Source organism: Bradyrhizobium sp. CCBAU 45321 (assembly GCF_028128975.1).
In the GTDB taxonomy this organism is placed as follows: domain Bacteria; phylum Pseudomonadota; class Alphaproteobacteria; order Rhizobiales; family Xanthobacteraceae; genus Bradyrhizobium; species Bradyrhizobium yuanmingense.
Genome location: NZ_LFKZ01000119.1, coordinates 55,484 through 113,154 on the forward strand (window position 1 = coordinate 55,484; position 57,671 = coordinate 113,154).

The window sequence follows — 57,671 nt, forward strand, 5'->3', positions numbered from 1 at the left end:
CTCGAACTCCAGGTGGCCTCATGAACCGTGGGGCCGACATCAGGATCATGATGACGACCGACACGGTCGGCGGCGTCTGGACCTATTCCTGCGCCCTCGCCGCCAGTCTCGCTGCGTCCGGCGCCGACGTCACGCTCGTAACGCTGGGCCCGCGGGCACGGGTCGATCAGCGTCAGATGCTGCGTGAGACCAGCGTTCACCTGATCGAGACGGACGTCGCACTCGAATGGCAGGACCCGGAGGGCCAAAACGTTTCCGACGCAAGGCGCGTGCTTGCAAACCTGGAAGCCAGGTTGATGCCCGACGTTGTGCATCTCAACAGCTTTCGCGAGGCGACCTTTGCCTGGCAGGCCCCGACCGTGCTGGTGGCGCATTCCTGCGTGAACTCCTGGGCCTTGGCCTGCCGCGATACGGCCTGGCTTGGCGAGCCCAAATGGCGCCGCTACAGCGAGCGGGTCGCCGCTGCGCTCGACGCGGCGCAGGCCTGGGTCTGTCCGAGCCGGGCCTTCCACGACGACATCACGGCGATCTATCAGCCGCAATCGCGCGGCGCGGTGATCTGGAACGGAATGACGCCGCGCGCCCTCGCTGGACGGAAGCAAGACTTGATTTTCGCAGCAGGACGGCTGTGGGACCGAGCCAAGAACATCGAGACGCTCGCCGCCGCCGCGCCCGGGCTGGATTGGCCGGTCGAGGTGGCCGGTCCTATCGAAGCACGCCTGCCAGCTGGCGTCACCTGGCTCGGAGAGCTGCCGCATGAAGAGCTGGAGGCGCGCTTGCAGCATGCAGCGATCTTCGTCAGCCCCGCGCTCTATGAACCGTTCGGCCTCTCGGTGCTGGAAGCCGCGGCCGCGGGCTGTGCGCTGGTCCTCTCCGACATCCCGACGTTCCGGGAATTGTGGCGCGGCGCAGCCTTGTTCGTCGATCCCGCCGACAACGAGGCGCTGCATCGGGCCCTGGCAGAGCTTTGCGCCGACGATATGGGTCGAGCGCGGCTGCAGCGGGCCGCCTATGAGCAATCCCTGACCTATTCGCTGACGCGCATGACGAGCGCCTATCTGGGTCTCTACCGGGACCTGATCGCATCGCGCCGGACGAGCACGGCGGCCAGCCAAATCGAGGTGCGCGCATGAAATGCGTCCTGTTCTATCATGCCTTCACCTCGTGCTGGAACAACGGCAACGCACATTTCCTGCGAGGCTATGCGCGCGAGCTCCATGCGCTCGGGCACGAGGTCGTCGTGTTCGAACCCATCGACGGCTGGAGCCGGCTGAACGCGATCCGCGAAGGCGGCAGTCGTGCCATGGACGACATCCCGGCACTCTTCTCCGGCATCGACATCCGCCGCTACGATACCGGCCTCGATCTCGACCGGGCGCTAGAGGGCGCCGATCTCGTCATCGTGCATGAATGGAATTCGCCCGATCTCATCGCGCAGATCGGGCGCAGGCGGGCGCGAGGTGGGTCCTTCACCCTGCTCTTTCACGACACTCATCACCGTGCCGTCAGCGCGCCCGAGGAGCTTGCGCAATTCGACCTCGACGGCTTCGACGGTGTGCTCGCCTTCGGCGAGGTGCTTCGGCAGATCTATTTGAAGCTCGGCTGGGCCGACCGGGTCTTCACCTGGCACGAGGCCGCCGATATCGCGCTGTATCATCCACTGCCGCAAGTGGAGCGGACCGACGATCTGGTCTGGATCGGCAATTGGGGAGATGGCGAGCGCAGCGCCGAGCTGAACGAGTTCCTGGTCAAGCCCGCGGCGGAGCTGAAGCTCCGCGCCAGCGTCCATGGCGTCCGCTACTCGGATGACGCACTCCACACCATCAGGCGCGCAGGCATCCGTTATGGCGGCTGGCTGCCGGCGCACTGGGCGCCCATCGCCTTCGCCGGCGCGCGCGCGACCATCCATGTGCCGCGCGGGCCTTACGTCGCGCTGCTTCCGGGCATCCCGACCATCCGCGTCTTCGAGGCGCTGGCCTGCGGCATTCCCCTGGTTTCGGCACCCTGGTCGGATGAGGAAGGCCTGTTCCCCGAGGGCGCTTATCTCAGCGTTGGCGATGGCGAACAGATGAAGCATGCGCTTCGGTCCGTCATCGACGATCCGGAATTCTCTGCCGCGATGGTGGAGACCGGCCTGAGGGTCATCAGGGATCGCCATACGTGCCGCCACCGCGCCGAGCAGCTCATCGACATCGTCACCGACCTCAGGGATTCCAGCCGTTCGCCACGGCCTCAGCACGACATCGGAGCCGTTGCATGAAGATCTGTTTCTTCGGATCCAGCCTCGTCTCGTCCTATTGGAATGGCGCCGCCACCTATTACCGCGGCATGCTGAAGGAGATCGCGGCGCTCGGCCACGAGGTCACCTTCTACGAGCCCGACGCCTTCGACCGCCAGTCGCATCGCGACATCGACGAACCGGATTGGGCCAGGGTGATCGTCTATCCCGCGACCGCCGACGGCTGGCGCCGTGCGCTCGACACCGCCGCACAATCGGCCGACATGCTGGTCAAGGCCAGCGGCGTCGGCGTCTTCGATCTCGAGCTGGAGAACGCCGTCGCCGCCCTACCGTCGCGGCTGACGCGGGTCTATTGGGACGTCGATGCTCCCGCCACGCTCGAGGCGATCGAAAGCGATCCGCAGCATCATCTGCGTCGCGCGATCCCGTGCTACGATATGGTCCTGACCTATGGCGGCGGCGAGGGCGTCGTATCCGCGTATCGATCTGTGGGCGCGCGGGATTGTGTACCGATCTACAACGCGCTCGATCCGGCCACGCATTTTCCGTCGCCGCCCAATCCGCGCTTCGCCTGCGATCTCAGCCTGCTGGCGAACCGCCTGCCCGACCGCGAGAGGCGCATCGAGCATTTCTTCCTCGACGTTGCACGCCGCCTGCCCGAGAAGTCCTTCGTACTCGGCGGCTCCGGCTGGGACGACAAGGACGCCTCCGCCAATCTGCGCAAGGTCGGCCATGTCGGCACCGCCGATCACAACGCGTTCTTCGGCTCCGCGCTCGCCACGCTCAACGTCAATCGCGACAGCATGGCGCGCTACGGCTTCTCGCCGCCGACGCGGGTGTTCGAAGCGATCGGCGCCGGCGCCTGCCTGATCACCGATCAGTGGGCCGGCATCGATCATTTCCTCGAACCCGGCCGCGAGGTGCTGGTTGCCGCTGACGGAGCCGAGGTGGCCGAGCACCTCACCGCGCTCGATCCCGAGCGGGCCCGGTCGATCGCCCGGCGTGCCCGCGCACGCATCCTCAGCCAGCACACTTACCGGCAGCGCGCCCGCCAGTTCAACGATCTCTTCGTCGCCCCCAGCTCCCGAGTAGAGGCAGCAGAATGAACCTCTCCATCGTCGTCATCGGTCTTTCGGTCACTTCGTCCTGGGGCAACGGTCATGCCACGACCTACCGCGCCCTGATCGAAGCGCTGGCGCGACGAGGTCACCGCGTCACGTTCCTGGAGCGGGACGTGCCCTGGTATCGGGATCACCGTGACCTGACCAAGCCCTCTGCCTGGACTGTCGAGCTGTACAAGTCTTCGCAGGATGTTCCGCGCCAGTTCGGCAAGCTGATCCGCGATGCCGATCTGGTGATCATCGGCTCTTATGTCCCTGACGGCATCGCGCTCGCCGAGTGGACCACGACCCACGCGAGGGGCGTCACGGCGTTCTACGACATCGACACGCCGGTCACTCTGGCGCGGCTGGAGCAAGGCCTCGATTATCTCTCGGCGGCAATGATCCCGCGCTTCGATCTCTATCTCTCCTTCAGCGGCGGACCGGTGCCCGGCATGATCGAGCAGGGCTACGGCAGTCCGCTCGCGCGTGTGCTTTATTGCAGCGCAGATGCTGAGATCTACGCGCCGAAGCAGGCGCCGCCGAAATGGGCGCTCGGCTATCTCGGCACCTACAGCGAGGACCGGCAGCCCGTTCTCGAGGAGCTGTTGCTTGCACCAGCGCGCACGCTGCCGTCGGATCAATTCGTCGTCGCCGGTGCGCAATATCCGGACAATATCGCCTGGCCCGCCAACGTCACTCGGATCGAGCACCTCTCGCCAAAGCAGCATCCGGAGTTCTACGCGGCGCAGCGTTTCACGCTGAACGCCACCCGCGCCGACATGAAGGCGTTGGGCTTCTCCCCGTCCGTCCGGCTGTTCGAGGCGGCGGCCTGCGGCACGCCCGTGATCTCGGACCGCTGGCCGGGGATCGAGACGATCTTCGCGCCCTCGAAGGAAATCCTGCTGGCAGCCAGCCCGCGCGAGGTCGTCGAGATCCTGCGCGATATGCCGGAAGAACAACGGCGCACGATCGCACACAACGCGCGGCGGCGGGTTCTCGCCGACCACACGCCCGACCATCGCGCACGGCAGCTGGAGACCTATTATGCCGAGGCAGCCGCGCGGCGCCGCCGCAAGACGGCACCACTCCCTGTTGTTCGTCCCATGCAGGTCGCCCAACTCTGAAAGGCCACGTCATGACGCTCCAGACCCGCATCCACGCATCGCGCCGCTCGCCGACGGTCCTGGTCGCCGGCGGCGCCGGCTTCATCGGATCGCATCTCTGCGACGCGCTCCTGCAACGCGGCAGCATGGTGATCTGCCTGGACAATTTGTTCACGGGAACCACCGACAACATCCGGCCCCTGCTCAACCATCCGAACTTCCGCTTCATCGAGCATGACGTGCGCGATCCCATCGAGATCGAGGGCGGGATCGACCGGATCTACAGCCTCGCCTGCCCGGCATCGCCCCGCCACTATCAAGTCGATCCGGTCGGGACGATGAAAACCTGCGTGCTCGGCTCGATCAACCTGCTCGAACTGGCACGGCAGAAGGGCGCCCGGATCCTTCAGGCCTCCACCAGCGAGGTCTACGGCGACCCGGAGGTGCACCCGCAGCCGGAGTCCTATCTCGGCAACGTCAATCCGGTCGGGCCGCGGGCCTGTTACGACGAAGGCAAGCGGGCCGCGGAGACGCTGATGTTCGACTACCGGCGGATGCACGGGACGGAGATCAAGGTCGCGCGCATCTTCAACACCTACGGGCCGCGCATGCTCGAGAATGACGGCCGCGTCGTCTCCAACTTCATCGTGCAGGCCTTGCGCGGAGAGCCGATCACGATCTACGGCAAGGGCACGCAGACGCGCAGCTTCTGCTTCGTCGACGATCTCGTGCGGGGGCTTCAGCTCCTGATGGAGAGCCCCGCCTCGGTCACCGGCCCATGCAATCTCGGCAATCCGCACGAGGTCACGATCGAGGCCATCGCCCGTGAAGTGCTGGCATGCACCGAATCGGCGTCGCCGCTGCGCTTCGAGCCCCTGCCGAAGGACGATCCCAAGCGCCGCAAGCCCGTGATCGATGCCGCCGAGAAGATTCTGGGATGGCGTCCGCGGGTGGCATTGAAGGACGGCCTTCAAGCGACCATTGCCTATTTCGCGCTCCGTCTGGCCGGGGAAGCGCCCACGCTCGTGCCGGCCATCGCCGGGCGCAGGACCCGCCCTCCAGCCCGCAACCGGCTGACGATGTCCGACCAACGGTGAAGGTCATTGCTTTGGCAGGCTCGCCCGGTAAACCGCTCGCGCAATGAACCTAAAACGTACCGGCCACAGTGACGCGGAACGTCAGTGGCTCCACCGGATGCAGCACGTAGTCCATCACGCCGTTCTGACAAACGGCCGCCGGCGCGGTGCCTGATGTGCAGAGATTGTAGAGCGTGTCGGTCTTCAACAGCGAGCCATAGGCATAGGTGATCTGGTTCGCCTTGCTGTTGAAGAGGTTGAGCACGTCGAACTGGATTCGCCAGCCGTTCTCGCTGCGGTAGCCGAGCCGCGCGTTGACGATGCCGGTCGGTCGCGAGCGGAACGCATTGTCCTCGGTCAACGGGCTCGCGCCGATGTAGCGCCAGCGCGCGCTGCCGAACCAGCCGGTCTTCTCGCCGAGCGTTATTCCAGCCGATGCCACCATCGCGGGGGCATTGGGAATGTAGTTGCCGGGCGCATTGCCGATCTGCGCCTCGGGATAGCCGGCGAGCGAGGCATAGACCGCGGCCTGCTCGCCGTCATGGCCGCGGAAGCGCGCATGCGTCATTGCAAGATCCACATCGATGTCGATCCAGGACCGCGGCCGGTAATGATTGGTCCACTCGAAGCCGTAGCGGCGGCTGGCGCGGGTTGCCGAGGTATCGCCGGCATCGCCGGAGAACAGGATCTCGGAATCCTGATCCAGGATGAAGAGGCTGAGAGAGCTGTCGAGGCCGGGAATGATCCTGCTGCGAACCCCGACCTCCGCGCCTCTGGTGCGCACCAGGAGCGGCGACGGCGTGAGCCTTGTCGCGGGATCGGTGGGATCTTCCGTCGTGGTCGCACCGCGGGCGTCGTTCGAGTGCATGCCGTAGCCGGCGCCGAGGAAGAATTCGGTCCGTTCGAACGGACCAAGCACCATCCTGAATTTCGGGCTGCCGAGCGCGGCATCGGCGCGACCGGAATTTGCGGCGTTGAACAGAGAAGTAACGTCGGCGGCGTAATAATCGCCCCGCCAGCCCAACGTCGTCCTGAGCCAGTCGGTCCAGCGCACCGTGTTTTCGGCATATACCCCGACGCTGCCCTCGCCGACCTTGTCGCTGCGGATATTGCCGATGAAGCCGCGCCGGAACGTATTGGTGAGCGCGAGGTCGATCGCATCATAGCGCGATTGCAGACCGAAAATGGTCTGCATCGGCAGGCCGGCAAAGGAGCCGTTCAGCGTGCGCGAGAGGTTGGCGCCCGTCATCAAGCGGTCGTCGTGCTGGTGGAACTGGTCGCCGAGCACGGGATCGTCGAGGAAGTAAGTGAAATTGTTGAAGAGGTCGAGCTGGCTCTTCACCAGATAGGCGTTGGCCTTCCATGAACCGATGTCGTCGGTCTGCGCGATGCGCCCGGACAGCGCAAAGCGGTTGGCATGACCGCCGTCGCTCGGATCTTCCGAACCGTACCGGCCGAGCAGCCCGCTGGTGATGGCGCGCTGCGGCACCTGGTCGGTCGAATTCCATTTGTTGACGTAGGCCATGCCGGTGACCGACATGCCGTCGGTCGCGGTGCCCTGGCTGTAGCGCACGAGGCCGTTGAGCTTTCGCAATTTGTCCGCATCGTCCCACGGGCCGTCGTAGGTACCGATCTCGCCGGCCACCAGCAGCGAACCGTCGCCAACTTTCGCGGAATCCATGCCGAGCAGACGGCGGTAACCGAAGCCGCCGGCGCTCACCTGCGCCAGCCGCCTTGTGCTGTCGATCAGGCCGATGTGAACGCTTCCGACCGAGGCGAAGTCGCCTTCGTCGGCGAAGTAAGGTCCCTTGCGCACGTCCATTGCGGCGATGGTTTCCGGGATCAGCCAGTTGAGATCGGCATAGCCCTGGCCATGCGCGTGGGTGCGCATGTTGACGGGGACGCCGTCGACGATGATCGCCAGATCGGTGCCGTGGTCGAGATTGTACCCACGCAGGAAATACTGGTTGGCTTTGCCCTCGCCGGAATGCTGCGTCACGATCAGACCGGGCACGGCTTCGAGCGCCTCGCCCGGCCGTGTGAACGGGCGTGCGTTGATCTCGTCGCCGGAGACGGTGATCTCGCTGGCCATGCCGGCTGCGGCCCTTGCACCCGAGCCGGCGCTGCGCGGATCCGACGCCTGCGCCGTCGCGGAAGACACGAAGATGCGGCGGCCGGCCGCGGGCGGTCTGGCGGCACGGCGCGATGCGGCCGTCATCTTGCGCCCGGGCGCGGCGCCGCCACTGACCTCGACCGGCGGCAGTTCGCGTGAGGCGTCATTGCTCTGTGCGAGGGCGCGGCCGTCATCCGCGAGCAGCGCCAAGACCGAGAGTGCCGTCAAAGCGACGCCGTGACGACCGTGCTCAGGCCGCCTCGGTCGCATCGGTGCATTCCAAAACTTTCGTGCCGGCGCGGCGAGGCTCGTTCCCGAACATGCGGCGATAGAGCACGACCGAGACGAGCCATGCGACCGCAAACAGCGCGATCACGACAAAGCCGACATTGGCAAGCGACTCGTTGAGGTCCTCGACCAGCGCCCATGCGCCGCCGGAGAGACCGAGCCGCTCGCCGATCAGGCCGAGCGCTTCGATCCCGCCGATGAACAGTGCAACCGCGACGGAGGCGCCGGTGATCGTGAGGTTGTACCAGAGCTTGCGCAAGGGATCGACGAAGGCCCAGCGATAGGCGCTCACCATCAGCGCGGAATCGGCCGCGTCGACCAGCGCCATGCCTGCAGCGAACAGCGCGGGGAAAACCAGCACATCGGCGAGCGAGGCGCCGCGCGCGGCTTCGCTGGCGGAGATGCTGAGCAGGCTGATCTCCGTTGCGGTGTCGAAGCCGAGGCCGAACAGGAAGCCGAGCGGGTACATGTGCCAGGGCTTCGTGACCAGGCGGAACATCGGGCCGAGCAGCCGGGCCAGAATACCGCGGCTGGCAAGCAGCGCATCGAGCTGCGCAGCATCGTGAACGCCATGCTCCCGCGCCGCGCGAAACGTCCGCCACAGGCCGACGAAAATGACGAGGTTGATCGCGGCAACCGCAAGCAGGAACAGCGCCGAGACTGAGGTGCCGATGAGACCGCCGACCTCCTTGAGCAGGCTGTCGCCGCCAAGGCTCACGACGCCCAGTGCCAGCAGCATGGTCGCCACCACGACAACGGTGGAATGGCCGAGCGCGAAATAGAGGCCGACACTGCGCGGCGTCTCGCCGCCGTGCATCAGCTTGCGCACGACGTTGTCGATCGCGGCAATGTGGTCGGCATCGACGGCGTGACGCAGGCCGAACACCCAGGCCAGCAAGGCGGTCGCCATCACCGTCGGCCGCTCGCCGAACAGCGTGAAGGCCCAGGCCCATGCGGCGATGTTGGCGGCGACGAGCCCGCCAAGCAGCGCCACCGTTCCGGGCTCGACCGCCCGCAAAGTCCGCATCGCTACTCGTTCCATTCGCCCGCCTTTACAGTATGACGTTTATCAAGATTTCTCATACTGACAAGAGCAAGAGCCGGACCAGTTTCGCGCTGATCCCTGACGAGCCGACGGAATGCGAGCCAAATGGCTGGCCTGATGGGGGAATTCCGCCTCAGCGGATCACCGCGCCGATGCGGGATGGGCGCTCGTAGTGGCAAGCAGATGTCCAGTTTGACGCCGAAGTTGACTGTCGTCAGGGGAGCTCGGCCCACGGAACCCATCGCTGTGAAGCGGCTCACATCCGATTCGACGATCCGGATGTATTCATCGTGCCGGGTGGAGATGGCAGACGGAGACGCGCATGAAACTCCTCATGCTCTCGCTAATCGCAGCCATGCTTCTCGCCGGTGCGGCCAATAGCGTATTCAGGCCGCATCCAGTGCCTCACTTCGGTCAGCCCGGCATGGCGTCCATTCAAGACATGCAACGGGACGGGCCGACAAGCTTCCCGAGCAGGAGCTGCAGGACCGCTCCGTTTTGTTTGCGAAAGAGCTGCGGTAGGCGGGCAGGCTCGCTTTATTCGGCCGCTGCGGTCGCGGGTTGCCGCTGCCCGTCGTTCGGTCCCGTTCGCGCCATCTGCTCGTCGAGCCAGAGGCTGTGGTGCTCGCGCGCCCAGTTGACGTCGACTTCGCCCGAGCCCATGGCCGCGAACGCACCTTCCATGCCGATGGTGCCGATATAGATGTGCCCGATCATCGCCGCGACGAACAGGACCGCCACAATGGAGTGGACGATCTGGGCCATCTGCATGCTTTCGATACCTGTGCCGTAGAACGGGAACATCAGCGCATAGCCGCTCGCCGCGACGAGCCCACCACCGATCACGACGATCCAGTAGATCATTTTCTGGCCGCCATTGAAGCGATTGGCCGGCGGATGGTCATGCCCGATCAGGCCGCCACCCCGCTTGGCCCATTCGATATCCACCTTGCTGGGAATGTTGCCGCCGATCCACATCAGGAAGATCAGGACGACCCCCAGCGTGAACGGGAAACTCAGATAATTGTGGGCGTATTTGGCCCATTGCGACCATTCGGAAAAGGCCTCGAAACCGATCAGCGGCAATAGCAGTTGCCGGCCAAAGGTGACGTTGAGGCCAGAGATCGCCAGGATGATGAAGCAGGTTGCCGTCATCCAGTGCACGAAACGTTCGAAACCGTTGAAGCGCACGATGGTGCGGCCCGAGCGGCCGCTTTCCAGTCGAACCATGCCGCGGGTGAGATAGAAGATCATGATCAGGGCGATCATGCCGATGATGGCAACGCCGCCGATCCAGGGCAGCGTCACCATGCGGAATTCCCGCCATTCCCGCCCCTGCGGCTGCTCGAGAACGCCGGACCGCTGATCCGGAATGCTGACACGCCCTTGAATCCGGTTCAGCTCCTGCAGAAGCTGCTGCTCCTTGACCGCGCTTGCAGTCGGATTGACCTGCTGAGCACTCGCAGGCGCCGCCATCGCCAAGAGAAGCAGCGTGCAAACGCCGAACGCCAGGCGAATGAACCTTCCAAATGACGCCATCACGTCCTCCCCGGTATTTGCGCGCCCTTCTGTTGCCACCTCAGGACTCGATCGCCTCGCGATATGCGGTCTTCCAGCCCCACGCACCGGAGCCGTAGCCGCGCTTCATGACGCGCTCCTTGTAGATCTGCGCGATGATCTCGCCGTCGCCCGCAAGCAACGATTTGGTCGAGCACATTTCCGCGCAGAGCGGCAGCTTGCCTTCGGCCAGCCGGTTCGCACCGTATTTCGCGTATTCCTCCTTGCTGCCGTCGGCCTCCGGGCCGCCGGCGCAATAGGTGCACTTGTCCATCTTGCCCCGCGAGCCGAAGTTTCCGACCTTTGGATATTGCGGCGCGCCGAACGGACAGGCGTAGAAGCAATAGCCGCAGCCGATACAGAGGTCCTTGGAGTGCAGCACCACGGCATCGGCCGTGGTGTAGAAGCAGTTCACCGGACACACCGCCGCGCAGGGCGCGTCCGTGCAGTGCATGCAGGCCATCGAGATCGAGCGCTCGCCCGGCTTGCCGTCGTTGATGGTGACGACACGCCGCCGGTTGATGCCCCAGGGCACCTCGTGCTCGTTCTTGCAGGCGGTGACGCAGGCGTTGCACTCGATGCAGCGATCAGCGTCGCAGAGAAATTTCATCCGAGCCATGTGCGTGCTCCTCTCAGGCTGCGACGATCTGACAAAGGGTGACCTTCGGCTCCTGCATGCCGGTTGCAGGATCGTAGCCGTAGCTCGTGATCGTGTTGGCGCTCTCGCCCAGCACGATCGGGTCGGTGCCGGCAGGATAGTTCTTGCGCAGGTCGTTACCGCCGAGCCAGCCGCCGAAATGGAACGGCATCCAGGCGACGCCCTTGCCGACGCGTTCGGTCACCATCGCCTTCATCTTGGCCCGCGAGTTGTTCTCAGCGCCGCTCACCCAGACCCAGCCGCCGTCCTTGATGCCGCGGTCAGCGGCATCAGCCGGGCTGATCTCGATGAACATGTCCTGTTGCAATTCGGCGAGCCACGGATTGGTGCGGGTTTCCTCGCCGCCGCCTTCGTATTCGACGAGACGTCCGGAGGAGAGGATCAGCGGGAACTGCTTGGCGATCCCCTTCTCCACCGCCGCCTTCTGCACCGAGAAGCCGATGTTGGGCAGACGGAACTGCTTGGCATCGGGCAAGGTCGGATACTTCTCGACGAGGTCGACGCGCGGCGTGTAGATCGGCTCGCGGTGCACCGGGATCGGATCCGGTAGACCGAACGCATTCATGCGCGCCTTGCCGTTGCCGAAGGGCACGCAGCCATGCTTCAGCGCGACGCGCTGGATGCCGCCGGAGAGGTCGAGCGCCCAAGACACCGCATCCGGATTGGCCGGGTTGACCCGCTGGATGGTCGCCATCTCGGCCTCGGTGAGATCCGTGTCCCAACCGAGCTTCTTCAGGCTCGCCAGCGTGAACTCGGGATAGCCGTCCTCGATCTCCGATCCCTTGGAGAAAGACTTGTCGGCGAGCAGGCTCACCTTCCGCGTCGTGCCGTCGGGCAGCTTCTCCTCGCGCTCGATGCCGAAGCGCGGACGGAATGCGCCGCCGCCGTCCATGACGTGCAGATTGTTGTTGTAGAGCAGCGGCGAGCCGGGATGCTTCACCTCGGGCGAACCCCAGCACGGCCAAGGCAGGCCGTAATAATCGCCGCCGACTTCCGGATCGTCCTTGGGCGCGCGCATCGTCACCAGGTCGAACTTGTGCTGGTTCTTCATATGCGCCTTGATGCGCTCCGGCGACTGGCCGCAATAACCGGTCGACCAGCTTCCACGGTTGATCTCGCGCAGCACGTCCTCGGGGACCGGAAGATTGTTCTCGACCTTGATGTTCTTGAACATCTTGTCGGCGAAGCCGAACTTCTTCGCCAGCAGATAGATGATCTCGAGGTCGTCCTTGGATTCGAAGATCGGCTTGACGATCTGCTCGCCCCATTGCATCGAGCGGTTGGAGGCGACGCGCGATCCCGCGCATTCGAACTGCGTCGCCACGGGCAGGATATAGACGCCGTCCTTGCGCCCGGCCTCGACCGCCAGAGACGCCCAGGTGGTCGGGTGCGGATCGGCGATCACCAGCAGCTCGAGCGCCTTCAGGCCTTTCAGCGATTCGGGAATGCGCGTGATGCTGTTGCTGGCATGGCCTTGCACGAACACGGCCTTGACGTTGTCCTTCTGTGCGACGTCGGCCTTCGGCAACAGCGCGGCATCGAACCAGCGCGTCAGCGGGATGCCTGGCGTCTCCATCTGCTTCTTCTCGTCGAAGCGCGAGACGAGATAGTCGTAGTCGACCTCCCAGACCCGGGACCAGTGCTTCCAGGCGCCCTCCGCGAGGCCGTAATAGAACGGCAACGTCACGATATCGAGCCCGACATCGGTCGCGCCCTGCACGTTGTCATGGCCGCGCAGGATGTTGGCGCCGGCCCCGGCCTTGCCGACGTTGCCCGTCATCAGCAGCGCGATGCAGCTCGCCCGCACGTTGGCGGTGCCGACCGTGTGCTGGGTCTGGCCCATGCACCAGATGATGGTCGCGGGCTTGACCGTCGCGAATGTCTTGGCGACGCGCTCGAGCTGCGCGGCGGGCACACCGGTGACGCGCTCGACCTCCTGCGGATTCCATTTCTCGACCTCCTTGCGCAGGTCGTCGAAGCCGTAGACGCGCTGGGCAATGAATTCCTTGTCCTCCCAGCCGTTCTTCAGGATGTGCCACATCATGCCGTAGAGCACCGGAATGTCGGTGCCGGGACGGATGCGGACATATTCGGTGGCATGTGCCGCCGTGCGAGTCAGGCGCGGATCGAAGACGATGAAATTCGCCTTGTTGAGCTCCTTCGATTCGAGCAGGTGCTGCATGCTGACCGGATGCGCTTCCGCCGCGTTGCTGCCGATGAACAGCATCGTCTTGGAGTTGCGCATGTCGTTGATGCTGTTCGTCATCGCGCCGTAGCCCCAGGTATTGGCGACGCCGGTGACGGTGGTGGAGTGGCAGATCCGCGCCTGGTGATCGGTGTTGTTGGTGCCCCAGAACGCGCCCAACTTGCGGAACAGGTAGGCTCCTTCGTTGGTCATCTTGGCCGAGCCGAGCCAATAGACGGAATCGCTGCCCGATTTCTCGCGAACCTGCAGCAGCTTGTCGCCGATCTCGTTCACCGCCGTGTCCCACGACACGCGCGTCCACTGCCCGTTCACCAGCTTCATCGGATAGCGCAGGCGGCGATCGCTATGCACGAGCTCGCGCACCGAGGCGCCCTTGGCGCAATGCGAGCCACGGTTGATCGGCGAATCCCAGCTCGGTTCCTGCCCGATCCAGACTCCGTTGAGGACTTCCGCCGTCACCGTGCAGCCCACGGCACAATGCGTGCAGATGCTCTTCTTGACGGTGGCGCCGGCCGCGAGCGGGCCGGCGGCGGCCGCCTCCGCCTTTCGCACGTTGCCGACCGGTATGGCCCCGAGCGCGGCGAGCGCGCCGCCGGCCAGACCGGATTTGCGCAGGAATGTGCGGCGATCAAGTCCCCCGCCCTGCCCCGCAAGGGATTCGGCGACGGAACCGCGGCGATCGGAACGCTGGTGTGTTCGCTTGATAAGCACGGCAGCCTCCCTCTCAGGCCGGATAACGATTGACGCGGTAGAACGTCTTCACGTGATCGGATTCCTTGTAGCGCGCCTTGCGCTTCTCATCGTTGGTTTCACTGTCGGCCTGGGCGGACCCGACCAACGGTGTCGCAAGCGCCGCGCCGGCACCGGCGGTACCCAAGCCGACCTTGCGCAGGAAATCGCGGCGTCCGACCTTTGCTTTCGTCTCGTCACTCATCGCATCTCTCCCGGACCGAAGCGCCTCGGTCAGCTGGCGAATGTAAATGCTTCCGTCTCGATTTCGATGAAACTGCGGCCGAGCGCGCCGACTGCGCGATAGAAACGGGCAGTCCCCGCGTTCTCGATGTCGGCGAACAACCGCCCCATCCATGGCGACACGTGCTTTTCGAAGAAGGCGCGCTGCGCCTCGTGCGAGGCATCGAAGCGGCCATCGGCAAGGCCCGACATGATCTCGCACAGGATGGCAGCGTGATCTTCGGGTTCGGAATCGTTGGCGATACGCTCGATGCCGAGCGTCATCAGGTCGCCGCGCAGGCGCGACAAGGGCCGTTCGTTGAGAAAGCCCGTGAGATAATAGGAAGCATAGGGCAGCAATTCACCGCGGCCGAGCCCGACAAACAAATCGAAATACTCCCGCTCGACCTTCGCTGGGACGGCGTTCGAGGCGGCCTCGGCAAGCGCCGCATGCGCGCGCCCGAGCGGCGTCGCGTCTCCGCTGAGCGCGGCGAGCTGATCGAGCAGGCGCTTCGACGGAGGCGCAGACAGCAGCACCGCGAGCAAGGCGTATTCCTGCGCGCGCGCCGCATCGATGGAATCGACGAGTTCGGCTGAGCCGGCTTGCTCACCGTAAAGATCGGGCCGCAGATCGTTTCGGGAGACGCCGGTCGCCGTTTCGACTGCAACCACCCGTTGTGCGGGCACACGGGTCCAATTCGAGACGGACGGCTGGCTGATGCCTATTTTGCGTGCAAGCTGAGCGATGCCGCCTGCGGCATCGATCGCTCGATCAAGCCCGTCATCCCGCACGTGGACCTCCCATCCAAGTCCCGTCTGCTCGATTATCGCTTTTGTTACAAAGCAGTAGGTAGCGTAATCCGGGTTCCTGCTACGGTCAATCGCCTGCCATAGCCTCTCCCTATAGCCTTTGGTCGTGGGTCAGCGCGGCAGTGCACCACCATGCGTGCGGGACCTCACCGGCTCCGCAGAATCCGCAGGTCCTTCACCCACTGCCGGTTGCACTGCAGCAGGAATTGCCTGGTGCCGCGTCTCATCGGGCGGCTCAACGACATTGGAAACAAGTGCCACATCGGCTTGATGCGATTCCGCCGGAGAATCCGCCGGTTCGATCGATGCCTCGGCAAGAGACTGGGCCGCAGACTGAGCCGCCTCGCGCACGCCGCCGACGATGCGATCGACCAGTGCTGCCAGTTCCTCCGAGGAGCAATCCAGCGGGCCAAATCCCGGCATCGCCGTCGGGTCGTTGAAGTCCCATGCATTCTCCGCAAGCCCGACGAAGTCGCGAATCGCGGGATCGGTCGCCCAAGCGCGGCGAAGGGCCGCACGGCTCAACTCCCGAGGAATCCCCTTGCCGAGGAAAGCCGTGATGTCGGTGGCAGCATTGATCTCGTCGATCGAGGGCAGACTCGATAGGTCGAATTCAGTCTCGTCCTCTTTTGATTCGAGCGGCGGCGCGGGCTGCGCCGGGGCAGGCTTTGCCGGCTCCGCTCGCGATTGCTGTTTGCGGCGGGACCAACGCGCAAGGAAGTCCTCCTCACTCATTCCTGTCCGCCTTCATGTTCGCGCCGCGCCAGCGCCTCCGGATCGGCACGGCGCCGCTTGCGCTTGACGAATTCGCGCTCGACATGGTGCTCGGCCACGAAGCTTTCAATCGCCTCGCGCAGCACTTCCGGCATCGGCACGGCCTCGACGAGATTGTCGGCGGCTTCGGTAAAGCCTTCGCCCTCGGCGGGGTCGGCGGTCACCGCGGTGACGGCGTAGGGCCAGGCGCCTTCCGCGGGCGACAGCACGACCCAGATGCTCGGACGGCCGGAGGCGAGATTGTCGCGATAGCGCGCCGTCTCCGACGGATAGAGATCGATGGTCGCGCTTCCGGCATAGAACAGGGTCGTGCCGTCCTGCTCGCGAAGCACGGTCCAGGGTTGGGTCGACGGCTCGTCCGGCAGGACAGCAATTCCGCGCCAGATGAAATCGACCCAAGGCGAGTCGGCTTTGCGCCGCTCGACCACGACGCCGACGGCAATCGAGAGGGACGGCAATGCCGCGGGGCTCATGTCGCCATCTCCAGCCGCTTCACCGGCAACCCGGTCACCAGATTCTGTGGCTTCATCCGCAGCTTCTGATCCGCCGTCATCGACAGGATCAGGTAGACCGGCTCATCCCCGACATCGTCGAGGGCACGGCTGGAATCCGCAAACGTCAGCCGGAACAGCGCGAGCACGCGATCGGCGTCGCGCTCGCCGAGCTCTTCGCCGTGCCACAGACGGTCGCCGAGCCTCGTGGCATCGGCATCGAGCCCGACATACCAGGTCAGCTTCGCCTCGTGCAGCGCCCGTAGCGGCTCGATCACGACATCGATGCCGAGCAGATGGGAGACCCAACGCGTCATCGCCTGCGCCAGCGCTACAGGTCCGCGGCCATCGGCGGTCAGGTCGAGGGCCATGTCGAACTGGTCGCTGCGGTGCCAATAGGCCTCGGCATTCTCCTCGCCCAACACCTCGACCACCGCATCGGTGGTGGCGCCGAGCATCGACATCAGCGAGAGCACCGGGGTCGGGCTCCGGCCGCCGACGACCTCCTCGTCTCCCAGCAACAAAGCGTGCTCATGTGGGAGAACGCGCTGGATCCGGAAGAACAATTCGGCCGCGCGCAGCACGAACGGGTCGTCACAGCCATCGAGCGCGTTGCGCAGGATGACGTGCACGAGCTGGTTGACGAACAGCGGCGGCAGATCGTTCGCCCCTGATCGCACCCAGGCAAGATAGGCGGCTTCGAGCGTCGGATGCCGCAGCAGAAGATCGCGGAACGCCAGCACGAACTGCCAATTCTCCCTGGCATCCGCATCGGCAATCGCGGCGATCTCGCCGGCGCCGACGGCCTGGCGCGGGTCGGCGAGCAACTCGCGGTGCAGCCGGCGTTCGACCGGACACGCCTCGTCCGGCGGCATCAGCTCGGGACGGGCAAAATAGGCCTTGAGAAATTCGTCCGTGACACGCAGGCCGCCGCCCTCGTCGCGATCGAGCAGGTGGTGACCACAGGCGATCCAGAAATCGTTCATCGGACGGTCGGCTCCCGGCCGAGATCCGCAAGCCTGAGATCGCCGTCCGGCTGGACGTCGTCCTCCATCTCCATGAACGAGAACGCCTTGCCATGCCCCTGCCCTTCCCGGAGCTGCAGCCGGCGGAACGACTCGCGGACCTCCCCGTCGCTCGAGGTGCGGCGCACCGCAATAAGCGAGCTGATGGGATGGCTGCAGAGCGACTGGGCGAAAGCGACCTCCTCTTCGGCGGCCGTTTTCGCTGCCGCCATATCCGGCGCGCCGAAACGATCGACCAATTGCCTCGCCAGCAGATCGACCAGGCCGTGGTAATCGTCCGCGGTCGCCGGAACGATCTGCGCCAGCGTCGACCAGCCCCAGGATTGCACCCCGAGGAAACCACCGCGAAACGCCGCGCGGGCCTTGCCCTCGAGCTTGCCGCCATCGCAATCCCAGAAGCGGAAGGCGCCGGAGACGGCCCATTCGCCCGGCTCTGCCGCCACGTCGAACACGAAGGTGTCGGAGGGATCGAGCGCGATGGTGCGCAGGAGTTTCACAGGCGCGGTCCTCCGAGGGTCGGATCGAGCCAGGACGGCGCCGCGAGCGCCTGGACGAGGTCCCTTCGTTCGATCATCTCCGTCCCGATGCGGCGTGTCAGGAGGTCGCCGCAATCATCGATGCGCTGAATCGTCTGCCTTTCACGTGGCATTCGCGTGAGATAGTCGCGCGCGACGCTGTCGAAGCCGTCGACCCGCCAGCCGTCCAGCGCCAGCATCAGGTGCCGGGCGAAGCTTTCCGTGATCTGCGCCGCGCCCGCCTCGCCAAAGCCTTCCTGGTCAAGCGCCGAGGCCAGCGGGTGGACGCCTGGATCGTCATCGTTCATGGCAACCGTCCGTATCATGGCGCCGAAGACCAGCCAGGGCGGCGGCGCGTCCTCGTCAGCTCCGGAACACCAACCCATCCGTCCGCCGCCGACCAGCCCCCCGTCGATCCTGACCGCATCCGGCCAGCCGATCGTGATCGGCTTGCTCGGCGGTGCATAGGCGCGAAGCGCGTCGGTGAGCGCGACCATGCCTGCGTAGAACGCACGCCGCGCACTGCGCAACGGCTCGGCCGGCTCGAGCACCACGGCGAACTCGGCGAGGTCGAAGCGGCCGACATAGACGAGCGTTCCGGCGCCGCTCTCCGGTGCGATGCGGCATGCATGGGCAAAAGCGTCGCCGCTCTCGCGCAATCGCACCAATGTGAACGGCGGCGGCAGGTGGATCGGTTCCGCCGCGGAAACATGGCTCACTGGGATCGACGGCAGTCCGTCCTCCGCTTTCCTTTTCTTCCCGATGGATAATGTCTATACGAGGCGAAGGGCCGGCGCGAGTCCGTCGTCGTCGTCCGAAAGGCGGAGGAGTTAACCTGGAGCAGCCGTCGAAGACCATCCTGATCTGCTCGTGCGAAGACACGATGCGCCTCGACGTGCCTGCGATCCGGCGCGGATGTCCGAACAGCGAGGTCAAGAGCTTCCGCCACCTCTGCGGGGCGGAGCTCGATCATTTCCGCAACATGGCCGCGACAGAAGGCGTGTTGACGGTCGCCTGCACGCAGCAGGCGGCGCAATTTTCGGACGAGGCCGGCGAGCGGCCTGATGCGATCGGCTTCGTCAATATCCGCGAGACGGCCGGCTGGTCCCGCGACGGCGCGCACGCCGGCGCAAAAATGGCCGCTCTGCTTGCATCCGCCTCCATCCCCGCCCCGGACTATCCTCTCGTCACCTTGTCGAGCGAGGGCGTCATCCTGATCTACGGGCGCAATGAGGCCGCGATCGAGGCCGGCCGCCTGCTTGCCGATCACCTCGACGTCACCGTGATGCTGAAGCAGCTCGATGACACGGTGCCGCCGGTTGCCACGGTGTTCCCGATCGTGAAGGGCACGATCCGCTCCGCGAAGGGACATTTCGGCGCATTCGAACTTGTCATCGACGATTATGCGCCTCCCCGCCCCTCCTCGCGCGATCGCTTTGTGCTCGACCCGCCGCGAAGCGGGGTCACCTCGCGCTGCGATATCGTGCTCGATCTTTCCGGCGGTCCGCCACTGTTTCCCGCCCACGACCTGCGCGACGGCTATCTCCGCGCCGACGCGAAAGATCCCGCCGCGGTGCTGCGCGCCGTGCTGACCGCGCGCGATCTCGTCGGCAGCTTCGACAAGCCGAAGTATGTCGAGGTTGCGCCCGCGCTTTGCGCCCATTCGCGCTCGAAGCGCACGGGCTGCCATCGCTGTCTCGATCTTTGCCCGACCGGGGCGATCACGCCCGTCGGCGATCATGTCGCAATCGATCCGAATATCTGCGCGGGCTGCGGCCAATGCGCGGCGGCCTGCCCGACCAGCGCGGCCTCCTACGCGCTGCCGCCCGCCGATACGCAGCTCCATAAACTTCGCGCCATGCTGCTCGCCTATCGCGAGGCCGGCGGCGCGGATGCGGTGCTGCTCTTTCACGACAGCCCGCACGGCACGCCGTTGATCGACGCCCTCGCGCGGCATGGCGACGGCCTGCCGGCGAACGTGCTTCCCTTTGCCGTCAACGAGCTCACGCAGGTCGGGCTGGAGGCGATCGTCGGCGCCTTCGCCTATGGCGTCTCTGCCGTGCGCTTCCTGCTCCGTGGCAAGCCGCGCCACGACGTGACCGGATTGACGCAGACGATCGCGATGGCTGAGGCGATCCTCGGCGGCCTTGGATTTGCGGGCCGTCGCCTCGCCACCATCGAAACCGACGATCCCGACGCGCTCGGCGCGCATTTGACTGATATCGGCACGCTCGCTGCGGTCCCGACGCCGGCAACTTTCAAGACCGTCGGCAAGCGGCGCGACCTCTTGCGGTTCGCCCTCAGCGAGCTGCACCGGCTGGCGCCGCAGCCGGTCGACGTCATCGCGCTGCCGCAAGGTGCGCCGGTCGGCGCAATCAGCGTCGAGACCGATGGCTGCACGCTGTGCCTGTCCTGCGTCTCGGCCTGCCCGACCGGCGCATTGCGCGACGATCCCGAGCGGCCGGTGCTGAAATTCATCGAGGATGCCTGCGTGCAGTGCGGCCTGTGCCAGAGCACCTGTCCGGAAAAGGTCATCAGCCTCAAGCCGCAGATCGATTTCCGGGCGGCACGCGCGCCTGCCGTTGTCATCAAGGAAGAGGAGCCCGCGCTCTGCGTCCGCTGCGGCACGCCCTTCGGCGTCAAGAGCACGATCGAACGCATCGCCGCCAAGCTCGAAGGCCGGCACTGGATGTATCCGGCCGGCGACAAGCGAATCGAGGCGCTCAGGATGTGCGCGGACTGCCGCGTCGTGGTCATGAGCGAACAGCAATTCGATCCGTTCAAGGGCGTTCCGGAACGAACGCCGCCGCGAACGACGGATGACTATCTCCGCGAACGCAACGGCAAGGACTAAAGCGGACGCCGTCGAATCGGCGCAATGCAATCATCTCGACGTCGCGCGGCCCAGAAAGTCGGTCAGCGCGCGCCGGTCCTCGGCCGAGCCGATGCGCTGCTCCGGCATCTTCGTGCCGGGGGTGTAGGCATTCGGCCCGATTTCGAACAATCGTGCGACGGTTTCCGGCGTCCAGACGATGTCCATCGTCTTCAGTGCATCAGAGAAGCGATATCCCGGCACCGAAGCGATCTTGCGGCCGTAGAGTCCCGCAAGCGTGGGACCCGCACGCTGCACCTCCTTGTCCGAGAGCGTGTGGCACGCAACACAGGCCCGAAACACATCGGCGCCGTGATCACCGGCGTAGGCCGCAAGCGGGTCGGCCGGTGTGCCGATCAGGCTTGAACCGATGGGATTGCCGGTGCGGGCATTCCAACGCCTGATTCTGCCGTCCGCACCACCCGTCATCAGTGTCTCGCGATCGGCAAGGAAGGCGACCGCCCACACCGGCAGCCCGGGCCCAACCAGGGTGCGCAGCAGGTTGCGCGACTTGCGATCGATGATCGCCACCGTGCCGCCGATCCCGGCCGCAGCGATCAGCGCACCGTCCGCCGACATGGCCAAGGCCACCACCGGCGTCGGACTGGCCGCGACTTCGCCGCTGACCTTGCCGTCCGTTGTCAGCATGCGCAGCCTGCCATCGACCGCGCCCGTGACGATTTCACCATCCGGCGCGACAGCTACCGCGTTCAGCGGCGCCGGCAAAGTCACGATGTCAGGTTGGCCATCCGGCAGACGCCAGATGCGCAGCGCAAGATCGTAGCCGACACTGACGAGCCTGCCGTCCGGCAGGAAAGCGACACCGTTGACGTTCTGCGTATGCCCTTCGAGCACGCGGGAGGTGCCGTCCGACAGCGACCAGAGCCGCACTGTCCGGTCCCATGACGCCGATGCGAGAAGCGTCCCATCGGACGACACAGCAAGCGCTGCGATCGGTGCGACATGTCCCTCCAGCACCCGGTCCGGCTCCGGCCGGCCCGCCGTCCACACCGCAATGCGCGCATCGGCGCCGGCCGTGATCATGCGGCCGTCTTTGACAAAGGCGACGGCATTGACGCCATCGGCATGATACCGCAGCACTTGCTCTGCCGTATCCGTCCTCAGCGACCAGCGGATGACGGCGGTGTCGAAGCTGCCGGAGACAAGGCTGTCGCCATTGGGCGAGACGGCGAGAGCCCGTATCGGGCCACCATGTCCGACCATGTCGGCATGCACGGACGATGCGGCAAAGATGGCCCACAGCACTGCGGCCACCTTCGTGCACAGAGCCGATCTGTTCATTCCTGGCCGCCTGCTGACATTCACCCGCTCGAGATTGCCAGAACAGGCAACGGAAATGAATATCCCGGACCGATCTACTTGGCCGGTGCCGTCGTGGTCTTGGACGACCCCTCCGGCGCGGGCTGCATTCCGGGCGGACTCTGGCCCTGGGGGCTTTCGGGCGGCGCACCACCCGAGCCGGTATTGATCGGACCCGTCCAACCTTGCGGCTGGAGCTGGCCCTTGTCCTCGGGAGGCGTTTGCCCCGTCGGCGAGTTGGTTTGCGCCGGCTGGGCCAGGGCGCCCTCGACAATGCAAAGTGCTGCGAAGCACAGGATCGTTCTCGGTAATTTCACGCCAAGCCTCCGATGCGCTCACCAGGCCTGCAGGAAACTTGCAAGACCCGCATCCGTTCCGGATCGTGCAGCGCAGCAGCGCCGAGCTCCGGTCCCTTGGCTCGATGGGCGATGCGTCTTTCTGCCGATCCCGTGTTCAAGAGCCCCCTAGCGGGCGGATGGCTGATGCGATCGACGAGCTTGCTCGCCGCAGGGCCTGTCGTATAGATGGCGTGGTCCAATCGAGGGAGGCTGAGGATGAAGGCTTTTTTGCTTGGCTGCGTCGCGGCCGTGGTGATCGCGGTTGCCGGGATGGTGATCCTCGATCGCGTGCAGGAGCCCGCCGCGCACGCGTTTGCCACCACCGGGGTGCGTCTCTGAGAAGTCTCACTCGCGCTTGAGCCCGATCGGCCCGAGGATCGACGGAGGGAACGAGCTCGACCTTGCGAACCATAGTTTTCCTGCAGCCGAGGATCGTAGATCATTGCCTGCGCCGTGCAGACGATGGCACCGCGCAAGGTGCGCTCCACGCGCCATTTCCGCCTCCGGCTTCAGAATTCGGTAACCATACGAGCATGGTTGAACGCATTGGCGCAAATTGCGCGGCGGCAGTGTCTGACCTGTAACGGCCTTGGTATAAGCGCAGCTACGGTTCGAGCGACGTTCGCGGATGATCCCGGTTTTCTTGATTGCGCATGAATAAGCCCAGCAACACGTTCGACATCGCCATCGAGCCGTCGTTCGACTTTCTGTCTCCGGAATATGCAGAGCTGTTCGATCGTTCGGCTGCCACTGCCTTCCAGCATCCGGTCTGGTTGCACAGCCTCTACACCAGGCTCGCGCCGGAAACGGATGCAACGGCTCTGGTCGTCGTGGTGCGTTACCGCGACACCGGCGCCCTTGCCATGGTGCTGCCGCTGCTCCGGATCCGGCGCGGTCCGATACGGACCGTCGAGTTCGCCGACTTACGCGTTTCCGACTATCTGGCACCGGTTTGCAGCCCGGACGTGTTCTCGCGATTGCTCCATGATGCGGCTGCATGCGCGCAGATTCGGCGCCTTGTCCGCCCCTTCGATCTGCTGCGAATGGCCAAGCTGCCCGACGGACGGCTTCCGATCGAGGACCTCCTGGCCACGTCCCGCCGCGTTTCGATGAACACCAACGCCTACGCCACGGTTCTGGTCGCGCCGTACGAGCAATGGCGGGCCAGTGCGATGGATCGCTCCTACCAGAAGGAGCTCGCCAAGAAATATCGCCAGCTGCAGAAGAAGGGCGCGCTGAGCTTCTCATGCTGCAGCGACAGCGCCGCCGTGCTCGAGACGATGGAGGTGATGAGGAAGTTTCGCGGCCCGCGCTTTCACGCACAAGGCGACGGAGACCTGCTGCAGCGGCCCGAATATTACGGCTTCTATTCCGACGTCGCCCTTCGAGGCCTTGGCTCTTTTGTCCGTCTCTATGCCATGAAGATGGACGGCGAAGTGATCGCTGCCGTGCTCGGATTGTGTCACCGCGGCAGCTTCCTCATCATCATGAGCGCCTTCGACATCGCCGGCTACAGGAGCCAGTCCATCGGCGCGCTGACGTTCGAACAAGTGGCGCGAGATTGTATCGAGCGCGGAGATCAAATGCTCGACTTTACAATCGGCGACGAGCCATACAAGAAATCGTTCGGCGCACAGCCTTCACCGATGTGGGAGGTCACGCAGGTCGGCAGCGCCGCAGGCGCAATCGCCCTCTTCGCGCTGAAGCAGGCGCCCTGGCTCAAACTGGCGGCCAAGCGGCTATCGGATCTGAAGGTTCAACCCGCGCACACTGCGACGCCCACGCGCTGACCGGCGAAGGTCGCAGAGCTCAAGCGCGCAGCGCGCCGCGGACACGCCCAAGCCAGCCCGGATGCATCTGATCGACGCGGTGTGCAAGACTGCGCCGCAGGAAGTGCAACCGTCGCCGCACGTCCCAGCCGATATCATTGCGCGAGGTCAGCGCCTGGCGGAAGCGTGCCATCTTCAGCGACTGCTGATCCGCCGCGATCTTGTCGCGATCGGCATAGAATTGCGAGATCTTCTCCAGGCCCATGCCTGCAGTCATGAGCCATCGCGGCACATATTCGGTGCAGAGACGGTCGACGTCCACGAGCAGGCGGGCTACGCCCGTTCCGGCCGCGGGACAATTGGTCTGGAACGCATCGCCGATGAGCACGATTCCGGGCCGGAGATGCCCCTCGACGACGGTCAGATCCATCACCCAGTTCTGGACGCGATCGGTCACGCGGAAATCGCCGAGGTAGCTCCGCAATCCCGGCAGCAGGCGCAAGACTGTCGCCTCCGGCTCGCGGCGCAACTCGCGCATAACAGGATCGGTCGGATCGCGGAACATGAAGAGATTGGCACGCATTCCGGCGTGGACGGGAAACAGGCTGAGATAGTCGATGCCATCGGCGGTGCGTTCGCCGTAACAGGTCAACGCCTCGAAATCGAACGGGGTGCCATCCTTGCGCGCGATCGTGAAACCGAACGACACCGAATGGCGCTCGGCCAGCACGCGCCGCCTGATGCCGAGCTTGTAGCCCAGGGCTCCCGCCATGCCGGTGGCCAGAACGACGAGGCGCACCGTCACGCGCCGTCCGGAGGCCAGCTCGAGATGCTGGACATCGCCGCTGCTGCCAATCGCTGTGACCTCATCGACGATCAGGTTGGAGGGATCCGGAAGCTGGCGACGCGCCATTGCGACGAGATCGGCATAGGCAAATCCGTAAGCCCTGCCGACGCTGACATCGACCACCTTGCCCTCACGGATGTTGAGCACTTGATCATATCGGCACGCGACATCTTCGAGCGCATCGAGAAAGCCGAGCTTGCCGAACAGCTCCAGCTGATGGCCGCCGATCTTCTCGACCCGAAACTCATCCGGATGGACTGCCCGCTTGTCGATCAGAGCGACGCGACGCCCTGCCCGCGCCAGCACGGCCGCCGCAAGCGATCCCGCAAGGCCGCCACCGACGATGGCGACGTCCGAGTCGATGGTTGCGGTCTCGTCCCCGTCGACCGGCTCGGTCACGGTTCTCGTCATGGCTCCGGCTCCCACGGTTAACAGCGTCTGCAGTGCAATTCTCTCGCCTGATGTCGCATCGCAGGGCCGGGTGCGAACATTTCCTGAGATTGAGGTTAATGACCGCAGGTGCCCAGTTCGCCGACTCGCCGCGGCACGCGTCTTGCTGTCCCGAATCCATTCTGCACGCGAGCCCCAGATCTCGCCTTCTCAGTCGTCGATGCGGCGTTGTGTCGTCCGTCGCGCGAGTTGGAACGCGCAGATGTTGGACAATGGAGACAGCGATGTTCCAGAACGAAGCAACCCGTATCACCGCGATCGCCGAATCCTCCAACTCGTCCATTAACACTCGCGATTGCTCGACATGCTAGGTTCTCGCCGGTATCGGAACATGTCTCGTCAGGGGAGCGCGGCTCCCTTAATCCTTCCATGATCGCATCCATTCTCCAGTTCATGCGGCGCGACGTCACGCGCGGCGTTGCCGGGACCATCCTGCTCAAGGTCGGCAGCGGCGTGCTCGCGTTCGCGTTGTTCTCGCTGGCGGCGCGGACGATGTCGCCTGACGGCTTCGGCATCTTTGCGACCTGGCTGTCGGTCGCGCAGATCGCAGCCGTCGTAGGACTGGTCGGCCAGGAATCCCTGCTGGTGCGATTCCTGAACGAATATCAGGTCGGCGAAAGGCCGGACCTTACCAAGGGCGTGCTGCAATCGAGCTTGAAGATCGCCTCGGTCGCAATGCTGATCGTGATCGGCGGGATCGCGATCGTCGCGAGCATGAGAGGCGACTGGTGGCTGCTGATCCTTGCGGTGTCGGCCTACACGGCCGTCAATGCCGGATTGATGCTCGGCAGCCAGATCGCGCGCTCGCTGGTCAGCATTCTCATGGGCGAAGGAAACCGCGAGTTCCTTTGGCGGGCCCTCGTCGTCGTGTTCCTGCTCGTCATGCTGCTCGCCCATCGCCAACTCGATCCGGCCGAGCTGTTCGCGGCGATGACGGTCGCCATGTCGGTTGGCCTTGTTGCGCAGATCGTATCCGTCGCGCGCGTGCTGCCGGATCTGCGCAGTACGCCGGCGCGCTCAGAGACGTCACGCTGGCGCTCGAGTGCCCTGCACTTCTGGCTCGCATCGATCCTCGAAGTCGCCAATCAGTATCTCGACGTCATTCTGGTCTACTGGATGCTGGATCCGACGACCGCGGGAATCTACTTTGCCGCCTCGCGCCTCGCCAACATTTTCGCCATGGTGTCCGCGGCGCTTTACACGTTCGGTGCGCGCCGGCTCCCGTCGCTGTATTTCAGCAAGAACCACGGGGAGTTCGCGCGGACCTCGCGCTTGATGGCGGAAGTGACTGGGCTCTGCGTCGTCGCCGGTCTCGCCACGATCTGGATCGGCGGCCCCTATCTCCTCAACCTGTTCGGACCTCATTTCGCCGAACAGCATTCGGTCCTGATCGTGCTCGCAATCGGAACCGCCATCCAGGCGGCGGGTGGCCCGTCTGCTGCGATCCTGCAACTGACCGGTCATGAACGAATCTATGTACCGGTGGTCGCTGCCAACGTCGGGCTGCGGCTCGTCGGATTTCTCGTCCTGGTCCCCTTCCTCGGCGTGCTTGGCGCGGCGATCTCGACGACCGTGTCGCTCGCGCTCGCGACCATCGCCCTGAACGTCCTCTGCCGCCGGCGCAGCGGGGTGGATCCTTCCGTTCTGGTGCTCTTGCGCTTCCCAGCATCGAGGCGCGGCAATTACGCCGTTCGCAGCGCGGACTCGCGTGACTAGGTGTCAGCACGCGCCGCCGGGGTGAACGCGCAGGACCGATTGGTTAACGCGCCAGCCGGGAACCAGCGGAAATGCTGCGCGAACGACGTCGTCGCCATGGATCCGTATTAACTCAGTTTGTTGCTAGCCGGTGTCCGCGAGATGCCCGCATGATAGGTACGGAGTTAAGAAGGTGAAGATTTCGTTGCTTTAGCGGGTCGGGATCCGTGCTCCATTATCAGCCGAACAAGGACCTGGACGAGACGAGCGCGACGGCACCTGCGCGGAACGGCGGTGGGCGAAAACTCCACGTGCTTCTTGCGCAAACCCAGGCCGAGAACGCCGGTGCACAGGAGATCTCCCGGCTGCTCGGCGCCGGGCTGACCGCGCGCGGTTACCGGGTCACCAACCTGTTCTTCTTCCGCAAATCGGACTCCTTTGATGAGCCGCCCGAGACGCTCTATTGCGCGCCGAGCCGGCCGGGCAATCCGCTGGCGCTGCTGCGGATGCTGTGGACGCTCGGCGGCCACATCAGAACCACCAGGCCCGACGCCGTCTTGACCTTCCAGCATTTCGGCAACGTCATCGGCGCCGGCGTCACGCGCCTCGTCAGCCGTGCACCCGTCGTCGCCAATCAGGTTTCATCCGCGCTGGCGATGAGCTGGCCGGTCCGCACCGCCGACATCGCCATGGGCAGCCTCGGCTTCTTCGACTGCATCACGCTCAATTCGCAGGACATGGAGCGCGAATATTCGCGCTACCCCGCAGCCTACCGGTCGCGCATGGTGCATGTGCCGCACGGCTTCGACGACAAGGCCCTTACCCTGTCGAAGGAGGCGGCACGAGGTCAATTCAACCTGCCGCCGGACCGCGTCCTGCTCGGTTGCGCGGCACGGCTGCATCCGCACAAGCGGCTCGATCTGGCGATCGGTCTGCTGCCGGATCAACCGTCCTGGCATCTTGCGCTGGCCGGCCAGGGAGCCGACGAGGCCCGGCTGAGGCAGCTCGCGAACGACTTGAACGTCTCGGACCGTCTGCATTTGCTTGGAGAGATTCCTCCCGGCCGGATGGCGGACTTCCTTGCTTGTCTCGACGTGTTCGTCTTTCCGACCCAGGCCGAGACCTTCGGTCTGGCCGCGGTGGAGGCCGCCAACGCCGGTGTTCCCTCCGTCGTGACCGATCTTCCCGTCCTGCGCGAAGTGTTGTCCTACGAAGGCAGACCGACGGCACTCTTCGTCGATGCCTCCGATCATGCGAAGCTCTCCGCGGCGGTCTCCAGGTTGGTAACCGACGAGCAATTACGTGACGAGCTGCGACAAAACGCCAAAGGCCTGCGGCTGCGCTATTCGGTAGATGCCATGGTCGAGGAATACGTCCGAATTCTCGACCGGGTCGTTTGACCTGATAGGTCGGAACAGATTGGCTCGACATGATCATCGAGTTTCGCTGTGAACGTGACTACGCGCGGCGCTGGATGGACCGCAGGACGCTGTCGGTCGACGGCCGGGACGTGCCGGTGCAAGTTGCATGGACGGCAACGGCGGAGCCGCGGCCGGCAGGTCTCGATGCGCTGTTCGAGCTCGAACGCATCGTGTTGCACAAGGGCAAGCACAGCGGCGCCGACAGGCTGACGATCAGCTCCGAACCAGCACGGGCTAGCATCGGCACCGCCGACGTGATCGTCGATTTCACGAGTGCCCCGCGCGATCCGGCGAGCCCGGCCCGGCTGTATCTGCGGCCGCTGTTCAACGGCGTCGCAGGCGAAAATGCCGCGCTCGCCGCCATCCTCGCCGGCGACCTGCCCGTGATCGAGATCGTCAACGAGATCGACGGTTCGGTCCTCGACCGCGGCCATCCGTCCGGTGAGATTGCTGCGGGCCTCAGTGGTGCGCTCGAAACGGTCATAGCGCGGACCCTGACCATGCTGGCGGCGATCCTGTCGGGAAGGCCGCGCATCGTGCCGCACCTGCCGCGCCCCGCTTCAACTGTCCCGCGCCGCGGACCCGTTGGCTACGTGGCGCGCGGCCTTGCCGTATCGATCGCCAAGGAGATCTATCGCCTCTGCTGCTATGCCCCGCATTGGCATGTCGGATGGCGCTACAACGACGGCCCGGGCGTCTGGCAGACCGGAGACCTGTCAGGTCCAAGCTGGAACGTTCTGGGAGATCCTGGAAACCACTTCTACGCCGATCCCTTTCCCGTCACGTGGCAGGGACGGACCTTCGCCTTCTTCGAGGATCTCGATCACCGTGTCGGAAAAGGTATCATTTCCGCGATCGCGTTCAACGACGCGGGGCCGATCGGCGAGGTGATGCCGGTGCTGGAGGAGCCCTGTCACCTCTCCTATCCGTTCCTGATCGAGGACGATGGCGAGCTGTGGATGATCCCGGAGAGCTCGACCCGAGGGGACGTCGCCCTCTACAAATGCACTCGGTTTCCGGACAAATGGGAGCGATACGCAACGCTCCTTTCCGGCCTCGAGCTGGCCGACGTCACGATCACGCGCCACAACGGCCTGTATTATCTGTTTGGCGCCTGGCGCGCCGGAACGGGTGGCTATTCGGATTCGCTGGCGATCTATTACGCCGATCGCCTCCTGGGGCCCTGGTTGCCCCACGCCAGCAATCCAGTCTTGATCGACCGCGCCAGCACGCGGCCGGCAGGAAACTTCGTCACGCTCAATGACAGACTGTGGCGGCCGGTCCAGGATTGCACCGACGGATACGGCGCAGCGCTTGCCCTGGCGGAAGTGGTCGAGCTGTCGCCGACGGCATTCAAGCAGGTCGTCCGCCACACTCTGAAACCCGGACCGGCATGGCCGGGCAGGAAGCTGCATACTTTGAACCGCTGCGGACGGCTCGAGTTCATCGACGGATCGCGCGTCCAGCCCAAGACCAGTCTCTTCGCGAGCGCAATTCCATCGGGCGTATCACCTGCGCGAACCAATCCCTCCACCGCGCGCTAAGGGCGATGCAACTGGGATGAACGTCAGCGCGCTTTAGCAATCAGCACGGGACCCGCGCGGGGCGGCGGCGCTCGAACCGCCGCCCCGTCAGATCTCCTGCTTTTTGAGGCGCCCCAGCAACGGGCGATGCCTTACTGTGAGCGATCCGAGGTCCAGCCCTTGTACTCGGCGACGTTGTCCCTGGTCACGAGCTTGGACGGGAGCAACTCGACGGTCGAAGCAGGCTTCTGGCCGTTTAGAATGCCGACACCGACCTGCACGGCGCGCCGTGCCATGAAGAACGGATCCTGCGACGCGGACGCCTGGATCTGCGGCGACTGCGGATCTTTCAGCGCGGCCTCGATATCGGGCGCGCCGTCGACGGCGGTGATGATCATGCCGGTTCGGTTCTGCTGGCGCGCCGCAAGGTCGGTGCCGATCGCCTGCGGATCGTTGATGGCGAAGATGGCGTCGATCTTGGGGAAGCGGGTCAGATAGCCCTGCGCGACGGTGAGGCCGCCCTCGCGCGAGCCCTTGCCGTCCTGGTCGCTCGACAACACCTTGATGCCGGGATTCTTCGCGAACACGTTCTTGCAGCCGACCACACGGTCGATCACGGCGGAGACCTGCGGCCCGTTCTCGATGATGACGTCGCCCTTGCCGCCCAATTTATCGACGATGTACTGGCAGGAGATCTCGCCGGCCTGCACGTTGTTCGTGGTCACGGTGGCATCGGCGCCCTCGGCCGCGGTGTCGACCGCGACGACGACGATGCCTGCGGCTTGCGCCTTCTTGATGGCCGGCCCGATCGCCTTGGGGTCGCCGGGATTGAGCAGGATCAGGTCGACGCCGGCGGCGATGAAATTGTCGATCTGGGTGACCTGCTTGCCGAGGTCGTATTCGAAGCCGACGGTCGTGATCTTCACGTTGGGATTGGTCTTCTTGGCCTCGAACTCGGCGCCCTTCGACAGCGCGACGAAGAACGGGTTGCCCATCGATCCCAGCGAGACGCCGATCGACTTGAGCTCCTTGGCGAAGGATGGTGCGGTGGTCAGGGCAAGCGCCATGGCGGCGCCGGCGAGCATGATCGTCTTCAACATGGACTTCCTCCCTGGTCTGTCTTCGTCCCCGGCGCGGCAGACCAGTTGCCGCATCGGAATCTCGTCTCAAGCCATGCGCACGCCGCTGCGCGCCAGGCCTCTCACGTTCTCGCGGAGCCTTGCAGCCGGTAGCGGTCCAGCGCCACGGCACCGATGATCACCAGGCCCTTGATCACATATTGCCAGATGTCGGAGACACCGATCAGGATGAGCCCGTTCGAGAGCACGGCGATGATGAGCGCACCCACCAGCGTGCCCCAGATCGAGCCGATGCCGCCGACGAACGAGGTGCCGCCGAGGATCACCGCAGTAATCGCGTCGAGCTCATAGGACTGACCGAGCTGGAGGCCGTTGGCCGCATAGAGCCGCGCCGCCTGCATGGCACCCCCGAGCCCGGCGAAAAGTCCAGAGATGCCGTAGACGAAGATCAGGACGGCCCAGACCTTGATGCCGGCCAGCCGTGCTGCGCTCTCGTTTCCGCCCACGGCATAGATATGCACGCCCAGCACGGTTCGGCGCAGCACCAGCCAAGAGACGAGAATGACGAGCAATGCGATCACCGAGAGCCACGGGATCGACGCGACGCCGGGAATGAGCGTCAGCGAGCCGTTGCCGATGAACGCGTAGGGAATGGAGGGATTGAACACGGTGGTGTCGGCCCCGAGCAGCCGCGCCAGGCCGCGCACCGCGGTGAGCGAGCCGAGCGTGACGATGAAGGGCGGCAGGCGAAGCAGCGCAATCAGCGCGCCGTTGACGATGCCAAAGACGAGGCCGGTGAGCAGTGCCGCCGGCAGCCACAGCATCCCGAGCTCCGGCATCTTGGAGAGCGTCAAACCCGCCATCGCGGAGGCGGCCAGGATCGAGCCGACCGACAGGTCGATGCCGCCGGTGAGGATGACGAAGGTCATGCCGGCGGCGAGCACGGTGTTCACAGCGGCCTGCTGCAATACGATGCCGAGGTTTTGTCCGGTGAAGAAGCGGCCTTCCGACAGCACGTTGAATCCGATGCAGAGGATCAGCAGCACCGGCAACATGCCGAGCGCGCTGATCAGCATCCTCATCCGCTGGCGTCTTGTTTCCGCAGCAGCGCCGTTGGTCGTCGTCGATGCCGGCTTTGCCTCCACAGCACCATTGTCAGGCATCGAGATGCTCCATCCCCGTGGCAAGCCCCATGATGTCTTCCTGCGCCAGCGGCGAATGCGGACCGCGGCTGACCTCGCCGGCAATGTGCCCGGCACGCATCACGATGACGCGGTCGCAGATGCCGATGATCTCGGGCAGATCGGACGAGATGACGAGGATCGCGGTGCCGGCCTTGGCGAGGTTGTCGATGATCGAATAGATTTCCGACTTGGCACCGACATCGACGCCGCGCGTCGGCTCGTCGAGAATCAGGACCTTCGGCGCGATGGCGAGCAGCCGCGACAGCAGCACCTTCTGCTGGTTGCCGCCTGACAGGCCGCCGGCGGGAACGCCGGCATTGGCGGCGCGGATGCTGAGGCCTGCAAAGGCGCGGTCGGCGCGCTCGCGTGCCTTGTCGCGGTCCAGAAACCAGCCAAGCTTCGCATCGCGGCCGAGCACGGCCAAGTTGATGTTGTCCAGGCACGACATGTCGAGAAACAGGCCGAGCGCCTTCCTGTCTTCCGTCAGATAGGCGATGCCGGCCTCGAGCGCCTCGCCCGGCGTGCGGATCTCGACCGGACGTCCCTCCAGCTCGAGCCGGCCGGAGGTTTTCGGCGACGCACCGATGATGAGATGCGCAAGCTCGGTGCGACCGGCGCCGATCAGGCCGGCAAGGCCGACCACCTCACCGGCATGCACGGTGAGCGAGCAGCCCTTGACGCGCCCGCCATCGGCCATGTCGATCGCCGCGAGCACGGGATGCCCCCGCCCCGCCTCCGGATCATGGTCCTTCTTGTAGAACGAGGAGACGTCGCGGCCGACCATCAGCCGAACGATTGTGTCGGCGCGGATCTCGGGCTTGTCGAGCGAACCCACCAGGCGGCCGTCGCGTAGCACGGTGACGCGATCGCCGAGCGCATAGACCTCGTCCATGCGATGCGAGATGTAGATGATGGCAAGCCCTTCAGCGCGAAGCTGGCGGATCAGCGCGAACAGCCGCTCGCTTTCGGCGGCCGACAGCGAGGTCGTCGGCTCGTCCATGATGAGGATTTTCGATCTGACGTGCAGCGCACGGGCGATCTCGACCAGCTGCCGCTGCCCCATGGACAGATGCGCCACCAGCGTCGAGGGCAGGAAGTCCGCGCCCAGGCGCTTCAGGATCGGGCGGACGCCCTCGCGCATGGCGCCGCGCGCCAGCAAGCCCGATTGCGATATCTCCCGTCCCAGATAGATGTTCTCGGCAACGCTGAGATTGGGAGCGAGCGACAGCTCCTGGTAGATGATGGAGATGCCAGCCGCGCGGCCGCCGAGCGGGCCTTCGATCCGCACCGCCCTGCCCTCGATGCGGATCTCGCCGCCCGGGTCGGGCCGGTAGGCGCCGGACAGGATCTTCATCAGCGTCGACTTGCCGGCGCCGTTCTCACCCATCAGGGCGTGAATTTCGCCGGGATAGACGGTGAGATCGACGGCCCGCAGCGCCTTGATGCCGAAGAAGGTCTTCGAGACCCCGCGCATCTCGAGGATCGGATCGTTCATCGTGCCTCCCGGCGCACAATGCGTTTCCTACCCGCGTCTCGTTTCTCAGCAACGCGGTTTGGTCATTAAACAAAAGCGGGTGACGCAGGGCAATACCGAAGGCACGTATACCGAAGTATGCAAACCAGATTGGGCCAGCTAGTGGCGCGGCCGATACAGTTCACGCCAGGCGGGAAGCCGCTCGGCGTAGGCATCAACCAGTGCAACGTCGGGCTCGAATGCTTCGATGCGTTGCGGACGTGTGCACACCGCTTCGATTGCCTCACCGCTGACAGCAAGCCGCCCCAATCTCGCCGCACCGAACGCAGCGCCGGTTTCACCTCCAGCAAAGCGATGGATCGGAATGTTCAGCACGTTCGCCAGCACCGCGAGCCAGAAGGCAGAGCGCGAACCGCCGCCAATCACGTCCGCTTCCGCAATCCCGATGCCGGCATCCGCGAGCGCATCGCGGCAATCGGCAAGCGCGAAGGCAACGCCTTCGAGCACCGCCTGCACGATCGCCGCGCGATCGATGCCATGGCTCAGACCATCCAGCATGCCGCGCACGACGGGGTCGTCGTGCGGCGTCCGCTCGCCGGCGAGATAAGGCAGGAAGCTCACTGGCGACGGCGCCTGCGGTCGTGCTCCAAGCGGCGCCAGCAGCTCGGCCTCGGTGGCGCCGAACAGGCGCGCGAGCCAGGCGAGGCAGGAAGCGGCCGAGAGGATCGCGCCGGCCTGAATCCACATGCCGGGAATGGCGTGGCAGAACGTGTGCACGACACGGTCGGGATTGGCGGCGATCCGGTCGGTCGGGACCATGAGCGCACCTGAGGTTCCCAGCGACACGAAAGCGGCTCCCGGCCGGATTGCGCCGATGCCGATGGCGCCCGCGGGATTGTCGCCGGCCCCGCCCGCGATCACCGGCTGCCTGACCATGCCCCAGCGCCGCGCGAGCTCCCTGCGCAATATCGTTGCGGGCGCGCATCCCTCGACCAGGCGCGGCATGTGCTCGCGCGACAAGCCGCTCGCTGCCAGCGCTGCGTCCGACCAGTCGCGGCGCGCGACGTCGAGCCATAAGGATCCCGAGGCATCCGAGACGTCCTCGACGGCCTCGCCCGACAGCACCAGTCGCAGATAGGCCTTTGGCAGAAGGACGAGTTTCGTCGCCGCGAAGATCTCGGGCTCATGCGCGGCGATCCAGAGCAATTTTGGCGCGGTGAAGCCCGGCATCGCCTTGTTGCCCGTCACCTCGCGCAAGGCGGGCCAGCGTTGCTCCAGGACACGGCACTCAGTCGCAGAGCGTCCGTCGTTCCAGAGGATGCAGGGCCGCAGCGGCCTCAAGCTCGCATCGAGCAGCGTGGCGCCATGCATCTGGCCGGACAGCCCGATGCCTGCGACCGCTGCTAACGCATCGGCATGCGACGCCTTGAGGGCATCCAGCGTGGCGAAGGTCGCATCGATCCACTGCGCCGGATCCTGCTCGGAATAGCCCGGTTGCGGCGAGACGGTCGCGAGCGACCGGCTCTCGCTTGCGATCACGCGCTGGGCATCATCGACGAGAACCGTCTTGACCGCCGACGTGCCGAGATCGATGCCGAGATACATGCTGCTTCCGCTCACTTCGCCGCGTCGATCCAGATCCCTGGCTCTGAATGCTCCCGGATGTAGCTGACGAGGAAGTCGGAGAACACCCTGATCTTGGCCGGCAGCCTGACGCGGTTCTGATAGGCGATGTTCATGGTGAGCAACGGCAGCTGCCAATCGCTCAGGACAGGCACCAGCCGCCCAGCCGCGATATCGCCCTGCACGATATAGAGCGGCTGGATCAGGATGCCGAGCCCCGCGCGCGCCGCGCCACAGATGATCTGGCCGTCATTGCTGTCGAGCGTCGGCGCGATCCGGATCGTCTGCGTCGTGCTGCCCTGGCTCAGCCGCAGCGAATAGGGATCATTGGCGAGGTTGTAGATCAGCATGTTGTGGCGGGCGAGATCGGCGGGATGTTCGGGCCGGCCGTGCTTCTCGAGGTAGGAGGGAGCGGCCGCGAGCACGCGGTGCATCTGACCGATGCGGCGGACGACGATGTTTGAATCCGGCTCGTGCTCGCGGGTGCGGATCGCAACGTCGATGCCGGCCTCGATGAAATCGAGGTAGCGGTTCGCGCTGATGATCTGCACGCTGAGATCAGGATAGAGCGCGCGGAAGGCGGGCAGCATCGGCGCGAGATAGATCATCGCAAAGGAGAGCGAGCTCGTCACGCGCAGCATGCCCTTCGGCGACAGCGCGCGGTCGGAGACGGCGTCCTCGGCCTCGGCGAGCTCGTTCAGAAGCGTGCTGCACCGCTGCAGCAGTTCCTGTCCCGCTTCGGTCAGCCATTGCCGGCGCGTGTTGCGCTCGATCAGCCGGACCGCAAGCCGCTCCTCCAGCGCACTGAGATGGCGGCTCGCAGCGGCGTTCGACATCCGCAGTATTTCGGCGGCCTTGGAAAGGCTGCCGAGCTCAGCGGTTTTGGAGAAGACCTCGAGTTGAAGCAGCCGGTCCATTTTTGCGAAACGAGGAAAAGAGACTTACAAATATTGACCTTTATTTCCGTTTTCTGCAAGGCAAAATGGTGCCAACAAAGCACCATTGCAGGCGAGGAAATCAGGAAATGTCGGGCCCGATCAGGCACATCGTGATGTGGCGACTGCGCGGGGAGACGCCCGCGGAGCGCTCGGCCGCCCGGCTCAAGGTCAAGACCTTGTTCGAGGGCCTCAAAGGCCGGATCGACGGCCTCACCCATATCGAAGTCGGCATGGACGTCAGCGCGGTCGATTACGCCTGCGACGTGGTGCTGTTCTCCGAATTCACGGACCAGGCGGCGCTTGCGGCCTACGCCAACCACCCGGAGCATCTGCGTGTGCGCGAGGCGCTGGGCGACTTGCGGATCGGGCGTTTCCAGGTCGATTATCCCATCAAAGAGACCGGCGCATGATCGGTTCGTTCACCTTCGAAAACCTGCCCTGCCGCGTCGTGTTCGGCAGCGGAACGCTGGCGAGCGCCAGGGCCGAGGTCGAGCGGCTCGGCGGCAAGCGTGCGCTGGTGTTGACGACCCCGCAGCAGGAGGCGCAGGGCAAGAGCCTCGGCGCAGCGCTCGGCCCGCTCTATGCCGGCATCTTTTCCGGCGCCACCATGCACACGCCGGTCGAGGTCACGCAACGCGCGCTCGCGGTGATGAAGACATGCGAGGCCGATTGCGTCGTCTCGCTCGGCGGCGGCTCGACCACCGGGCTCGGCAAGGCTTTGGCCTTGCGCACCGGCGTCAACCAGCTCTGCATTCCCACCACCTATGCCGGCTCGGAGATGACGCCGATCGTCGGCCAGACCGAGAACGGGCTGAAGACCACGGTGCGCGATGCGGCCGTGCTGCCGGAGACCGTGATCTACGACGTCGACCTGACGCTGACGCTGCCAGCGAGCCTCGCCGCGACCTCCGGCATCAACGCGATCGCGCATGCGGTCGAGGCGCTGTACGCGCGCGACGCCAACCCTGTCACCTCGCTGATGGCCGAAGAAGGCATCCGCGCGCTGGCGCGCGCTTTGCCCGCCATTGCCGCCAAGAGCGACGATCGCGAGGCCCGCACCGAGGCGCTCTATGGCGCCTGGCTGTGCGGTGTCTGCCTGGGCACTGTCGGCATGGCGCTGCATCACAAGCTCTGCCATACGCTCGGCGGCACGTTCGACCTGCCGCACGCCGAAACCCACACCATCGTGCTGCCGCATGCGCTGGCCTACAACGCGCCGGCTGTGCCCGACGCGATGGCGCGGATCGCGCGCGCGATCGGCGCGGCCGACGCATCGGAGGGACTTTTCGATCTTGCGAAGCGACTGGGTGCGAAGGTCGCGCTGCGCGATGTCGGCATGCCCGAGAGCGGCATCGACAAGGCGGCCGATCTCGCCGTCACCAACGCCTATTGGAACCCGCGCCCGCTCGAGCGTGGCGCCATTCGCGAGTTGATTGCACGCGCCTGGGCGGGCGAGCCGCCAAGCGCCATCAAAGCGGCAGCGTGAGACGATGCGGCGCACGCTGATCAGATCGGCCATTGTCATCAGCATGGATGACGCGATCGGCGATCTCTCGGCCGGCGATGTGCTGGTCGAGGGCAGCCGGATCGCCGACGTGCGTCCGTCGATCGACGCAGCGGCCGACACGGAGGTCGTCGACGGCACCGGCCGCATCGTCATTCCCGGCTTGATCAACGCACATATGCACACCTGGCAGACCGGCTTGCGCGGCTTTGCCGCGAACTGGACGCTCCTGGAATATTTCCGCCGCATGCATGCGGGCCTCGCCACCGTGTTCCGGCCCGACGACATCTACATCGCAACCCTTGTCGGCGCGCTGAACCAGATCAATCACGGCGTCACCACGCTGGTCGACTGGTGCCACAACAACCCGACGTCGGACCATACCGACGCCGCCGTGCGCGGCCTGATCGAAAGCGGCATCCGCGCCGCGTTCTTCCACGGCTCACCGAAGCCCGAGCCGAAGCCGGGCGAGCCGCATTTCTCGGAAGTGCCGCATCCGCGCCGCGAGGTCGAGCGGTTGCTGGCGGGTCCCCTCGCCGACCGCAATGGACTCGTCACGCTCGGGCTCGCCATCCTCGGTCCGCATTATTCGACGCTCGACGTCGCCATGCACGATTTCCGCCTGGCGCGGGAGCTGAACCTGATCGCATCGATGCATCAGGGCGGCGGTCCGGCGAAGACGCCCGGCGGCTGGGAAAAGCTGCTCGAGGTCGGCCTCGTCGACCCCGGCATCAACATCGTCCATGGCAACGATCTGCCCGATGATCTGCTCGATCGTCTCGTCGATCTCGGCGTATCGTTCTCGGTGACGCCCGAGAACGAGATGATCCAGGGCCACGGCTTTCCGATCACCGGCCGCCTGCTGAAGCGCGGCGTGCGGCCGACCATCGGCATTGATCTCGAATCCGTGCTGGCCGGCGATCTCCTCTCCGCGGCGCGCGTTGCGGTGTCGATGCAGCGGGCGCTCGACAATGCGGAGTCGCGCAAGACCGGCGGCACGATTCCGGGGACGACCACGATTCCGCTGCGCGAAGCGTTGCGCTGGATCACGACGGAAGGCGCCCGCATGCTCGGCCGCGGCCACCAGATCGGCTCGCTGACGCCTGGCAAGCTCGCCGACCTCGTCATCATCAACGCCTCCGACCTCAATCTTCATCCGGTGCATGACCCGATCGCAACTGTCGTGATGCAGACGAGCCTCGCCAACATCGAGGCCGTCATGATCGGCGGCGCCTGGAAGAAGCGCAACGGCCGGCTGCTGGTCGAGCGTCTCGAGACGAAGAAGGAGCTGCTGGCGCAATCCGGCCGCCGGCTGGTGCAGGACATCGAACGACAGGGACGAGCCGCCTGAAGGCGCCAATGGACGAAACCAATGACTGACGTTTCGAAGAATGTTGCTTTCATCGGAATCGGCAAGATGGGCCTGCCGATGTCGGTGCTCGTCGCCAAAGCCGGCTACTCGGTCACCGCGTTCGACCAAAGCGCGGCGCGCATCGACGAGGCACGCGCGCAGGGCATTGGGATTGCCGCTTCGCCGGCCGAGGCCGTGATCGGCAAAGCCACTGTGATCACGTCCCTGCCCGACGACGCAGCTTTGCGCGGCGCGTTGCTCGGCCCCGGCGGCCTGATCACCGCGATGGCACAAGGTGCCGCCTTGATCGAAACCAGCACCGTGAGCGTCGAAGCCTCGGCTGAGGTCGCGGCCGCCGCGCAGGCGCGTGGCATTGCCTATCTGCGCGCGCCGGTCTCCGGCAATGCCAGCATCGTGCACACGGGCGCGCTGACCTGCTTCGTGTCGGGACCGAGGGACGCCTTCGAGAGCGCAAAGCCGCTGTTCGCCGCCTTCACCCGCGCCCAGACCTATCTCGGGCCGGCCGAGGAAGCGCGCTACGCCAAACTCTCGGTCAACCTGATGATCGCGGTCTCGGCGGCAATGATGGCCGAGAGCCTGGCGCTCGCGCGCAAGGGCGGCATTGCCTGGCAGGATATCCTGAAGGTGCTCGACGATAGCGCAGTCGCCTCGCCCATGGTGAAGTACAAGACCGCGCCGCTACGGACTCGCGACTTCGAGTCCACCTTCTCCTGCAAGCAGATGGCGAAGGATCTCGACCTGATCCTGGGCGCCGGCCACGCCGTCGGCGTGCCGCTGCAGCTTGCCGCGCAAGTGCGCGAGACCTATGGCGCGCTGGTCGCGCAAGGCGACGGCGACACCGACTTCATTGCGACCGTCAAGCATCTCGAACGACTGTCCGGCCTCGGCGAACCAAAACTCTGATCGCGGAGATACACATGCGTAACTTCAACGAAAACACGATCACGGATGCGGTGCTGGAGCGGATCGCGGGCGCGACCGATCCGCGCATCAAGCAGGTGAGCGAAGCGCTGGTGCGGCATCTTCACGCCTTCGTCCGCGAGGTGCGGCCGACCCAGAAGGAGTGGGAATACGGCATCGACTTCCTGACCCGCACCGGGCATATGTGCACCGACAAGCGCCAGGAGTTCATCCTGCTGTCGGACACGCTCGGCGTCTCCATGCTGGTCGATGCCATCAACCATCCGGTGCCCGAAGGCGCGACCGAGACCACGGTGCTCGGGCCATTCTTCGTCCAGGCTGCGCCCGAGAAGGACAGCGGCGCTGACATCTCCGGGCCGATGGATGGCGATCCCATGCTGGTCACCGGCTCGGTCTCGACCGTGGACGGAAAGCCGCTCGCCGGCGCCATCGTGGACGTCTGGCACTCCGACGACGACGGCTATTACGACGTGCAGCAGCTCGACAAGATCGGCGATCTCGCGATGCGCGCCCGCTTCCACACCGATGCCAACGGCCGCTTCCATTTCTGGTCGATCAAGCCGGCCGCCTACCCGATTCCTCATGACGGACCGGTCGGCGAGATGCTGGAGGTGCAGGGACGCCATCCCTGGCGCCCGGCGCACGTGCACTTCATGATCTCAGCGCCAGGTTTCGAGCAGCTGGTGACGCACGTGTTCGTTGCCGGCGACCAATATCTCGACAGCGACGTCGTGTTCGGCGTCAAGGACAGCCTGATCCGCAACTTCGTCCGTCATCCGGCCGGCCGTGCGCCGGATGGTCGCATGGTGGAGCGCGACTATTTTCATCTCAACTATGATTTCGGCCTGAAGCAGGTCGCAAGCAACGCAAGAGCCGCTTAAGCTCAACAACGGACCAACAAGAGTCCGTAAAACAGGGACGGGAGCTGAGGATGGGACCGCGGATCAGCACGGGCATTGTGGCCGAGCGCCTTGCCGGCATGATCGGTCCGCGCGCAAGCGTCGCGCGCGGCGTGCTCGATCAGCATGGGCAGAGCGAGTCGCATTATCGGAGCCTGCCGCCCGACATCGTGGTCTTCCCTGAGACCACGCAGGAGGTCGCGGAAATCGTCAAGCTCTGCGCCGGTGCGGGCATGCCGATCGTCCCGTTCGGCGCCGGCACCTCGCTCGAAGGCAATGCGGCGGCGATCGCCGGCGGCGTCTGCTTCGACTTCGCGCGCATGAACAAGGTGCTCGCAGTGCACGACAGCGACATGGACGTCGTGGTGCAGCCCGGCATCACACGCAAGCAACTGAATGCTGAGCTGCGCAATACCGGCCTGTTCTTCCCGATCGATCCCGGCGCCGACGCCTCGATCGGCGGCATGACCTCGACGCGCGCCTCCGGCACGATGGCGGTGCGCTACGGCACCATGAAAGACAACGTCATGGCGCTCGAGGTCGTGCTGGCCGACGGGCGCATCATCCGCACCGCCCGGCGCGCGCGGAAATCGGCGGCGGGCTACGACCTGACGCGCATGTTCGTCGGCGCGGAAGGCACGCTCGGAATCATCACGGAGATCACGCTGAAGGTGCACCCGGTGCCGCAGGCGATCTCGGCCGCGGTCTGCAGCTTCGACACCCTGCACGAGGCCGTCGACACCGCGATCTCCGTGATCCAGTCCGCGATCCCCGTGGCCCGCATCGAGCTGCTCGACGATGTCATGATGCGCGGCATCAATGCCTACGCCAAGCTCGGCTATCGCGAGGCCCCCACGCTGTTCTTCGAATTCCACGGCTCCGAAACCTCCGTCGCCGAGCAGGCCGAAGCCGCGCAGGCGATCGCAGCCGATCATGGCGGCCATGGCTTTGCCTGGGCCAAGGCGCAGGAAGACCGCAGCCGGCTCTGGCATGCCCGCGACAACACGCTCTATGCGGGCCTCGGCCTGCGCCCCGGCGCACGCGCCGTCATCACCGACGTCTGCGTGCCGATCTCGCGTCTCGCCGAATGCCTGACCGAGACGCGTCGTGACGCTGACGAGCATGGCTTCACCGCGCCGATCGTCGGCCATGTCGGCGACGGCAATTTCCACATGCTGATCCTGATCGACGCGACAAAACCGGAGGAGGCCGAAGGCGCCAAGGCGCTGCAGGCCCGCATGGTCGCGCGTGCCATCACCATGGACGGCACCTGCACCGGCGAGCACGGCATCGGGCTCGGCAAGATCGACTATCTCACCGACGAGCTCGGCGAGGCCGTGGACGTGATGCGATCGATCAAGGCGGCTCTCGATCCCGACGGATTGATGAACCCCGGAAAGATCTTTGCTGGCAGAGCCAAAACATGAGCAATAAGCCATGAGCGACGCGCTCCCGATCGAGGTCACCTCGCCCACGCCGCTGCTGGAGCTGCGCGGCGTCAGCAAGGAGTTTCCAGGCGTCAAGGCGCTCGACGACGTGTCCTTTGCCGTCTACCCCGGCGAAGTCCATATGCTGCTGGGCGAGAACGGCGCCGGCAAATCGAGCCTGATGAAGGTGCTGTGCGGCGCCTATCGCGCCGACGCCGGCGAGTTCTATTACAACGGCGAGAGGGTCGCGATCTCTTCGACCGCCGATGCGCAGAAGCTCGGCATCGCGGTAATCTTCCAGGAATTCTCGCTGGTCCCCTACCTCGACATTGCCCAGAACATCTTCCTCGGTCGCGAACCCAAAGGCCGCATTCCCGGCACGATCGACCGCCGCAGGATATTGGCCGACGCAAAGCGCGTGCTCGAGACCATCGGCTTCGACATCGATCCCGCCACCACCGTCGACAAGCTCGGCGTCGCGCAGCAGCAAATGGTCGAGATCGCCAAAGCGATCAGCCAGAACGCCCGCATCCTCGTCATGGACGAGCCAACCGCGGCGCTGTCCGACCGCGAGACCGAGCTCTTGTTCGCCTTGATCGGGCGACTAAAGGCGGATGGCGTTTCGATCGTCTATATCTCGCACCGCATGGCCGAAGTGTTCGCACTCGGCGATCGCATCACCGTGCTGCGCGACGGCCGCCGCATCGACGGAGTTCGGCCCGCCGACGTCACGCCGGACCAGTTGGTCCGCATGATGGTCGGCCGCAACGTCGACATGACCTATCCGCGCCATTTCGCCGACAAGCCCGGCGAGGTGCTGCTCGAGGTCAAGGGCCTCTCCGCGCCGACCGGCATCTCCGACATCAACATCGAGGTGCGCCGCGGCGAGATCGTCGGGCTGTGCGGCCTGGTCGGCTCCGGCCGCAGCGAGGTCGCCCGCGCGATCTTCGGCGCCGATCCCGTGACGTCGGGCGAGATCATCTTCGACGGCAAGAGCATTTCCGGCGAGCCGGATCTCGCCACCCGCCGCGGCATCGCTTTGATCCCGGAGAGCCGCAAGAGCGAAGGCCTCGCGCTGCTGCGATCCGTCAGCGACAATCTGGTGGTGTCGGCGCTGAAAAAACTGTTCCCGAGCGGGCTGTTCGACCAACGCTCGGCCCAGCGTACCGCCGACGGCCTGATCCGGCAGCTCCGCATCGCGACACCAAGCGCACGCCAGACCGTCGGCCTGCTCTCCGGCGGCAACCAGCAGAAGGTCGTGATCGGCAAATGGCTCGCCGCCGGCTCGAAGCTCTTCATCTTCGACGAGCCGACGCGGGGCATCGACATCGGCGCCAAGTCGGAGATCTTCGCGCTGATCGACCGCCTCGTGGCGGACGGCGCGGCGGCGCTGATGATCTCGTCCGAGCAGGTCGAGATCTGCCATGTCTGCGACCGCGCCTATGTGATGCGCGAGGGGCGCATCGCGGGACATTTGTCACGCAACGAATTGACCGAGGAGAACATCGTGCGATTGGGGATGCATCATGCGTGAGGTCGCGGTCGTCGCTCAACCCAATCCGCTGCAGCGCATTCCCGGCGTTGCCATGGTGCTGGTGCTGCTGATCGCGCTGTTCAGCGTGATCGCGCCCGGCTTCCTGTCGGTCGCCAACCTCTCCAACGTGCTGGTGCAGTCGACCATCCTGACCATGCTCGCGCTGCCGATGACGCTGATCATCATGACGGAGGGGCTGGACCTGTCGATGGGCGCGGTGCTGACGCTGACTTCGCTCTGCGTGGCGATCGTGTCGCTCGCGACCAAGTCGATGCTACTGGGCCTCGGCGCCGGCCTTCTGGTCGGCACGGCCTTTGGCGTTGCCAACGGCTGGCTGGTCGCCATTCTGGGCATACCACCCTTCGTCGCGACGCTGGGCACGCTCGGCATGGCGCAGGGGCTGTCGCTGATCGTCAGCGACGGCCAGAGCGTGGTCGGCATCCCCCACAGCGTGCGCGACATCTACTCGGCGACGCTGCTCCGCATTCCCGTGCCGATCGTGATGGCCCTGGTGACCTATGCGGCCTTTCACGGCCTGCTCTATCACACCCGCTTCGGCACCTACATCTTCGCGCTCGGCGGCAATCGCGAGGCGCTGCGCTATGCCGGCCTCTCGCCCAACCGGCTGCTGATCGCGGTCTATGCGATCGGCGGCGCCATGGCCGGCATCGCGGGCCTGTTGATGACCGCACGCATGAACTCCGGCCATCCCACCGCCGGCCTCGGCCTGGAATTCGACGCCATCGCGGCCGTCGCCGTCGGCGGCACCTCGTTCGAGCGCGGCAATGGCTGGCTACTCGGTACGCTGCTCGGGGTCCTTTCCGTCGGCGTGTTGCGCAACGGGCTGAACCTGATCTCGCTGCCCTCCTCGGTGCAGGTCGCCAGCGTCGGCGTGCTCGTGATCGTTGCCCTGTTCCTCGACGGCCTCAGGAGCCGCACATGACCGACATCACCAAGGGCGCCATGGCGCCGCCCCGCTCTTTCCTGTCGCAGGACGCGGTCCAGCTGTTCTATCGCCTGCTCGCCGCTTTCCTGATCTGCGCCGTGCTCGCCGTGCTCAGCGATTCCTTCCTGAGCCTCGGCAACATCCTCAATGTGCTGAGGCAAGCGAGCCTGACCTTCTTCATCGCCTCCGGCCTGACGCTGGTGGTGCTCACGGCCGGCCTCGATCTCTCCGTCGGCGCCAATGTCGCGCTGTCCGCCTGCCTCGCCGGCACCGTGATCCACACGACCGGTTCGTCCGCGCTCGGCATCCTCACCGGACTTGCCTGCGGCGGCATCGTCGGCCTGATCAACGGCGTCATGGTCACGGCGCTGCGCATCCCCTCCTTCATCGCCACCTACGGCATGCTCTGGGTGCTGAACGGCCTCACCTACTGGTACATGGCGGGCGAGACCCTGCACGGTTTCCCGGCTGGCTTCCGCCAGATCGGCAGCGGCTATCTGTTCGGCCTGCCCATTCCGGTCTACTTGCTCCTGGTGTTCCTCGGGATCGGGACGTTCTTCGCGCAGCGCACGGTCTGGGGCCAGGAGATCTATGCGATCGGCGCCAATCCGGTCGCCGCGCGCCTCTCCGGCATCCCGGTGGCGCGCCGCCTGCTGCTGGTCTACGCGGTCTCAGGCACCATGGCGGGACTGGCCTCGATCATCTTCCTGTCGCGGCTCAATTCGGCCGAGGCCGACATCGGCGAGAGCCTGACGCTGCCGGCGATCGCGGCCGTTCTGATCGGGGGCACCTCGCTGTTCGGTGGCGTTGGCACCGTGTTCGGCACCTTCATCGGCGCGCTGATCCTGACCCTGGTGCTGAACGGCATGAACCTGCTCGCGGTCAGCGCCAATTGGCAGCCGCTCGTCACCGGCGTCATCGTCATTCTCGCGGTCTGGCTCGACATGAAGACCCGCCGCCGCGCGCAATGAGTTCTGGCAATCCAACAAGCAAAATGAGGGATGGAGGCAATATGAGAAAGACAATTGGCTGTGTGGCGCTGCCGCTGCTGATGGTGGCCGCGTTCACGAATGCGGCACATGCGGACGGCGAGACCATCGCGGTCTTCACCAAGAACCAGACCAACCCGTTCTTCCAGACGGTGCGGGTCGGCGCCGACAACATGGCGAAGGTGCTGAACGCGAAGACGCTGCAATACATCCCGACCAAGCCGGACTCGATCCCCGAGCAGCTCAGCCAGATCGAGGACGTCGTGGTGAAGAAGCCGAGCGCGATCGTGTTCACGCCGGTCGACTACAAGGCGATGGTGCCGGGCGTCGAGAAGATCAACGAAGCCAAGATCCCGGTCGTCAACATCACCGACCGTTCGGCCGGCGGCAAGTTCCTGTCCTTCGTCGGCGCCGACGATTACAGCCTTGGGCTGGAGACCGCGCGCTTCCTGCTGAAGACGCTCGGCGGCAAGGGCAACATCGTCATCATCGAGGGCGTCAAGGGCTCGCTGACCAATGTCGACCGCGTCCGCGGCTTCAACGACGCGCTAAAGGAAGCGCCCGGCGCCAAGCTCTTGGCCTCGCAGCCCGGCAACTACCAGCGGCTCCAAGCGCTCCAGGTGATGGAGAACTTGATGCAGTCGAATTCGCAGATCGACGGCGTGCTGGCGGCCAACGACGCCATGGCGGTCGGCGCGATCGAGGCGCTCGACGGCGCCAACCGCAAGGCGCAGGTGATCGGCATCAACGGCACCAAGGAGGCGATCGACGCAATCAAGTCCGGCAAGCTGCTGGCGAGCGGCGACTACAACGGCTTTGCGCAAGGCTGCCTCGGCACCATGATGGCAATCCGCTCCTTGCGGGGCCAGCCTGTTATCAGCGAGATCGTGCTGAAGCCGACGGTGATCACCAAGGACAATTACGGGCCGTTCGACGTGCCGCTGGAGCAGCGGACCTGCCCGACCTTCGAAGACGCCGGCAAGCTCAGCGCGAAGTAGACGACCCGATCGCACCAAGCCCGGACGGCCGCAGCCCGCGGCCGTCCCAAGAATGAAGCCAAGAAACGGAGACAGCATGCTGTTCGCCATTCACGCCCTCGACCGCACCGGCGCGTTGCCGACGCGGCTCGTCAATTACGATGCCCACAAGGCTTTCCTCAGCGACACCTCGCGCTTCGGCGTCAAGATCGTGATGTCCGGTCCGCTCGTCTCCGACGACGGCCAGACCATGATCGGCAGCCTGTTCCTGATCGAGGCCCCCGGCCGCGCCGAGGTCGAAGCTTTCAACCGTGCAGATCCCTTTGCCGCAGCCGGCATCTGGGACAAGGTCACGATCACCGGTTTCCTGCGCCGGCAGGGATGAGACCGGCCTCATCGAAAGTGCGAAAACAACCCCATGCACAGTAGAACGGGCTTGTTCTTGCTTACGAATTTCCGATGCACCGCGCGGCCACGCATTCGAGGCCAATGCCGATCCAGATCGGCGGTGGATTTTGACTCGTCGGGCAAAACAGGGGCATAGTGCAATCATCACCCGATGTCAGTCCGGTCCTCCGTCCAGGCACCGCCACGCGTCGGCGTGAGTGTGCGACGCGCACTGGCGTCAGGTCCCTTCAGCTGCTCATTGCCGGCGCAGCTTCTTCCAAATGGCAGGCCACCCACTGCTCGGCTCCGGTCGCGCGCAGCGTCGGCTCCTCCGTCCGGCAGCGGTCGAAGACGAACGGACAACGGGTGTGAAAGCGGCATCCCTTCGGCGGATTGATCGGGCTCGGCACGTCGCCCTTGAGGATGATGGGGTTGCGCTGGGCTCCGGGCTCCGGCAGCGGCACGGCCGAAAGCAGCGCCTTGGTGTAGGGATGCCTTGGCGCGGCAAAGATCTCGCGGCGCGGGGCCACCTCGACGATCTTGCCGAGATACATCACCGCGACGCGATGGGTCATATGCTCGACGATGGCAAGATCGTGGCTGATGAACAGTAGCGCGAGACCGAACTCGCGCTGGAGATCCTGCAAGAGATTGACGATCTGCGCTTTAACCGAGACATCGAGCGCGGAGACCGCCTCGTCGCAGACGATCAGCTCGGGCTCGGCCGCCAGCGCCCGCGCGATGCCGATGCGCTGACGCTGACCACCGGAGAATTCGTGCGGCCTGCGGCTCAAGGCTTCGCGCGGCAGGCGCACCGTGTCCATCAGCGATGTGACACGGACCTCGAGATCCTCTGCAGATTTGGCGAGGCCGAAATTGCGGATCGGCTCGGCGAGAATGTCGCGCACGCGCATGCGCGGATTGAGGCTCGAGAACGGATCCTGGAACACCACCTGCACGCGGCGACGCATCTGGCGCATCGTGCCTGGTGCGGCATCGTCGATCCTCTGGCCGTCGAGGATGACCTGGCCCGAGGTGATCTCGAACAGCCGCAGGATGGCGCGGCCGACCGTCGATTTGCCGCAGCCGGACTCGCCGACCAGCGACAGTGTCTCGCCGCGCGCGATCTCGAAGGAGACGCCGTCCACCGCGTAAACGAATTCGGACTTGCGGCCGAACAGGCCGCTCTTGACCGGAAAATGCTTCTTGAGGTCGTTGACCTGGAGCAGCGGAGGACTCATGCCGCGACGGCTCCCTTGGCAGCGTAGTGACAGGCCGCGATGTGGCGCGGCCCCTTCTCTTCCAGTCCCGGCGCATATTGCCGGCAGACATCGGTGGCAAGCGCACAGCGGCCGGCGAAGACGCAGCCGATAATGGGCTTGCGGAGATCAGGGACCTGCCCAGGGATCTCGGCAAGACGGGTCGCGGTGCCCGCAAGCGAAGAGCCGAGCTTCGGCACCGCGCCTAACAGGCCCTGCGTATAGGGATGGCGCGGGGAGCGGAACAGCTCGGCCACCGGCGCCTCCTCGACCTTGCGGCCGGCATACATCACCATGACACGCTCGGCGATCTCGGCGACGACGCCGAGATCGTGGGTGATCAGGATGATGGCCGCTCCGACCCGGCGCTTCAGGTCCAGCATCAGCTTGAGGATCTGCGCTTGGATCGTCACGTCGAGCGCGGTGGTCGGCTCGTCCGCAATGAGAAGCTTGGGATTGCAGGCCAGCGCAACCGCGATCATCACGCGCTGGCGCATGCCGCCGGACAGCTGGTGCGGATATTCGCCAACACGCCGCTTCGGCTCGGGAATGCCGACCAGCGTCAGCATCTCGACCGCATGCGCCTCCGCCGCCTGCTTGTCGAGGCCCTGATGGATCATCAAGGTCTCGCGGATCTGGCGGCCGACGGTGAGCACCGGGTTCAGGCTCGTCATCGGTTCCTGAAAGATCATCGAGATGTCGTTGCCGCGGATCGCGCGCATCTCGCGGTCGGACAGTTTCAGGAGATCCCTGCCCGCGAAGCGGATGCTGCCTGCGATCCGGCCCGGCGGCTCCGGAATCAGCCGCATCAAGGACATCGATGTCACCGACTTGCCGCAACCGGACTCGCCGACGATGGCGAGCGTCTCACCCTCGTTGACATGGAAGGACACCCCGTCGACCGCGCGGTTGATGCCGCCGGGCGTGCGGAAATGGGTCTGGAGGTTCTCGACTTCGAGCAAAGCCATCGCAATCAGCCTCGATCCATCACAGACAACATCACAGGCTTTTGGCCATGCGCGGGTCGAGCGCATCGCGCAGGCCGTCGCCGAGCAGATTCACGGCGAGCACGGTGACGGACAGGAACGCCGCCGGGAAGAACACGATGTAGGGCTTCACCTGCCAGAGCGCGCGGCCCTCGGCCATGATGTTGCCCCAGGACGGGATGGTCGGCGGCGTGCCGGCGCCGATGAAGGACAGGATCGCCTCCGTGATCATGGCGCTGGCGCAGATATAGGTCGCCTGGACCAGCATCGGCGCAACCGTGTTGGGCAGGATGTGGCGCAGGATGATCATCGGCGTGCGCGTGCCGCAGGCCACGGCCGCGTCCACATAGGGCTGCTCGCGCAAGGACAGAACGACGCTGCGGACGAGGCGCGAGACGCGCGGGATCTCGGCGATGGTGATCGCCAGGATGACGTTGCCGACGCTGCCGCGCGTCAGGGCCATCAGCGCGATCGCCAGCAGGATCGGCGGGATCGACATCAGGCCGTCCATGAACCGCATCAGGATGCCGTCGGCCCAGCGGATGAAGCCGGAGACCATGCCGATGGCAAGGCCGATCGCCGAAGCGCAGATCGCGACCGACAGGCCGACCGTGAGCGAGACCCGCGCGCCGAACAGCACGCGCGAATAGATGTCGCGGCCGAGCACGTCGGTGCCGAACCAGAAATCGGCTGACGGCGCGCGGGTGCGCTTGGCGGGCGCAAGCGCGGTCGGGTCGACCGTGCCGAGGTACGGCGCAAAGACCGCGATCAGCACCAGCATCAGCAGCAGCGCGCCGCCGATCGCGACCGTCGGGTGGCCGCGCAGGAGGCCGACGAAGCCGCGCCGTATCCTGACCGGCCGCAGGATCTCGGGCAGTTGCGGCGCAAGGACGAGGCCGGCCGGAAGCGAATGCGGATTAACGGTGGTGTCGGTCAATAGCGGATCCTCGGGTCAACGAGCGTGTAGACGACGTCGATCATCAGATTGACGAGGACGTAGACGAAGCTGAACAGCAGCACGATGCCCTGAATCACCGGATAGTCACGGCGCAGGATGGCATCGATGGTGAGGCGGCCGAGGCCGGGGATCGCGAACACGCTCTCGGTGACGACCGCGCCGCCGATCAGGAGCGCGATGCCGATCCCGATCACGGTGACGATCGGCACCGCCGCGTTCTTCAGCGCGTGAATGAACAGGATGCCGCCCTGCCCGAGGCCCTTGGCCTTGGCGGTGCGGATATAGTCCTGCTGCAGCACTTCGAGCATGGCTGCCCGCGTGATGCGGGCGACCAGCGCGATATAGACGCAGCCGAGCGCGATCGCCGGCAGGATCAGGTTCTCGAGCCAGGGCCAGAAGCCCTGGTTGAGGGGCGTGTAGCCCTGCACCGGCAGCCATTCCAGCTCCAGCGCGAAGATGTAGGCGAGCATGTAGCCGACCACGAAGACGGGCAGCGAGAATCCAAACACGGCAAAGCCCATGATGACGCGATCGATCAGGCTGCCGGCCTTCCATGCCGCCACCACGCCGAGCGGCACCGCCACCACGATCGTGAGCAGCAGCGTGACGATCATCAGCGACAGCGTCGGTCCGAGACGCTGCCCGATCATCGCCGAGACCGGCAGGTTGGTGAAGATCGAGGTGCCGAGATCGCCGTGAAGGATGCGCCAGACCCAGCTTCCGAACTGGACCAGGAAGGGCCGGTCCAGCCCCAGGCTCTGGCGGATGCGCTCCACATCCTCCGGGCTTGCCTGATCGCCCGCGATCACCACGGCCGGATCGCCGGGCGCGATATAAAGCAGGCTGAACACGAACAGCGCGACGATCGCCATGACCGGCAAGGTCGCAACGATGCGACGGAGGATGTAGGAGAGCATCTGGCCTCAACGCACGATCATGCGGACTTCGACACGCCCCAGAAGAACGGCAGCGGTCCCTTGGCAACGCCGGAGACGTTCTTACGCCACGCGGTGTAGCTCAGGAAGAAACCAGTCGGCGCGTAAACGACGTCATCGAGCGCCGCCTTGTTGAGGCGACCGATGGCGGCCTTCTCCTCGTCGACGTTCTTGGCCTCGAACCAGGAGGTGACCTCCTTTTCGGTGGCCGCGCTGGTGGGCCAGCCGAACCAGGCTTTGTCGCCGTTAGCACGAATGGCGGTGTAGGGAGCCGGATTGACGCAATCCGCGCCTGCGTGCCAGGTGTGGAACATGTTCCAGCCGCCCTGTCCCGGAGGCGTCTTCTGCGCGCGGCGGGAGCCGACCGTGCCCCAATCAGTTGCGACGAAGTCGACATTCATGCCGAGCTTCTTGAGAAGGTCGGCGGTGACGTCGCCCATCGCCTTGGTGATCGGCTGGTCCTGCGCGACGAGGCACGTCACCGGCTGGCCGGAGTAGCCGCTCTCGGCGAGCAGCTTCTTGGCGGCGTCCAGATCGCGCTTGCCCTTCAGGATCTCGCCGCCCACTTCGGTGTAGAGCGGCGTATCCGGCGTGAAGTAGCCGGGCAGCGGCTTCCACAGCGAATTGTCGTCGCCGACGATCGCGCGCATGTAGTCTTCCTGGCTGAGCGCCATCAGCACCGCACGCCGCGCCTTGACGTCGTTGAACGGCGGATAGAGGAAGTTCATGCGGAACGAGCCGATATTGCCGAGGGGATCGCCGATATCGACGCTGATATTCTTGTTCTTCTTCAGAACCGGAACGAGATCCGCGATCGGATTCTCCCACCAGTCGATCTCACCGTTCTGCAACGCGGCCGCCGCGGTTGCCGGATCCGGCATGATCACCCACTCGACGCGGTCGACCATCACCTGCTTGCCACCGGCCAGCCATGACGCCTTCTCCTGGCGCGGTGAATAGTCGGCGAATTTCTCGAACACGGCCTTCGCACCGGGGACCCACTCGCTCTTGGCGAACTTCAGCGGACCGGAGCCGATATATTCAGAAATCTGCTTGAACGGATCGGTCTGCGCGATGCGCTCCGGCATGATGAAGCTGCAAGGCGAATTGTTCTTGCCGAGCGCGTAGAGCAATTTCGGGAAGGGCTGCTTCAATACCCATTTGAAGGTGCGGTCGTCGACGGCCGTGAGTTCCTGCTGGAGCGCCTTGATCATCAGGCCCATCGGATCGCGCGCCGACCAGCGCGTCAGACTTGCCACGACGTCCTTGCTGAGCACCGGCTCGCCATCGTGGAACTTGAGGCCGGGCCGCAGCTTGAACGTCCAGGTGGTGCCGTCGTCGGTCACTTCCTCGGACTCGACCATCTGCCGCTGCGGCCGGAACGAGGAATCGATGCCGTAGAGCGTGTCCCAAACCATCGCGGCGGCATTGCGCACGACATATTGCGTGCCCCAGATCGGGTCGAAATTGGCGAGATTGGCCTGGGGCACGAATCGCAGGGTGCGCGCCGCCGCACCCTGAGCGATCGCCGGGGCCGACAGGCCACCCGTCAACGCCAGGCTGCCCGCGCCAGCCAGTCCCTTCAATACCGTCCTGCGATCCATGAAGTCCTCCCAGAAATGCCGTGATGCCAGCTGTTCATTGGCAAAGGGCAAGTGAAACCGAGCCCATTTGCAAGCAAATGGTATGCCACTAAATGCGGCTTCGCCAGCGGGATCTCGCCATTTGGCGGTCCAGGAATGCGAGTTCGGGGCTCACAGAGCGGCCGCCAGCGTCGGCCCGGTCTCGATATGCGGGATCGCCTCGACCAGTTTGCGCGTGTAGTCGGTCTTTGGATTATCAAATAACGCCCGGCTCTCGCCCTGCTCCACGATGCCGCCGTTGCGCAGCACGATGGTGCGGTCGCACAGCATGCGCACGACGTTGAGATCGTGGCTGACGAACAGCAGCGCAATGTCGTTCTCGCGCCTGAGGCGATCGAGCAGTTGCAGCACAACCGCCTGCACCGAGACGTCGAGTGCGGCGGTCGGCTCGTCCAGCACCAGCAGCCGCGGCCGGCAAGCGATGGCGCGGGCAATGCCGACGCGGGCCTTCTGCCCGCCGGAGAGCTGATGTGGAAACCGCGGCAACAGATCGAGCGGCAGTCCGACCCGCTCGGCGCATTCTTCCACCCGTTTGCGCAAGCCTTCGCCCGAGCGCATGCCGTCGAGCCGCATCAAAGGATGGGCAATGCAATCGAACGCCGTGAAACGCGGGTTGAGGCTCTCGTTGGGATCCTGAAAGACCATCTGGATGTCTTTGCGCAACGGCGAGCGGTGGAAATCGCGCGCCGCCACGTGTCCGATCGACTGCCCGTCGAACACGATGTCGCCCTCGCTCGGATCGATCAGGCGGCAGATCATGCGCGAGGTCGTGCTCTTGCCGGAGCCGGACTCGCCGACCAGCCCGACGCTCTCGCCGCCCGCCATCGTCATCGAGAAGTCGGCAACCGCGGCGGAGCCCTGGTCGAAACGTTTTGCCAGTTTACGCACTTTCAGCAGCGGCGGGGTCCCGTGTGCGGGTTCCTGCCTGGGCGTGCCGACGACAGCCGCGTAGCGCTCCCGCTCCTCCTCCGTCACGAGATCTTGGATCCGCGACGTCGCCGTCGGCGATGCCGCAACCAGGCGCCTCGTATAAGCGTGCTGCGGCGCGCTGAAGAGAATGCCGGGGCTCGCCTCCTCGACGATGCGGCCGCGCTCCATCACGGCGATGCGGCGGCAATAGCGCGCGGCCAGGCCGAGGTCGTGCGTGATCAGGATCGTCGCCATGCCGCGCGCGGCGGCAATGTCTGCCAGCAGATCCATTACAACCTTCTGCGTGGTGACGTCGAGGCCGGTGGTCGGCTCGTCCGCGATCAGCAGCGCAGGATTACAGGAGATCGCGATCGCGATCATGACGCGCTGGCACATGCCGCCGGAGAGCTCGTGCGGATAGGCGTTCATCCGCGCCTCGGGATCGCGGATCTGAACGGCGCGCAGCAGGTCCAGCGCCTCGGCACGCGCGGCCTCTTTCGAGATACGCTTGTGGGTGAGGATCGCGTCCGCGATCTGCAGGCCGATCGCGCGGATCGGATTGAGCGCCGCCCGCGGATTCTGGAAGATCATCGACATCGCGGCTCCCTGCAGCTGGCGCAGATCATCGCCGCGGAGCTTTGTGACGTCCTGCCCGCGGAACAGGATCTTGCCGCCGGTGACGCGGCCGGCTGCATCGAGCAGCCGCGTCGTCGCAAAGCCGGTAACCGACTTGCCCGAGCCGCTCTCGCCGACGAGACCGAGCATCTCGCCGGCCTTGACGGTGAGCGTGACGCCGCGCACGGCCTCGACCATTCCCCGCCGCGTCGAGAACGCGACGTGGAGGTCGTCGATCCTGAGCAGATCCTCGCTCATGTGCGCATCCGGGGATCGAGAATGTCCCGCATGCCGTCGCCGAGGAGGTTGAAGCACAGCACCGCCAGCATCAGCGCAAGGCCTGGAAAGGCCACCAGCCACCAGCGTCCAGTGGAGATGAAGCGCGCCCCTTCCGCGACCATGATGCCCCATTCCGGCGTCGGCGGCTTGACGCCGAGGCCGATGAAGGACAGGCCGGCGGCATTGAGAATGGCCCAGCCGAGATTGAGCGAGATCTGCACAGCCATTGCGGGCAGGATGTTCGGCAGCAGGAAGCGCAGCACCACCGAGAAATGGCTCTCGCCGCAGGCGCGCGCGGCTTCGACCCAGCCGACATTGCGGCGGACGTTGACCTCGGCGCGCGCGAAGCGGATGTAGAACGGAAGATTGATGATCGCGGTCGCGATCACGATGTTCTCGATCCGGTTGCCGAGCGCGGCGACCATCGCCATTGCCAGCACGAACAGCGGAAAGGCCATCATCACGTCGACGAAGCGGCCGACGGCGCGATCGAGCCGTCCGCCGGCATAGCCGCAGAACGCGCCGACGACGGCCCCGATCACGAAGGAAATTCCGACCGCGGAGACTGCGATGGCAAGGTCGAGCCGTGCAGCGATGATGAGGCGGCTGAACACGTCGCGGCCGAGCTGGTCCGTGCCGGCAATATGCGCCGCGCTCGGCGGCAGCAGCGCCTCCGAGACGTTCGAGGCCACGGGATCGTAGGGCACGATCCACGGTCCGAAGATCGCGACCAGGACGAACAGCGTCACCCCGGCCGCGGCCACCGCCGTGAGCGGATTGCCGCGCAGGATCCAAACCGAATGGCGAAGTGTGGCGCTGGTCATTCGATCGACACCCTGGGATCGGCGATGCCGTAGCAGATGTCCACGACGAGATTGACCAGCACGAACAGGCTGGCCATCAGCAGCACGAAACCCTGCACCGGCGCATAGTCGGACGACAGCAGCGCATCGAGCGCATAGGAGGCAACGCCCGGCCAGGAGAACACCTTCTCCACCAGCACGTTGGCGCCCAGCATGGTCGAGAACACGATGCCGGCGATGGTGATGACCGGCAGGATCGCGTTGCGGAGCGCATAGGTGACGACCACCTTGCGCCAGGACAATCCGACCGAGCGCGCGGTGCGCACGAAATCGCTGCCGAGAGAGACCAGCATCGAGGCGCGGGTGATCCGCGCCAGCGGCGCGATCACGAATAGCGCCATGCTCACTGCCGGCAGGATCAACTGCCTGCAGGCCGCCCACCAGCCCTCGACGTCGCCGGCGAGCAGGAAGTCGATCGAGAGAAAGCCGGTACGCTGCGGCGGCAGCGAGGTGAAGACGTCGATGCGCCCCGTCGGATCAGGGGCCAGCCCGAGCAGATAATAGAAGACGTAGATCAAGAGCAGGCCCGAGACGAAAGTCGGCACGCAGACCCCAAGTGCGCAGAACAGCCGCACGCCGTGATCGATGACCGATCCCGGCCGCAGCGCCGCCAGCACCCCAAGCGGCACTGCCGCGATCAGCGCGATCAGCAGTGCGGTGAAGGTGAGCTCGAGCGAGGCCGGCAATCGCTCGCGCAGGTCCTTCAGCACCGGCTGGCCGGTCATCATCGAGCGGCCGAGATTGCCGTGGCCGATGTCGGAGAGATAGAACACGAGTTGCTCCGGCACGGATTTGTCGAGCCCCATCTGCTTGCGGATCTGCTCGATCTCCTCCTTGCCGGCATTGGGCCCCGAGGCGAAGAACACCGCGGGGTCGCCGGGCAGGACGCGCATCAACAGGAAGGTGAAGACCAGCACACCGAACAATGCCGGCAGCGACGACAAGAGCCGCCTGCCCGCCCGCACCATCGTTGCACCAAGACCGGTCGTCACCATTCAGTGTCCCTGCTCGCCGCGGATGTCACTTGCGGCTGACATCGCGATAATCCACCTGGCGGTGGAACTCATAGGTGTAGCCTTCGATCGACGGCGCCATCACCGCGTCCTGATTGGGCTGCCACAGCATGATCTGCGGCATCAGGTCGAAATGCATCGCGTTGAGCTTGCGGCCGGCTGCCTCGTATTTGGCCTTATCCGGCTCGAAGCGCGCCTCCTGCGCAATCGCGGCAAGGTCCGGATTGTTGATCGAAGAGTAATTCCAGCGCTGAGTGCCGGTGTAGAAGTTGCGGTAGAAATAGTCGGTCGACGGCAGCCAGGCGACGATACCTTCGGTGAAGAACGGCAGCTTCTTCTCGTTGATCTGCGTCGACATCTGCGCGTCCGGCAGCTTCTGGATGTCGACCTTGATGCCGATCTTGCCAAGAGACTCCTTGACGAGGGCGGCCATCGGCTCGGCCGTCGCGGCCTGGCCGACATTGAAGCTGAAGGTGGTCGAGAAGCCTTCGGGCAGACCTGCAGCCTTGAGGTACTCCCTGGCCTTGTCGAGATCGAGCTTCACCGGCTGCTGGAACGGATAGATGCCGTTCAGCGGCTTGCCGTCCGGCCAGGTCGCACCGAACAGCGGCGCGCCGCGGCCGAACAGGGCCGCCTTGAACATGTCCTCATAGGGCAGCGCGGAAGCGATGGCGCGGCGGACATTGACGTTGTCGAAGGGCGGGATCTGGTTGTTCATCGAGACGTAGGTGACCGCGTTGTATTGCGGCGTCGAGATTACCTTGAGCT

General features: G+C 65.3%; 52 protein-coding genes (2 of these 52 running past the window's edge). 23 read left to right on the forward strand and 29 right to left on the reverse strand.

Translation table 11 applies throughout. The features are described from left to right. The 6 genes in view from ACM43_RS15800 to ACM43_RS15825 are tightly spaced (at most 11 nt apart) and all read left to right on the forward strand, a layout consistent with a single transcriptional unit that may run on beyond the window. On the forward strand, positions 1–24 hold the end of the coding sequence (locus ACM43_RS15800; RefSeq protein ID WP_271541072.1) for a TIGR04295 family B12-binding domain-containing radical SAM protein. It extends 1,263 nt beyond the left edge of the window; the window shows 24 of its 1,287 coding nt (coding positions 1,264–1,287); its start codon lies beyond the left edge, outside the window; the stop codon is at positions 22–24. Further along, positions 21–1,133 carry a glycosyltransferase family 4 protein gene (locus ACM43_RS15805; RefSeq protein ID WP_271541074.1) on the forward strand — a complete coding sequence of 371 codons (1,113 nt, stop codon included), beginning with the start codon at positions 21–23 and terminating at the stop codon, positions 1,131–1,133. Before ACM43_RS15800 ends, ACM43_RS15805 begins: the two co-directional genes overlap by 4 nt. Next, entirely contained in the window at positions 1,130–2,260 is a 1,131-nt protein-coding gene (locus tag ACM43_RS15810) for a CgeB family protein (protein ID WP_271541076.1), read from the forward strand. The genes ACM43_RS15805 and ACM43_RS15810 overlap by 4 nt, the downstream gene beginning before the upstream one ends. Then, a complete protein-coding gene (locus ACM43_RS15815) occupies positions 2,257–3,345 on the forward strand; it encodes a CgeB family protein (protein WP_271541078.1) in 1,089 nt (362 codons plus the stop codon). The genes ACM43_RS15810 and ACM43_RS15815 overlap by 4 nt, the downstream gene beginning before the upstream one ends. Beyond that, positions 3,342–4,466 (forward strand): CgeB family protein, encoded by a 1,125-nt coding sequence (locus ACM43_RS15820; RefSeq protein WP_271541080.1) that lies wholly within the window; start codon positions 3,342–3,344, stop codon positions 4,464–4,466. The genes ACM43_RS15815 and ACM43_RS15820 overlap by 4 nt, the downstream gene beginning before the upstream one ends. 11 nt (positions 4,467–4,477) lie before the next feature. Then, on the forward strand, positions 4,478–5,542 hold the full coding sequence (locus ACM43_RS15825; protein WP_271541083.1) for a UDP-glucuronic acid decarboxylase family protein: 1,065 nt from the start codon (positions 4,478–4,480) through the stop codon (positions 5,540–5,542). Positions 5,543–5,591: 49 nt separating this feature from the next. Here ACM43_RS15825 and ACM43_RS15830 read toward each other — a convergent pair whose 3' ends face one another. The 12 genes from ACM43_RS15830 to ACM43_RS15885 form a co-directional block, all read right to left on the reverse strand. Further along, positions 5,592–7,904, reverse strand: coding sequence for a TonB-dependent receptor (locus ACM43_RS15830; RefSeq protein WP_271541085.1), 2,313 nt, complete (start codon positions 7,902–7,904; stop codon positions 5,592–5,594). Beyond that, the gene (locus ACM43_RS15835) at positions 7,885–8,949 is read right to left on the reverse strand and encodes a HoxN/HupN/NixA family nickel/cobalt transporter (protein ID WP_271541087.1); all 1,065 of its coding nucleotides are present in this window, start codon (positions 8,947–8,949) and stop codon (positions 7,885–7,887) included. The genes ACM43_RS15830 and ACM43_RS15835 overlap by 20 nt, the downstream gene beginning before the upstream one ends. Before the next feature lie 555 nt (positions 8,950–9,504). Beyond that, complete coding sequence (locus ACM43_RS15840) at positions 9,505–10,506, reverse strand: formate dehydrogenase subunit gamma (RefSeq protein ID WP_128262429.1); 1,002 nt, start codon at positions 10,504–10,506, stop codon at positions 9,505–9,507. 40 nt (positions 10,507–10,546) lie between these two features. After that, the gene (gene fdh3B, locus ACM43_RS15845) at positions 10,547–11,143 is read right to left on the reverse strand and encodes a formate dehydrogenase FDH3 subunit beta (RefSeq protein WP_036005105.1); all 597 of its coding nucleotides are present in this window, start codon (positions 11,141–11,143) and stop codon (positions 10,547–10,549) included. Positions 11,144–11,156: 13 nt separating this feature from the next. Further along, the gene (locus ACM43_RS15850; protein WP_271541090.1) at positions 11,157–14,099 is read right to left on the reverse strand and encodes a formate dehydrogenase subunit alpha; all 2,943 of its coding nucleotides are present in this window, start codon (positions 14,097–14,099) and stop codon (positions 11,157–11,159) included. A gap of 13 nt (positions 14,100–14,112) precedes the next feature. After that, the gene (locus tag ACM43_RS15855) at positions 14,113–14,322 is read right to left on the reverse strand and encodes a twin-arginine translocation signal domain-containing protein (RefSeq protein WP_036005112.1); all 210 of its coding nucleotides are present in this window, start codon (positions 14,320–14,322) and stop codon (positions 14,113–14,115) included. Between the two features lie 29 nt (positions 14,323–14,351). Next, positions 14,352–15,131, reverse strand: coding sequence for a molecular chaperone TorD family protein (locus tag ACM43_RS15860; RefSeq protein WP_271541093.1), 780 nt, complete (start codon positions 15,129–15,131; stop codon positions 14,352–14,354). Positions 15,132–15,260: 129 nt separating this feature from the next. Beyond that, positions 15,261–15,884, reverse strand: a complete 624-nt coding sequence (locus tag ACM43_RS15865; protein WP_271541095.1) for a DUF3306 domain-containing protein — start codon at positions 15,882–15,884, stop codon at positions 15,261–15,263. Next, a complete protein-coding gene (locus tag ACM43_RS15870; protein WP_157282656.1) occupies positions 15,881–16,396 on the reverse strand; it encodes a DUF3305 domain-containing protein in 516 nt (171 codons plus the stop codon). The genes ACM43_RS15865 and ACM43_RS15870 overlap by 4 nt, the downstream gene beginning before the upstream one ends. Continuing rightward, complete coding sequence (locus ACM43_RS15875; RefSeq protein ID WP_271541097.1) at positions 16,393–17,400, reverse strand: DUF6352 family protein; 1,008 nt, start codon at positions 17,398–17,400, stop codon at positions 16,393–16,395. The genes ACM43_RS15870 and ACM43_RS15875 overlap by 4 nt, the downstream gene beginning before the upstream one ends. Then, positions 17,397–17,936 carry a DUF6505 family protein gene (locus ACM43_RS15880; protein WP_271541099.1) on the reverse strand — a complete coding sequence of 180 codons (540 nt, stop codon included), beginning with the start codon at positions 17,934–17,936 and terminating at the stop codon, positions 17,397–17,399. Before ACM43_RS15880 ends, ACM43_RS15875 begins: the two co-directional genes overlap by 4 nt. Next, positions 17,933–18,673 (reverse strand): biotin/lipoate--protein ligase family protein, encoded by a 741-nt coding sequence (locus tag ACM43_RS15885; RefSeq protein WP_271541101.1) that lies wholly within the window; start codon positions 18,671–18,673, stop codon positions 17,933–17,935. Before ACM43_RS15885 ends, ACM43_RS15880 begins: the two co-directional genes overlap by 4 nt. Before the next feature lie 164 nt (positions 18,674–18,837). Here ACM43_RS15885 and ACM43_RS15890 point away from each other — a divergent pair, with 164 nt between their 5' ends. Next, a complete protein-coding gene (locus ACM43_RS15890; protein ID WP_271541103.1) occupies positions 18,838–20,808 on the forward strand; it encodes a 4Fe-4S binding protein in 1,971 nt (656 codons plus the stop codon). Between the two features lie 30 nt (positions 20,809–20,838). On the opposite strand, the gene ACM43_RS15895 is transcribed toward ACM43_RS15890, so the two are convergent. Beyond that, a complete protein-coding gene (locus tag ACM43_RS15895) occupies positions 20,839–22,128 on the reverse strand; it encodes a c-type cytochrome (RefSeq protein ID WP_271541240.1) in 1,290 nt (429 codons plus the stop codon). A gap of 74 nt (positions 22,129–22,202) precedes the next feature. Further along, positions 22,203–22,463 (reverse strand): hypothetical protein, encoded by a 261-nt coding sequence (locus ACM43_RS15900; protein WP_128262436.1) that lies wholly within the window; start codon positions 22,461–22,463, stop codon positions 22,203–22,205. A 237-nt stretch (positions 22,464–22,700) separates the two neighbouring features. Here ACM43_RS15900 and ACM43_RS15905 point away from each other — a divergent pair, with 237 nt between their 5' ends. Both ACM43_RS15905 and ACM43_RS15910 read left to right on the forward strand, forming a co-directional pair. After that, the gene (locus ACM43_RS15905) at positions 22,701–22,823 is read left to right on the forward strand and encodes a hypothetical protein (RefSeq protein ID WP_271541106.1); all 123 of its coding nucleotides are present in this window, start codon (positions 22,701–22,703) and stop codon (positions 22,821–22,823) included. A gap of 314 nt (positions 22,824–23,137) precedes the next feature. Next, a complete protein-coding gene (locus ACM43_RS15910; RefSeq protein ID WP_271541108.1) occupies positions 23,138–24,274 on the forward strand; it encodes a GNAT family N-acetyltransferase in 1,137 nt (378 codons plus the stop codon). A gap of 19 nt (positions 24,275–24,293) precedes the next feature. On the opposite strand, the gene ACM43_RS15915 is transcribed toward ACM43_RS15910, so the two are convergent. Further along, the gene (locus ACM43_RS15915; RefSeq protein ID WP_271541110.1) at positions 24,294–25,511 is read right to left on the reverse strand and encodes an FAD-dependent oxidoreductase; all 1,218 of its coding nucleotides are present in this window, start codon (positions 25,509–25,511) and stop codon (positions 24,294–24,296) included. A 408-nt stretch (positions 25,512–25,919) separates the two neighbouring features. Here ACM43_RS15915 and ACM43_RS15920 point away from each other — a divergent pair, with 408 nt between their 5' ends. The 3 genes from ACM43_RS15920 to ACM43_RS15930 all read left to right on the forward strand — a co-directional run bounded on the left by ACM43_RS15920 (position 25,920) and on the right by ACM43_RS15930 (position 30,210). Next, positions 25,920–27,266 (forward strand): lipopolysaccharide biosynthesis protein, encoded by a 1,347-nt coding sequence (locus tag ACM43_RS15920; RefSeq protein ID WP_271541112.1) that lies wholly within the window; start codon positions 25,920–25,922, stop codon positions 27,264–27,266. 206 nt (positions 27,267–27,472) lie between these two features. Beyond that, complete coding sequence (locus ACM43_RS15925) at positions 27,473–28,645, forward strand: glycosyltransferase family 4 protein (RefSeq protein ID WP_271541114.1); 1,173 nt, start codon at positions 27,473–27,475, stop codon at positions 28,643–28,645. Positions 28,646–28,674: 29 nt separating this feature from the next. Continuing rightward, entirely contained in the window at positions 28,675–30,210 is a 1,536-nt protein-coding gene (locus tag ACM43_RS15930) for a glucosamine inositolphosphorylceramide transferase family protein (protein WP_271541116.1), read from the forward strand. Between the two features lie 131 nt (positions 30,211–30,341). Here the strand turns inward: ACM43_RS15930 and ACM43_RS15935 are convergent, their stop codons facing one another. The 5 genes from ACM43_RS15935 to ACM43_RS15955 all read right to left on the reverse strand — a co-directional run bounded on the left by ACM43_RS15935 (position 30,342) and on the right by ACM43_RS15955 (position 36,466). Further along, the gene (locus ACM43_RS15935) at positions 30,342–31,289 is read right to left on the reverse strand and encodes an ABC transporter substrate-binding protein (protein WP_197946720.1); all 948 of its coding nucleotides are present in this window, start codon (positions 31,287–31,289) and stop codon (positions 30,342–30,344) included. Between the two features lie 101 nt (positions 31,290–31,390). Then, the gene (locus tag ACM43_RS15940) at positions 31,391–32,431 is read right to left on the reverse strand and encodes an ABC transporter permease subunit (protein ID WP_157282642.1); all 1,041 of its coding nucleotides are present in this window, start codon (positions 32,429–32,431) and stop codon (positions 31,391–31,393) included. Further along, positions 32,424–33,947, reverse strand: a complete 1,524-nt coding sequence (locus ACM43_RS15945; protein ID WP_271541120.1) for a sugar ABC transporter ATP-binding protein — start codon at positions 33,945–33,947, stop codon at positions 32,424–32,426. The genes ACM43_RS15940 and ACM43_RS15945 overlap by 8 nt, the downstream gene beginning before the upstream one ends. 138 nt (positions 33,948–34,085) lie before the next feature. Continuing rightward, entirely contained in the window at positions 34,086–35,531 is a 1,446-nt protein-coding gene (xylB, locus tag ACM43_RS15950; RefSeq protein WP_271541242.1) for a xylulokinase, read from the reverse strand. 11 nt (positions 35,532–35,542) lie between these two features. Further along, on the reverse strand, positions 35,543–36,466 hold the full coding sequence (locus ACM43_RS15955) for a LysR family transcriptional regulator (protein ID WP_036005170.1): 924 nt from the start codon (positions 36,464–36,466) through the stop codon (positions 35,543–35,545). Between the two features lie 107 nt (positions 36,467–36,573). On the opposite strand from ACM43_RS15955, the gene ACM43_RS15960 reads away from it, so the two are divergent. From ACM43_RS15960 to ACM43_RS16010, 11 genes are all read left to right on the forward strand, one after another. Next, positions 36,574–36,897 carry a Dabb family protein gene (locus tag ACM43_RS15960; RefSeq protein ID WP_036034831.1) on the forward strand — a complete coding sequence of 108 codons (324 nt, stop codon included), beginning with the start codon at positions 36,574–36,576 and terminating at the stop codon, positions 36,895–36,897. Beyond that, positions 36,894–37,973: a maleylacetate reductase gene (locus tag ACM43_RS15965; RefSeq protein WP_271541125.1), complete on the forward strand. Its 1,080-nt coding sequence runs from the start codon at positions 36,894–36,896 to the stop codon at positions 37,971–37,973. The genes ACM43_RS15960 and ACM43_RS15965 overlap by 4 nt, the downstream gene beginning before the upstream one ends. A gap of 4 nt (positions 37,974–37,977) precedes the next feature. Continuing rightward, positions 37,978–39,342, forward strand: coding sequence for an amidohydrolase family protein (locus tag ACM43_RS15970; RefSeq protein WP_271541127.1), 1,365 nt, complete (start codon positions 37,978–37,980; stop codon positions 39,340–39,342). A 21-nt stretch (positions 39,343–39,363) separates the two neighbouring features. Beyond that, a complete protein-coding gene (locus ACM43_RS15975; RefSeq protein WP_271541129.1) occupies positions 39,364–40,266 on the forward strand; it encodes an NAD(P)-dependent oxidoreductase in 903 nt (300 codons plus the stop codon). 14 nt (positions 40,267–40,280) lie between these two features. Next, complete coding sequence (locus tag ACM43_RS15980) at positions 40,281–41,165, forward strand: intradiol ring-cleavage dioxygenase (RefSeq protein WP_271541131.1); 885 nt, start codon at positions 40,281–40,283, stop codon at positions 41,163–41,165. Between the two features lie 50 nt (positions 41,166–41,215). After that, positions 41,216–42,610 (forward strand): FAD-linked oxidase C-terminal domain-containing protein, encoded by a 1,395-nt coding sequence (locus ACM43_RS15985; protein WP_271541133.1) that lies wholly within the window; start codon positions 41,216–41,218, stop codon positions 42,608–42,610. A gap of 10 nt (positions 42,611–42,620) precedes the next feature. After that, positions 42,621–44,144: a sugar ABC transporter ATP-binding protein gene (locus ACM43_RS15990; RefSeq protein WP_271541135.1), complete on the forward strand. Its 1,524-nt coding sequence runs from the start codon at positions 42,621–42,623 to the stop codon at positions 44,142–44,144. Continuing rightward, positions 44,137–45,087, forward strand: a complete 951-nt coding sequence (locus ACM43_RS15995) for an ABC transporter permease (RefSeq protein WP_271541137.1) — start codon at positions 44,137–44,139, stop codon at positions 45,085–45,087. The genes ACM43_RS15990 and ACM43_RS15995 overlap by 8 nt, the downstream gene beginning before the upstream one ends. Next, the gene (locus tag ACM43_RS16000; RefSeq protein ID WP_271541139.1) at positions 45,084–46,061 is read left to right on the forward strand and encodes an ABC transporter permease; all 978 of its coding nucleotides are present in this window, start codon (positions 45,084–45,086) and stop codon (positions 46,059–46,061) included. Before ACM43_RS15995 ends, ACM43_RS16000 begins: the two co-directional genes overlap by 4 nt. Before the next feature lie 41 nt (positions 46,062–46,102). Continuing rightward, complete coding sequence (locus tag ACM43_RS16005) at positions 46,103–47,077, forward strand: sugar ABC transporter substrate-binding protein (RefSeq protein ID WP_271541142.1); 975 nt, start codon at positions 46,103–46,105, stop codon at positions 47,075–47,077. Between the two features lie 76 nt (positions 47,078–47,153). After that, positions 47,154–47,441, forward strand: a complete 288-nt coding sequence (locus tag ACM43_RS16010) for a YciI family protein (protein ID WP_271541144.1) — start codon at positions 47,154–47,156, stop codon at positions 47,439–47,441. A 250-nt stretch (positions 47,442–47,691) separates the two neighbouring features. On the opposite strand, the gene ACM43_RS16015 is transcribed toward ACM43_RS16010, so the two are convergent. The 9 genes from ACM43_RS16015 to ACM43_RS16055 form a co-directional block, all read right to left on the reverse strand. Continuing rightward, positions 47,692–48,684, reverse strand: coding sequence for an ABC transporter ATP-binding protein (locus ACM43_RS16015; RefSeq protein WP_271541146.1), 993 nt, complete (start codon positions 48,682–48,684; stop codon positions 47,692–47,694). Further along, complete coding sequence (locus tag ACM43_RS16020; protein WP_198399679.1) at positions 48,681–49,670, reverse strand: ABC transporter ATP-binding protein; 990 nt, start codon at positions 49,668–49,670, stop codon at positions 48,681–48,683. Before ACM43_RS16020 ends, ACM43_RS16015 begins: the two co-directional genes overlap by 4 nt. Positions 49,671–49,701: 31 nt before the next feature. Continuing rightward, a complete protein-coding gene (locus ACM43_RS16025) occupies positions 49,702–50,625 on the reverse strand; it encodes an ABC transporter permease (RefSeq protein WP_036005259.1) in 924 nt (307 codons plus the stop codon). Next, positions 50,622–51,563 carry an ABC transporter permease gene (locus ACM43_RS16030; protein WP_157282612.1) on the reverse strand — a complete coding sequence of 314 codons (942 nt, stop codon included), beginning with the start codon at positions 51,561–51,563 and terminating at the stop codon, positions 50,622–50,624. Before ACM43_RS16030 ends, ACM43_RS16025 begins: the two co-directional genes overlap by 4 nt. Before the next feature lie 17 nt (positions 51,564–51,580). Next, positions 51,581–53,185 carry an ABC transporter substrate-binding protein gene (locus ACM43_RS16035; protein WP_157282610.1) on the reverse strand — a complete coding sequence of 535 codons (1,605 nt, stop codon included), beginning with the start codon at positions 53,183–53,185 and terminating at the stop codon, positions 51,581–51,583. 150 nt (positions 53,186–53,335) lie between these two features. Next, positions 53,336–55,006, reverse strand: a complete 1,671-nt coding sequence (nikE, locus tag ACM43_RS16040; RefSeq protein WP_271541151.1) for a nickel ABC transporter ATP-binding protein NikE — start codon at positions 55,004–55,006, stop codon at positions 53,336–53,338. Further along, positions 55,003–55,851, reverse strand: coding sequence for an ABC transporter permease (locus ACM43_RS16045; RefSeq protein ID WP_036005271.1), 849 nt, complete (start codon positions 55,849–55,851; stop codon positions 55,003–55,005). Before ACM43_RS16045 ends, nikE begins: the two co-directional genes overlap by 4 nt. Next, positions 55,848–56,882 (reverse strand): ABC transporter permease, encoded by a 1,035-nt coding sequence (locus tag ACM43_RS16050; RefSeq protein ID WP_271541243.1) that lies wholly within the window; start codon positions 56,880–56,882, stop codon positions 55,848–55,850. Before ACM43_RS16050 ends, ACM43_RS16045 begins: the two co-directional genes overlap by 4 nt. 28 nt (positions 56,883–56,910) lie before the next feature. Further along, positions 56,911–57,671, reverse strand: the final stretch of a protein-coding gene (locus ACM43_RS16055) for an ABC transporter substrate-binding protein (protein ID WP_271541153.1). The gene runs 859 nt beyond the window's last position; 761 of the gene's 1,620 nt are visible here — the last part of the coding sequence; its start codon lies off the right edge, out of view; its stop codon occupies positions 56,911–56,913.

Coding starts and splice junctions, on each gene's coding strand:
- ACM43_RS15840 (WP_128262429.1), bottom strand. CDS start 10,506: ATGGCGTCATTTGGAAGGTTCATTCGCCTGGCGTTCGGCGTTTGCACG.
- ACM43_RS15905 (WP_271541106.1), top strand. CDS start 22,701: ATGAAGGCTTTTTTGCTTGGCTGCGTCGCGGCCGTGGTGATCGCGGTT.
- ACM43_RS15890 (WP_271541103.1), top strand. CDS start 18,838: ATGCGCCTCGACGTGCCTGCGATCCGGCGCGGATGTCCGAACAGCGAG.
- ACM43_RS15935 (WP_197946720.1), bottom strand. CDS start 31,289: ATGTTGAAGACGATCATGCTCGCCGGCGCCGCCATGGCGCTTGCCCTG.
- ACM43_RS15910 (WP_271541108.1), top strand. CDS start 23,138: ATGAATAAGCCCAGCAACACGTTCGACATCGCCATCGAGCCGTCGTTC.
- ACM43_RS15990 (WP_271541135.1), top strand. CDS start 42,621: ATGAGCGACGCGCTCCCGATCGAGGTCACCTCGCCCACGCCGCTGCTG.
- ACM43_RS15855 (WP_036005112.1), bottom strand. CDS start 14,322: ATGAGTGACGAGACGAAAGCAAAGGTCGGACGCCGCGATTTCCTGCGC.
- ACM43_RS15810 (WP_271541076.1), top strand. CDS start 1,130: ATGAAATGCGTCCTGTTCTATCATGCCTTCACCTCGTGCTGGAACAAC.
- ACM43_RS16005 (WP_271541142.1), top strand. CDS start 46,103: ATGAGAAAGACAATTGGCTGTGTGGCGCTGCCGCTGCTGATGGTGGCC.
- ACM43_RS15830 (WP_271541085.1), bottom strand. CDS start 7,904: ATGCGACCGAGGCGGCCTGAGCACGGTCGTCACGGCGTCGCTTTGACG.
- ACM43_RS15825 (WP_271541083.1), top strand. CDS start 4,478: ATGACGCTCCAGACCCGCATCCACGCATCGCGCCGCTCGCCGACGGTC.
- ACM43_RS15965 (WP_271541125.1), top strand. CDS start 36,894: ATGATCGGTTCGTTCACCTTCGAAAACCTGCCCTGCCGCGTCGTGTTC.
- ACM43_RS15985 (WP_271541133.1), top strand. CDS start 41,216: ATGGGACCGCGGATCAGCACGGGCATTGTGGCCGAGCGCCTTGCCGGC.
- ACM43_RS15940 (WP_157282642.1), bottom strand. CDS start 32,431: ATGCCTGACAATGGTGCTGTGGAGGCAAAGCCGGCATCGACGACGACC.
- ACM43_RS15865 (WP_271541095.1), bottom strand. CDS start 15,884: ATGAGTGAGGAGGACTTCCTTGCGCGTTGGTCCCGCCGCAAACAGCAA.
- ACM43_RS15835 (WP_271541087.1), bottom strand. CDS start 8,949: ATGCGGACTTTGCGGGCGGTCGAGCCCGGAACGGTGGCGCTGCTTGGC.
- ACM43_RS15945 (WP_271541120.1), bottom strand. CDS start 33,947: ATGAACGATCCGATCCTCGAGATGCGCGGGGTCTCGAAGACCTTCTTC.
- ACM43_RS15930 (WP_271541116.1), top strand. CDS start 28,675: ATGATCATCGAGTTTCGCTGTGAACGTGACTACGCGCGGCGCTGGATG.
- ACM43_RS16015 (WP_271541146.1), bottom strand. CDS start 48,684: ATGAGTCCTCCGCTGCTCCAGGTCAACGACCTCAAGAAGCATTTTCCG.
- ACM43_RS16010 (WP_271541144.1), top strand. CDS start 47,154: ATGCTGTTCGCCATTCACGCCCTCGACCGCACCGGCGCGTTGCCGACG.
- ACM43_RS15915 (WP_271541110.1), bottom strand. CDS start 25,511: ATGACGAGAACCGTGACCGAGCCGGTCGACGGGGACGAGACCGCAACC.
- fdh3B (WP_036005105.1), bottom strand. CDS start 11,143: ATGGCTCGGATGAAATTTCTCTGCGACGCTGATCGCTGCATCGAGTGC.
- ACM43_RS15960 (WP_036034831.1), top strand. CDS start 36,574: ATGTCGGGCCCGATCAGGCACATCGTGATGTGGCGACTGCGCGGGGAG.
- ACM43_RS15805 (WP_271541074.1), top strand. CDS start 21: ATGAACCGTGGGGCCGACATCAGGATCATGATGACGACCGACACGGTC.
- ACM43_RS16030 (WP_157282612.1), bottom strand. CDS start 51,563: ATGCTCTCCTACATCCTCCGTCGCATCGTTGCGACCTTGCCGGTCATG.
- ACM43_RS15895 (WP_271541240.1), bottom strand. CDS start 22,128: ATGAACAGATCGGCTCTGTGCACGAAGGTGGCCGCAGTGCTGTGGGCC.
- xylB (WP_271541242.1), bottom strand. CDS start 35,531: ATGTATCTCGGCATCGATCTCGGCACGTCGGCGGTCAAGACGGTTCTC.
- ACM43_RS15975 (WP_271541129.1), top strand. CDS start 39,364: ATGACTGACGTTTCGAAGAATGTTGCTTTCATCGGAATCGGCAAGATG.
- ACM43_RS16020 (WP_198399679.1), bottom strand. CDS start 49,670: ATGGCTTTGCTCGAAGTCGAGAACCTCCAGACCCATTTCCGCACGCCC.
- ACM43_RS15815 (WP_271541078.1), top strand. CDS start 2,257: ATGAAGATCTGTTTCTTCGGATCCAGCCTCGTCTCGTCCTATTGGAAT.
- ACM43_RS15875 (WP_271541097.1), bottom strand. CDS start 17,400: ATGAACGATTTCTGGATCGCCTGTGGTCACCACCTGCTCGATCGCGAC.
- ACM43_RS15970 (WP_271541127.1), top strand. CDS start 37,978: ATGCGGCGCACGCTGATCAGATCGGCCATTGTCATCAGCATGGATGAC.
- ACM43_RS15870 (WP_157282656.1), bottom strand. CDS start 16,396: ATGAGCCCCGCGGCATTGCCGTCCCTCTCGATTGCCGTCGGCGTCGTG.
- nikE (WP_271541151.1), bottom strand. CDS start 55,006: ATGAGCGAGGATCTGCTCAGGATCGACGACCTCCACGTCGCGTTCTCG.
- ACM43_RS16045 (WP_036005271.1), bottom strand. CDS start 55,851: ATGACCAGCGCCACACTTCGCCATTCGGTTTGGATCCTGCGCGGCAAT.
- ACM43_RS15820 (WP_271541080.1), top strand. CDS start 3,342: ATGAACCTCTCCATCGTCGTCATCGGTCTTTCGGTCACTTCGTCCTGG.
- ACM43_RS15980 (WP_271541131.1), top strand. CDS start 40,281: ATGCGTAACTTCAACGAAAACACGATCACGGATGCGGTGCTGGAGCGG.
- ACM43_RS16000 (WP_271541139.1), top strand. CDS start 45,084: ATGACCGACATCACCAAGGGCGCCATGGCGCCGCCCCGCTCTTTCCTG.
- ACM43_RS15955 (WP_036005170.1), bottom strand. CDS start 36,466: ATGGACCGGCTGCTTCAACTCGAGGTCTTCTCCAAAACCGCTGAGCTC.
- ACM43_RS15920 (WP_271541112.1), top strand. CDS start 25,920: ATGATCGCATCCATTCTCCAGTTCATGCGGCGCGACGTCACGCGCGGC.
- ACM43_RS15995 (WP_271541137.1), top strand. CDS start 44,137: ATGCGTGAGGTCGCGGTCGTCGCTCAACCCAATCCGCTGCAGCGCATT.
- ACM43_RS16035 (WP_157282610.1), bottom strand. CDS start 53,185: ATGGATCGCAGGACGGTATTGAAGGGACTGGCTGGCGCGGGCAGCCTG.